The sequence below is a fragment of the Flavobacterium soyae genome, from assembly GCF_021245985.1.
Lineage (GTDB): Bacteria > Bacteroidota > Bacteroidia > Flavobacteriales > Flavobacteriaceae > Flavobacterium > Flavobacterium soyae.
Genome location: NZ_JAJQXA010000023.1, coordinates 1 through 57,671, shown reverse-complemented (window position 1 = coordinate 57,671; position 57,671 = coordinate 1). Strand labels below are relative to the sequence as shown.

Sequence of the window (57,671 nt, the reverse complement as noted above, 5' to 3'; positions counted from 1 at the left end):
AAAACGTACCAATGTGCATATCGCAAGACAATCTCTGCGCTTAGAACTGCTTGAACAGCTTGGCGGACATGATGTCGTACAATGGGGACATCAATTAGTTGATTTTAAAAATTGTGAGGATGAAAGTATCGAGCTAAACTTTCAGGTAAATGGTGAAATAAAAAAAGCCAAAGCTGATCTTGTTGTGGGTGCCGATGGTATTCGCAGTTCGGTGCGAAAGCTGTTAATTGGTGATGATATAACACCTTTGCGCTATTTGGGCTGTATTGTAATATTGGGTATTTGTCCTTTAAGCATGCTGGAAGGTATTAATAATTCTTTACTGGATTCGGCTACTGTATTTCAAACCGCCAATGGCAATGAGCGAATCTATATCATGCCGTATACTTCAGATTCTGTGATGTGGCAATTGAGTTTTCCAATGCCCGAAGATGAAGCAAAATTTTTAAGTACTCAAGGACCTTTAGCCCTCAAGGAAGAAGCGTGCCGCAGAACACAATGGCACGATCCTATTCCGCAGATTTTAACGGCAACTTTAGAAGCCCAGATTTCGGGCTATCCTGTTTATGACCGTCAGTTATTGAATTCTCAATTATTAGAGAAAGGAAACTCCTCAACACTGATTGGTGATGCTGCTCACCCAATGAGCCCGTTTAAAGGACAGGGTGCAAATCAGGCACTGCTGGATGCATTGTCGCTGGCCAGAGCGATCTCAAAAGGATGTAAACCTTTATCGCAATGGAGAAAAACCGGAATCAGGAAAAGTGTATTAACAGAGTTTGAATCTGAAATGTTAGAGCGCAGCGCTGCCAAAGTAAAAGATTCTGCAGATGCCGCTCAATTTTTACATTCTGAAATTGTACTTCATAAGGGTGATGAACCAAGGGGACGATGCTTAAAGAAAAAAGAGCAATAACAAACCAGCTGCGAATTTAACTTACAGCATTATAATTTAAATCCCGCTTTTGCATTCCTTAAATTTGAAAGATTTTTTTTCTTAATTTAGTTGTTACATTACTTCTAAAAACAACTACTATATGGATACGAGTATTCTCAATCAAACTGAAGCCTGGATAATTGCTCTCCTGCTTTTTATATTAATGCTTATTTCAAGCTTTGCCGGAAAAGTTGCCGGAAATTATATTCGAAATAAAAAACCAACAGAGGAAAAATCGACAGAAACATCTGCACTCATTGCATTGCTTTTTTTCTTACTGGCGTTTACATTTAGTATGAGCAGTGATCGTTATGATTCCCGAAGAAAAATTGTTGTCGACGAAGCAAATATCATAGGTACTGCTATACTGCGCAGCGATTTGTATCCTGATTCAACACGAGCATTGTTCCGCAAAGATTTTAAGGATTATGTAGAAACAAGAATTTTGTACTATGAAACGGGTCCCCATACAAAAGGAATTTTAAGAGCCGACAGTTTATCTCAGGTAATTTCTTCGAAATTATGGAAACGTGCTGCCAAACTGGCTAAAGATCCAAATAATCTGGCCGCAACCCAGCAGATGATTCCCGCACTTAATGACATGATTGATGTAACTACTTCCCGCCTGTCTGGAGAAAAAGCAAAAGTTCCAGAAAGTATTTTAGTCATGCTGTTTTTCCTGTCTATGATTATTGCATTCTATGGCGGATATTCTGAAGAGCGCAAAGGCAGAGTTGACTGGATAGTTCAAATCGGGTTTTGTCTTTTAGTTTCCTTAGTTATTTTATTTACACTCGATTTAGACAGGCCCCGCAGAGGTTTTGTAAATCTTGACATGCCTAATCAAACCATAATTGATTTGAGAAAAAATTTTGAGTAACTTTTAATCTAAAACTTAATATATTTTTTGTTTTTTTCAGTCTAATCGGCAGGTTAATTTTATATTTCCTGCCGCATAGAGATAAAATTCGATGTTTGATAAAGAAGTGTATCCTTTTGGAAACAGCATAAAAAAACATCTGACATTAAATTTCTTTAATGCCAGATGCGCGTACAAATCAACCTTCAATTAATATTTTTATTTTACCAAATACGAAACTTTATCTGCTTCACAAAGCCTGAAATAACCAAAAGCATAATTATTAGAATCTGTTGTGTTTACAATGTTTCCGCGTATATTGCCCGGAGGAATCGAAAAGGGGCTTCCTCCATATATTTCTAAAATTAAATTCATATAGTCATAAAAGTTTTTAGAAATGCCGCGATGTGTAATATCAACCGTATTTCCTGCTTTCATATCTTCATGAGAGTATCTTGTACTTACTTCATTTCCATTAAAAAAGTCATCATCTGTAAGCTCATATTCCGGATAAATCAGGAAACTGCTTTTATAATCTGAAAGATAATAATTAACCTGATCGGCAGGATCTTTATAATAAAATGTCAATTCTATTATATCCTTGCCGTCAAAATCCGGAACTGTCTCTTGCTCTACCCTGTCAATTGGTGTTACAGAAGTTAGTTTTTCTACTGCCGTAAAACTCTGACCTTCGGCTTGTACATAAAGTGTATAATCTGTATTTAAAACAGGAACAAAATTAGTACATACATAAATGCCCGGTTCAGTTTCATTAAAAGTAAAAACAGTTCCGGTACTGTTTTCAACTCTTACCTGCGCTCCTGAAACTTTTGGTGTAGTGTTATTATAATACGGAGCTGTTTTACTGATCTTTATGGTTTGTTCGTTACCAGGAGTTCCTTTCTGCCAGATAATTTCAGCATCTACTACTATTCTTGTCTGTCCAGTTTCTAAATCAAGATTGACTACATCTTCACAAGATGATAAAAACAGCACACAAAATAAGCTGAATAAAACTAGTGCTTTACTTTTAAAATTATATTTATTAATCCTTTGCATACTCATTAAAATTTAAAATTATAAGAAATTCCAGGTACTATCCCAAAAATAGAAAGTCTTCTGGTTTCATTCGCTCCCGTGTCTTCATTTGTTGCAAACGTCATAGATGCTGCATTTTTTCTATTGTAAACATTATAAAGGCTGAATACCCAATAGCTCTGCCATCCTTTCTTTTTGTCCGGTTTAGGCGTGTAAGTTGCTGCCAGATCTAAATGGTGGAAAAGCGGCAGCCTGTTTTCATTTCGAAGTGAAAAATTCGGTATATTAATTCCTCCAAATTCATAATACCCATTTGCATACGTTACCGGCTGGCCCGACTGTAATGTAAAATTAGCATTAAAAGACCATTTAGGATTGTATTCATAACTTCCCACAATACTCAAATTATGCAGTTTGTCATATCCTGACAAATACCAATTACCATTTGCAACTCCGGGTTCTTCAGCAGTTCTGCCGGGTGTTTTTTGTTCTGCTCTTGATAAGGTATATGAAACCCATCCGGTAAAATTTCCGGTATTTTTTCTAAATAATAATTCCATACCGTACGATCTGGCTTTACCATTTAAGATAACCTGTTCAATATTATTATTTGCCAATATATCGGCACCATCAATGTAATCGATACGATTTTGTATATTCTTATAAAATAACTCTCCTTCAAAAGAATAGTCACCATCTTTAAAATTCCTAAAATATCCGGCCGCATACTGATCCAGCAATTGTGGTTTTGTAAACGGACCGCTTGGCGTCCAGATGCTTGTTGGCAATGGCGACTGAGTATTAGATAAAATATGAATATATTGTGCCATTCTGTTGTAACTAGCTTTTACAGACGAATTATCATTAAAAGCATAAGACAATGCCACACGCGGTTCAAGGTTATTAAAACTGCTTATTTTTTCTCCGCTTCCGTACGATATAGTTCCTGTTGGAGTAGCTTCTTGATAAATATGATATAACGGATTGTATACTACTGCCTTTCCATCTTCATAAGTATTAATGATTTCATTACCTAAACGATAAAACATACTGTAGCGAAGTCCGTAACGAAGGTTTAATTTTGGAGTGATTTGATTCTCAAAATCCACATAAGCAGATGTTTCTAACGAATATTTTTTATCCAGCTGTTTATAATTAAACTGCGAATCTGAGCTTGTAGGCTGTACGGTACCGGGATTAAAATTATAGTACTGGCCGTCAATTCCGTAATTTAATTTAAACTTATCTGTTACAATATGATTCCAGCCATACTTAAGTCCGTATGTTCGAATATTATTGTTCCAGTCAAAATCTTCTTGTTGTAAGCCAAGGTTAAATTTATAATCACTGTAAAAAACAGATAAATTAGTATTCAGGTTATCAGAAAATTTATGTTTCCAGCTTAAAATTCCCATTGTGTTTCCGTAAGTACTGGCAAAACGGTCATTTATATCAAAAACATCATTCCCAAAATATCCCGAAAAAGCAAGTGAATTATTAGCGCCCAATCTATAATTGAACTTAGCATTAATATCATAAAACATAGCCGAATTATTATTGTCAGCCAGTTTTAAAAATAAATGTGCATAAGAAGCACGACCTGCAATAAGAAACGAACCTACATCTTTTTTTATGGGTCCCTGCACTAAAAGACGGCTTGATATTAAACCAATGCCTCCGTTTACTTTGAAATTTTCAAAATCTCCGGTTTGCTGCGTTACATCTAGAACAGAAGATACACGTCCGCCAAATTTAGACGGAATTCCGCCTTTATATAAATCCAATCCGTTTACAACATCAGCATTAAAAATAGAGAAAAACCCAAACATATGCGAATCACCATATACCGGCCCGCCATCCAGCAGAATTAAATTTTGATCTGCAGCACCTCCCCGAACATTAAAACCAGAAGAAGCTTCTCCTGCATTTGTAACTCCTGGCAATGTTAATATTGATTTTAAAGGATCCGGCTCGCCCATTGCCACAGGAATTCGCTTAATTTCTGCCATCGAAAGTTTGTTAACGCTCATTTGAGTATTCCTCACATCAACAGCCTTACTATTGGTTACAATTACCTGCTCCAGCTCCTGACTGTCAGAATCCATGTTGAATTTTATTCTTACATCATCATCATCAACTGCAATCTGTCTTTCTTTGTTTTTTAAACCCACATAACTTACAACAAGATTATAAATCCCTCTGTCGAGTTCTATGGTAAACATTCCATTAATATCTGTTGTAATACCGGTAGAAAGTTCTATGATGAAAACATTCGCACCTATTACGGGCTCCCTGTTTTCATCAAGAACCTGTCCTGTCAGTTTATTTTTTTTTTTAGCTGTTTTAACGGCTTTCTGCTTCACAAAAATATTACTGCCTACAATCGAAAATTGAATCGATGTACTTTTATTTAATTCATTAATAAGCTGTTTGATTTCGATATTATTATACGCACTTTTTTGAGTAAAATATCTTTGGCTCGTATTAATTTGATCTGTAAAGGCAAATTTAAAATCGGTTTGATTTTCAATTTGTTTAAAGAAGTCCTTTAATGTTACCGTTTGATCTACAGTTACCGTGACGTTTTGAGAAAATACTCCCCAACTGAATAAAAAAAAGCACGCTGAAATTATATGCTTCATGAAATTTTGTATTTTTGAATATTATTAAATGGAATAGTTTTATACTATCCTGACTAGTAGGAAGGATGTTTTTAGTTTCGCGGCTAGTGCATCCTTTTCTTTTCTATTGAAAAGTAATTTGTTTTAATTTTTCATTTACTTCAAAGTTTAGGTTATACATTTCTGATATTAATTGGATAATCGTTTTTAAATCTTCTTTTTTATTGATGCGTACCGTGATTCGCTGATTATGATATTCCTGCGGAATAATCATTTTATAACCGTAATTTGACTCAATGTAAGTGCTTACGGCAGTTAGCTTTTCATTATCAAAATCTACAAATCTGTTGAATTCAGTAACCGATGCGGAATTGTTTCCATACGTAAATTTCTCGCCCGGTTTTAGTATCCATTTTTCATTCAGGTTTTTTACATTCATCTGAACGCTTCCTTCATAAAGTTCAACTGTTACTTCTTTTTGAGTATATCCTTTTACTGTAAAAGAAGTTCCTAAAACAGTAGTTGTCGTTTCATTGCAAAATACCTGAAAAGGGTGTTTTTTATCTTTTTTAACTTTAAAATAAACTTCTCCAAAAACTTCAACTTTTCTATTTGCAGCAAAATTACCGGCATATGCAATTTTAGAATTCGGACTCAATTCTACTACTGAACTATCTGGCAGGACTGCAGTTTTTATTATAGAAGCAGGGTTTTCTATTATATTTTCGGCAAATTGAATATTATTGCTTGCGGGGTTGCTGCTGTTAAAATAAAGTCCGGTTCCAATAAGAGCAAAAATCAAAACAGCCGCTGCAGCCGCATAATAACGCCAAGGCTTATTTTTTTGTTTCTTAGGAGGAAATGCCTTCGCTTGAAACTGCTCCCAGGACATCTCTTTTTCATTATCAGAATGCGAAACAGGGATTTCGTCCCATACTTTTTTTAATTCTTCTTCTATTTTCTTTTCATCCATGTCTTTAGAGCGTTAAAGTTTTTGACAATAAAATCCCTGTTTATTAAAAACACCATATACCATTTCTTTAATCTCTCTGTTTGTTTCGATTTTTAGAATATGATCGCAGTTTTCTACCTCAAAATTCATCGAACAGTCAGAAATGACAAACTGCAGAAGCACTACAATAAAGCTTGCATCTTCCTTTGTTTTAACATCAGTTTTATAAGACTCAATATGCATTTTTTGTTTCTGTTTATTAGTATAACAAACGAGAACAAAAAAGTTCCTAATGATCTTCGATTTTTTTTCTAATAAATTTACTGGCAAGATAAATATGATTGGCAATTGTCTTTTCAGAAAGGTCTGTCATTGCTGCAATCTCCTTATAGCTAAGGTTTTCCAGTTTATGTAAAGTAAATATTTTTTGCTGCTGCTCAGGAAGCTGATTTATGAAAGTATATAATTTTTCTTTTCTTTCTTCAAAAATTACATCATCTAAGTCCTCGTTTTCGATTTCAAACCCTGAAGGATCAAGCTGAATTATTTTATTTTCTCTGTTAACATGATTGATAATAATGTTCTTGCAGATAACAAACAGTTGTTTATCAAATAAAACATCTTCGTTAAGCAGTTCTCTTTTATTATAAAGCCTTAAAAAAGTTTCCTGTACAAAATCCTGCGGGGTAAGAACTGTAAAATTAAATCGTCTGGCAATGTTTATCAGTTTATCATAGTAATTTAAGTAAGCTTCTTTGAAAGAAGCCTCATTACCATGTTTTAAACTTAATATAAACTTTCTATTGTCCATAACGTAAATATGATTAGTCTTAACTCAATGTTTAGTATAATATTGTACACTATTTTTTACAGCGAAGACTGTATTCATTTTTTATAACTGCAAAGAACAGAAATTTATTCTAAAATTATTTAACAGAAAAAATATAGTTTTAAACAAAGGTACTGTCAAAATTAATACTTACTGTTAAATTATTGTCAGCTTTTTTCAGGACAACTCACGGTTTAAAATCCGGTCATCATGATCTATAAACCGGTTATTTTAGAATACATTTTTTTTAAACCTAAAAATTTAGCTGCATTGTAATTCCGGCAAAAAAAATATCTTTTCCTGTTCCTAAAATTTTTATATATCGTTATCAGATTAAAAGTGACGATATAACACTGAAATAATTTAAATTAAAACACGTATTTATACTTTAAAAAAAGACATTTTAATAGGTTATTTTTGGAATAAATAATTAAATTGAGGAAACATTTAGTAATAATCTTAATGACCATCTCAATTATATTTTAATAACCTGCCTAACGAGCTGAAGCAATAAACGTTTATAAAATTATGCCTTGGAGTATTCTTGAAAATTTATGGAACCGTACTATAAACAACTCTAATGCTATAACGGATACACAATGGGATCAGGAAATTAAAATCTTGTACCTGTTAGGAATTAGTATGGAAGATGCCATACAGTTTTTATATTTCGAAAAACCTGATTTTGAAACTTTTAAAACCTGGATTAACAATCAAAAAAAAGACGAAAATAATACTGCTGATTCTATAGAAAATGTACTATCAGAACAAGATCTTGAGTTTTGGAATAAAAATGGTTATGTAATTATAAAAAATGCTGTTTCAAAAAAAGACTGCGAAGATACCGTTGAAGCAATCTGGAATTACTTAAAAATGGACCCTGATAAAAGCGAAACCTGGTATAACAGACATGAAGATCAAAAAGGATTAATGCTTAATTTTTCTGATCACAAAACATTAAATAAAAACCGTTTTTCACCAAGAATTAAAAAAGCATACGAACAGCTCTACAATTCAGCCAAAATTTACAAAACGATTGACAAAGTAAGCTTTAACCCTCCTGAAACTAAAGATTTTACTTTTTTAGGAAGCCCGCTGCATTGGGATATTAGTTTAAAACAGCCCATAACTTTTGGTTTTCAGGGACTGCTCTATCTTACGGACTGCGGCAGTAATGACGGCGCTTTTCACTGTGTTCCGGGATTTCATAACAAAATTGATGATTGGCTGGATAATCTTGGGCCAAATGAAAATCCAAGAAATAAAGCTATTGAAACCTTAAAACCGGAACCTATAACGGGCAATGCAGGCGATTTTATAATTTGGAACAATACTTTACCGCATTGTGCATCGGCAAACAGAGGCAAAAGCCCAAGAATGGTGCAATATCTTACCTATCTGCCAGACGGTTATGATACTTCGGGAGAGTGGATTTGATTTATTAAAATTCAAAAATTTCTTTAAGTTCGATTATTGTAGTTCCTTCCGAAAGTATTTTTGGAGCCTTTACTAATTTTGCTGCAAGAATCTGTGTTTCAAGCGGTTTAAATTTGGTAAGAATGCCAATTGCATTAAGAAAATTGAAAAGTTTTACCGAAATCTTTTCGCCCAGTCGGTCTGTATCTTCACGTACTAAAGGCCCGGGCCTAAAAATAATGTATTGCCAAAAGTTCCGTTCGGCGATATAATCTTCCAGTTTCCCTTTCATTTTAGAATAAAAAATATTGCTTTTGGCAGATGCTCCGTAAGAAGAAACCAGTACAAAAGACTTTACTTCATTTTGTTTCGCAGCCAGAGCAAATGCGGCCGGAATATCAAAATCTATTTTCCATTGTTTTTCTTTCGAACCGGCAGCTTTTAAAGTTGTCCCAAGGCAGGAAAACAGAACATCTCCGGTTATCTTATCTTTAAAAGATTCAATTTCATCAAAATTGACAATATGTTCTGTCAGTTTAGAATGTTCTTTCCCCGAAGGTTTTCTAACAAAAGTTACGACAGAAGAATAATCATTATCCTTCAGCAGCTGATCTACCAAAAATTTCCCTGTTGAGCCCGTAGCTCCAATTACCAATGCTTTCATAAAATAAAATTTAATAGACTGGTTGTAGTGCAGCGTTAAAGATAATTAAAAACAATGAATTCAAAATGACGTTTTAAACAAAGTAAAAATGACGTTTTAAACAAAATCGAAAGTTTTACATCTCTATAATTTTGCTTCATAACAATTTAATATTTATAAAAATGAAAACAAATAATTATCAGGGAGCATTACAAAAACCTATTAATTCAGGATTTAATGCAAAATCAACTTCTGCAGATGTAATTAAAGGAATTGACCTTACAGGAAAAATTGCCATTGTAACCGGCGGACACACCGGAATTGGATTAGAAACCACTAAAACACTTGCGAATGCAGGCGCCACAGTAATTGTTGCTGCAAGAGATATTACAAAAGCTCAAAAAAATCTTGACGGAATTGCAAATGTCGAGCTGGAAACTTTAGATTTCATGAATCCTGACTCTATAGATTCCTTTACTGCAAAGTTCTTACCTTCAGGAAGACCGCTTCATCTTCTTATTAATAATGCAGGAATTATGTGGGTTCCGTTACGCAGAGACAACCGCGGATATGAATCGCAATTGGTAACAAATTATCTTGGACAGTTTCAGCTTACTGCAAAATTATGGCCGGCTCTTAAACAGGCAAATGGAGCGAGAGTTTTAAATATATCTTCGTACGGGCATCAAATGGCGCCGTTTAATTTTGATGATCCTAATTTTCTTCATCGGGATTATCATACTTTACAAGGTTACGGACAGTCAAAAACTGCCTGTAATTTGTTTGCATTAGAATTAGATAACCGCGCTAAGGTGTTTAATGTAAGAGCATATTCAGTACATCCGGGAAGTGTTTTGGGTACTGATTTAGGAAGGGAAGAACCTATAGAATTATTTAAACAAATAGGAACGCATGATGAGAATGGAAATTTAAAACCAGAAGTTGCCGCTTTATTAAAAACGGTACCACAAGGCGCTGCAACAACAATTTGGTGTGCCACAAGCCCTTTGTTGAATACTATTGGCGGTGTTTATTGTGAAGATGCTGATATTGCAAAATTAGATCTTGGAAACATAGAACATAAATTTGATGAACCCAAAACGATATATGGCGTACAGCCTTATTCGTTAGATCAGGATAACGCTAAAAGGCTTTGGGATTTAAGCGAACGTCTTTTAGGAATATCATTTGATGTTATTTAATGAAGGTTTAGAAAATAATATACCGTCAGGATTTTTATCTTTGATACTCGAAGAAAAGCCTGACGGTTAAAACAACTGCAAAATGGAACATATATCAAAATATTTAACGCCTGAGATCAAACTCTCTTGTTATGAAGATAAATTCTTCAAATCTGATTTGGTTTTTGATGATCATATGCTGATTTGGTTTATTTCCGGAGAAACCAGGATTATACAAACCGATGCTGTTTTTACTTTTAAAACCGGGGATATTTTTCTAATTCCCAGAAATTTGCTTGCCACTATTATAAATTATCCCAAAAATGGCCAGCCGCATAAAACGGTTGTAATGCATCTTTCTGTTAAACGTTTGAAAGAATTTTATAAAAATATTGATTTAAGTGCCAAAACTGGTTCTGAGCAAAAAATCATTTCTTATAACAATCATCCGTTATTAGAAAGCTGTCTGGCTTCTTTAATGCCTTATTTTGACATTGAAGGAGATTTTCCCGAAAACATTGCTTCATTAAAAATTACCGAAGCCATCAGCATTTTAAGGGCAATCGACAAACGAATAGATAATATCTTAGCGAGCTTTGATGAACCGGGCAAAATTGATTTGATCGATTTTATGCAGCGAAATTTTATGTTTAATATGCCAATGGAAAAACTAGGCTATTTAACAGGCCGAAGCTTGTCTACTTTTAATCGGGATTTTAAAAAATACTTCAATACAACGCCTCAAAAGTGGCTTACCAAAAAAAGACTCGAATTAGCGCATTATCATTTGGCAGAAAACAAAAAAAAACCAACTGAAATTTATTACGAAGTTGGCTTTGAAAATCTCTCTCATTTCTCATTTGCATTCAAGAAACAATTTGGCTATTCGCCAACTGCATTGTTAAATATTGAATAGTTTATTTTTTGTTTTTTTAGTAAACAATTATATTTTTTAAAATTATCGCGATATGTAAACAAATTTTTACACTATTCGATATGGTTATAACAAAACTTCAATTTCTGGTAATATAATTGCTTTTTGAGGCAATAAATGCCCTAATCGATTGTTATAAATAGATATTAAGAAGTTAAAAATGACTTCTAATACATTTTAAAATAAATCAAAGTATATGAAAAGAATATTGTTTTTAATAATAATTGTTACTTCGCTGCAAGCTTATTCGCAGGAAGAAGTTAAAGGAAAATATCAGCCTATTCAATCTAAAACTCCGGAAAGTAAAGAAGTAATTCCGCCAACGGAAACTCCGCCGCCAAATGAACCAACCCTTGCAAAAGATCCGATAGTTTTAAAAATAAATCCAGATGAACTTTTTAAAAATAACACACTTTATAAAAGAGAAGCCAATGTTGAGGGTATTTTTTACAGACGAAATGAGTATCTAGGCGGTTTTGTAACCAAATCTACAACCTCAACCATTCGTTACCGTGATGCCGCTTTTGTAGACAGCGATAAAATCAGAGTATATCTTAATGATAAAGTTATCGAACCAGAAGTTAGTTTGGTGGGAGAATATAAAGGATTTAAAATAAACCTGGTAAAAGGTATGAACAAAATTGATTTTGAGGCTTTAAACGAAGGCTCAGCATCACCAAATACTGCCGAATTTCAGGTTTATGATGACAACGGAAAGGTTATAGAAGCAAGCCAATGGAATGTTGGTACAGGCTACAAAGCTGTTATTATTTTATATAAAGAATAAACACCTGACTTAACTATTAATTCAATGAAGAAAGCCTGCAGAAATTGATCTGCAGGCTTTTTGTTTTTATTATACTTTTCTTCCGTAAAGTAAAATTCTTTTAAAAGGATAAATAGCCGGAAATTTAGGAAAATGTTCCGCTATTCGCTCTTTAAAGGTTTTAATAAAAAGTTCTTCCTTTTCTCCGCCAAGTCTGTCGATATAAGGAATTAATGCCGAACCTGCGATAAAATTATATAGTGTATCATGGTCGTTTGCAATAATTGGATAAACCCTGTGCATGAGCTGTATATCTTCCATACCACCGTCAAAAAGAATTTGGGCATAATAATCCATACTTAAAATTGGTGAATCTCTTTTATAGCTGTTTAAATACGATTTAAACGGTTCTTCATCAGCCAGTTTATAAAGTATTATATTGAGTTTGTTTTCTGGCTGAACCGGCATTTGTACTGCAAACTGCCCATCTTTATTAAGTAATTTTAGTAATTGCGGAAATAATTTTTCATGATCATTCGACCATTGCAAAGCTGCATTACTAAATATTAAATCCCATTTTTCTCCAGTGGCTATAGTTTCTTCAGTGGTTGCTTTTCTAAAATGCAGGTTTTTCATTTCAAGAGATTTTGATTTCGCCAGCATTTCAGAAGAAGCATCAACACCAAGAAAATGGGCTTCTTTAAATTTATCTGCCAAAATAAAAGTCTGCTCTCCCGTACCGCATCCTAAATCAATAGCCTTCATTTCATTTTTTGGCTGTATAAATGCTATTAAATCATAAAACGGTTTATATCGAATATCTTTAAACTTATTATAAATCTCTGGATCCCAAGGCATATTTAGATAATTTAAATTAAAAACAATTATGCAGCAAAACGCAAATTCAACAACAATTACTAAGATACTAAATTTTCAATCTGTGAAATAAAACCTTATCACAATAATCTCACAAAAAATAATTATACAAATCAGTCTTTAAATCATACCGATTGGTATATATTTGTATAACAAAATTATTTCAAGATGAGTAAAGCGGAAAAAACAAAGCAGTTTATAATAGAGAAAACCGCTCCAATCTTTAATACAAAAGGATACAGCGGTACATCTATAAGTGATATTACAACGGCAGCCGGTCTTACAAAAGGAAGTATCTATGGAAATTTTGAAAATAAAGACGAGGTAGCAATTGCTTCTTTTAAGTTTAACGTGAAAAAACTTCACGATGTTTTAAGCCGGGAAATCGAAAAACAAAGAACCTTTAAAGAAAAATTGTTGGTTTATCCCCGCATTTATGCCAAATATCAAAATTTAGAAGTTACACCTGGCGGATGTCCGATATTAAATACCGCAATAGAATCTGATGATACACATCCGGTTCTTAAAAAATATGCCGAGAGAACACTGCTCTATTGGAAAGAAAAACTAATGTACCTCATCTGCCAAGGTATAAATGCAGGAGAATTTAAAGCAGAATCGATAAATGCAGAAAATACAGCTTTAACCATAATTGCACTAATTGAAGGTGCCATAATGATAAGCAAATTAACCGGAAATGGTAATGATTTATCAGCTGTAATGCTTTCGCTTCATAAAATTATTGAAGACTTAGAATAAGGCAGTATTTACGATTGCTTTTTTTATATACAAAAATATACCGGTTGGTATAATAATTATAATTTTAAATTGAATTGAATTAAATGAAAACTAAAACAAGATTACAAGTATTGCAAGATCACATTGGCGGCGAATTTATTCTTTCGCCTTCTCCTTTTATGCTTTGGATGAAACCCATAGTTGTTACAGCCGGGCCCGGTACGGTAACTTTTAAATATCAAATTAGAGAAGAAATGACCAACCCAATTAAGTCCTTACACGGCGGGGTAACGGCTGCAATTGCAGACGACTGTATTGGTGCTACATTGTTTTCTCTTGACGAGGAAAATTTTTATACCACAATAAACCTAAACATTGATTACTTTGCTCCTGCTTATTCTGGCGATATTATTATAGCCAAAACATTAATAATAAAAAAAGGGAAACAATTTGTGAATGCACAATGCGAAATCTGGAATGAAACTGAAACAAGGTTAATTGCGAGAGGATATTCTAATCTTTTTAAAACCAATGTAGTCAAAAAAGTTCTTTGATACTGAATCACTTTTATAAAAAACTTTGCATAAAAATGGCAATTATATAAAATCAGATAAAAATTATATAAAAAACTGAACTATATAGCACTTAATTTTGAGTATAGTAAATTTCTTAGGTTTTTAATTTATTGTAACCAATAAGTAAGTAATTTTGTAGTTAGTAAAACTAATTCAAATAACTTTTTTTACAATATTAGATTAGTTTACAATCATACTTTGTTTTCCGTTTTTTTTATAAAAGTGAATTCTTAATCATGCAGATAAGGAAATAGCAGCTGTTTTGCTGCAGGCAGAAATATATAATTAAGGGTTTAGTATTACTTGAAATATAGTTATTCGACAGCATCTGATTTTTAATTAAAATAAAAGTTATGAAAAAGATTACCTTACTAATTTATATAATTTCTATTCAAAGTTTTGGACAGATTTATGTTGGTGCCAGTACTCCCGTGTATGTAAAAAACCAGGTGCTTTTCGTGAAGCAGGATATAAATTTAGCAGCAAACTCAAACTTGTATCTGCGTAATTTATCTCAATTGGTACAAGGTACAACAGGAACTTCAACTAATGTTGGAACCGGAATTGTGTCTATTTACCAGGAAGGAACTGCTGATAATTTTGACTACAATTACTGGTGTTCTCCAGTAGGCATCAATGTGGCAGCATCCGGCAACCAGAATTTTGGCATTACGATGCTAAACAGGCCAACAACCTCAACGGCTTCGACTCCCGCAACAATTCTTCCATTAGCAAATTATGACGGAAGTGCAAATCCGCTCTCAATCGCATCGCGATGGATTTATAAACTTACCAATGCCAATAGTTATTCGCAATGGGTTCAGGTGGGAACTACAACCACAATAGCGCCAGGTGAAGGTTTTACGATGAAAGGCACCAGCGGGTCTGACGCTGTAGATCCGGAAGGAACGGGAATTGTAAATAATCCCGGCACAGGTGCACAGCGCTATGATTTTAGAGGAAAACCAAATGATGGCAATATTACTGTTACGGTTGGAGCAAACAATGCCTCAACTTTAACCGGAAATCCATACCCGTCTGCTTTACATTTAAATGCTTTTTTATTAGATCCTTTAAATAATGCCTGTACCGGAATTGCTTATTTCTGGGAACAGGACAAAACTGTAAATTCACATTTAATTGCGGCTTACAGAGGCGGATATGCCACTTATTCACCCGGAACTTTAGGTTCAAACGGTATTTATGTTCCTGCCACTTTTAATAGTTATAATGGCGATGGTTCACTAAATAACGTTGGAACCACATTCGGACTTATGCGTGAGCGTAAATATGCGCCTATCGGGCAGGGTTTTGTAATTAAAGGAGCCGCAGATGGTACTGTAACGTTTAGAAATTCGTATCGAATATTTTATAAAGAAGGCGAAAGTTTGTCGCATTTTGAAAAACCTGCAAGAAACAAAACTACTGCTAAAAGTGGAGAAACTGCTAAAAATGAAGAAGCAGAAGCATCTAATGATATTCCTCATATCAGGATAAATGCCATTATCAACAATCAATTTACAAGACAGCTTGCCCTTGCTTTTTTACCCGAAGCTACTGACGGTATTGATAAGGGTATCGATGCCTTAAGTATGGACAATAACTTTCCTAATGATGCCTTCTTTTTACTGGAAGGAAAAAATTATGTAATACAGGGCATTAATTTTGACATTACAAAACAAATTCCGTTAACGGTAAAAGCAGCCGCCAGTACAACACTTAAGTTTTATATTCCTGAAGTTATAAACTTCGATCCTTCGCAAAATATATTTTTATATGATGCTGCAGATGGGTCTTTTCACAATATTAAAACCGGGAATTATGAAGTCACAATTCCACAGGGCGTATATCCCGACCGATTTAAAATTACTTTCACAAACAAAGGACTGGGTACAAGTGAAGAAACTAAAAATAATTTTTTCATTATGCAGGATAATGCAGCCCGATCATTAAAAGCTTCCAACCCTGATTTAATCCAATTCAAATCATTTCATCTCTACGATATTTCTGGCAAAACGGTACGATCTAAAAAGAATCTGGGTGCTGAAGAAAATTATAGTTTCTCTACATCAGGTCTAAGTTCCGGAGTTTATATTGCGACATTTTTAACTGCTGAGAATAAAAAAATATCTCAAAAAGTAATTATTTCAAATGCAGGAAATTAATAATGTTTTTTTTTGATTTTCAACCTACAAAAACCTGAAATTATGAAAAATACAGCCTCAATAAATTGCCGAACACTATTAATACTTACTCTTTTCTTTTTATCATATTTTACAAATGCACAAATAGGAATTGGAACAGTTACACCTGATGCAAGTTCTGTGTTAGATATAGCATCGACAAGTCAGGGAATGCTGGCTCCCAGAATGACAACTGCCCAAAGAAATGCAATAACCTCTCCTGCTGACGGATTAATTGTCTATGATACTGATTTAAAAGCTTTTTACCATTATTCTTCGGGTTCAACATCATGGTTAGTAATGAGCAGTGGTACAAGTCCAAGAGTAAATTTTAAACGTATAAAAGCTGCAGATAACTTAGCAACTGTTCTCGCAACTGAACTGTCAAACGGCGGAGGGACTAAATACCTTTTAAGCTCCAATACATTGTATGAAATAAATGGTCTTATTATATTTGATCATCCTATCGACCTCAATAATGCTTACATTCAAGGTTTAGATTCTACTGAAGATATTATACTTAGAACTACAGGAAATATTTTTGAAGGTGCTACAGGCGGGAATATTAAAAACGTTACCATTAGAGCCGCAACCGGAAGTATTTTTAACCTGAGTGGTTCGGCAGCTCAAAATTTAGTTTTTAGGGACTGTATAGTTGCCAACTCAGCCAGTGTAGGAACAATATCTGGTTTTGGATTGGTTTTTCTTAGTATTGTTCAATTTTCAGGAAATACAACCGGAATCACTTACAACAATATAACGCAGCTGCTATTAAGTAACATGGGCTGGTTTGGCAATAATACAGGTACTTACGAAAAACTAACCGGAACATTTACATTAGTAGAAAAACAAGGAGGTTTTAGCCAGGTCGACGGTACTGCGATAGGATTTGATGTTTCTACATCAGGACTTACTATCACTGGAGATGCAGTATTAGAATCTGTTGTTTTTACGGGTACAAACACAGCAGGATATGTAAAAGCCTATACAACGGGAACGTATACAGGATTTAATTTTAATAATAGCTGGAGTGTAAGATCTGCAGGAATACCAACAGAAACTGATGCTAGTGCTACAGCCGATTTTTCTATGGATTATGCTGTTGGATCCGGTCTTGGAGTCAGTTTTACAAATGGTGCTAATCCAAGTAATATAGTAAAAGTAGGCTCAGGAACACCTTCTACAACATATTCGAATTTATTTAGATTTTCAACTGATGCTGCAAATCGATTACGATATCTGGGAAAAAAGAAAAGAATTTTCCAGGTTGGAGGATCTATCTCTTTTCAGGTGCCTGCTGCCGGTATATACATCATTTATATTGCTAAAAATGGAACTGCCATAAGTCAATATAAAGTTTACGGAAGAGGACTGGCTGCAAATGATATTATTGTACTGCCATTAAATGCAACCACAGAATTAGTTAACAATGATTATATCGAAGTTTTTGCCCAGCGATATAGCGGAAGCAACGGAGATATTGTAGTACCCAATATGACACTTACAATTGAATAATAATAAAAGCTTATCAAAACTCAAGTTCTGAATCAAATCAAGATCAAGCATAATAAAAAAATAAACCCTATAATTTTTATTTTTATATAGGGTTTATTTTTTTTTCAGCAATAGATTAACAATTAATAATTATTTCTTATCTATTTTATAAAGTCTTCCCTGATCTGTTACAGCATATAAAGCACCGTCAGCACCTTGTGTAATATCTCTAAAACGCTGGCCTTCACCTGCAAGAAGCCTTTCTTCACCAGCCACTTTATTATTTTTTATTACAAGTCGGGCAATGTGGGTTCCGCTTAATGAACCTATGAACAGATTATTTTCCCACTCTGGCACACGATTTCCGGTATAGAAAGTCATACCACTTGGAGAAATCACAGGATCCCAGTAATAAACCGGCTGTTCCATTCCTTCTTTTTGCTGAATAGCATCGCCAACAACTTGTCCGCTGTATTCAATTCCGTATGTAATTGTCGGCCAGCCATAATTTGCTCCTGCTTTAAGACGGTTAATTTCATCGCCGCCTCTTGGCCCGTGTTCGCTCAGCCAAATTTCTTTCGTAACCGGATGCACAGCAAGTCCCTGCGGATTTCTATGTCCATAAGTATATATTTCAGGAAGAGCATTTGTCCCGCTAAAAGTTGGATTTCCAGCTGCAGGCTGTCCGTCTTTTGTAATTCTGACTACTTTTCCAAGACTTGACGTTAACGATTGTGCCAAAGGCCTTGTTTGTAATACAGAACGCTCTCCCGTACTTACAACAAGATTTCCGGTTTGGTCAAATAGAATACGTCCGCCATAATGTAAATCACTTGGATTTGCAGGACTTGAACGATAAATTACTACAGCATTTTCTATTGTTTTTTCGTCGTTTGCCAATTTTCCTTTTGCAACAGCCGAAATATTTCCGCCTGTTACAGCCTCAGAAAACACCCAGTAAACCATTCTGTTTGTTCCAAAATCAGGATCAAGGCATAAACCTAATAAACCTCCCTGATTAGCAGGGTTTACTGCCGGCAGACCTGTAATTGGTGCACTAACCACTCCGCCGGTTGTAACGATACGTAATGTTCCCGTTGTTTTTTGAGTTACCAGAAGCCGGCCGTCAGGAAGAACTTTCACGCTCCACGGGCTGGTAAGCGCCGATGTAATAATATCGGCTTTAAATTCTGTATTGGTAGTCATTCCATTAATTCTGGTCTGACCTGAAAAAGCAGGTTTATATTGTGAATTTGCTGGATTAGTTTCTACAGGATCAGTTACTGTTCCGCCTCCATTTTCAGGGCTGCCATTGTTATCATTATTGTTGCAGCTAAAAGCAAATAATACCCCCGAAAGCATGAAAATATACTTTAAATTTTTCATAGTAGTCATTGATTAAATTAATTTGGGTTATAGCTAGTAAATATCAATAATTAAAAATGGAATATTTTATATAATTTAAGGGTAGACTTACAGAATTTTTATTAAAAAATCCCATTTCTTTAAAATGAGATTTCTTTAATTCCTAAAAATACTTTTAATATTTAATCGCAATTTTGCCAATCGTTTTTCCAGACTCTAAAAGCTGATGCGCTTTTTTAAGATTCTCAACAGAAAGTCCTTTGTAGGTTTCTTTTAAAGTCGTTTTTAAAACACCATCGTCTAATAAATCGGCAATTTTATTCAAGATATGATGCTGTTCGATCATATCTTCTGTTTGAAACATCGAACGTGTGTACATCAATTCCCATGAAAATGAAACACTTTTGCCTTTCAGTTTATTTAAAGCAACAGGTTCAGCGCTTCCGGTAATAGAGGCAATGTGTCCTTGAGGTTTAATCAGTTCTGCCATAATATCCCAATACGCATTCGTATCAACAAAATCTAAAATAAAATCTACATGCTGGAAACCAGCTTCTCTAACAGAAGAAATTAAATCTTTATGATCTACAACAAAATCGGCACCCTGCTTCTTGCACCAATCAATAGTTTCAGGACGTGAAGCGGTTGCAATTACCGTTAATCCTGCAATTTTTTTTGATAGCTGAATGGCGATAGAACCAACACCGCCGGCACCTCCAATAATCAAGATTGATTTTCCTTTGTCTTTTTCAGGATTTATTCTAATTCTGTCAAAAAGAATTTCCCAGGCTGTTAAACCTGTTAACGGAATAACGGCAGCTTCTGCATTGGTTAATGATGTTGGTTTATTGCCTGCAATTCTTTCGTCAACAATTTGAAATTCTGCGTTGCTTCCTTGTTTCGTTAAATCTCCGGCGTAATAAACCGGATCACCAACTTCAAATAAAGTTACTTTTTCGCCAACTGCCTGAACAATTCCCACAGCATCCCAGCCAATAATTTTTGGGGTTTCAAGAACGATATCTTTTGCACCGCTCTGGCGAATTTTAAAATCGACCGGGTTTACGGAGACTGCATCAATTTTTACTAATAAATCGTGCGCTCCGGGTATTGGTTTCACAGTTTCAAATTCAATAAAACTGTCTTTTTCTTCTATAGGTAATGATGATTTGAATCCTATTGCTTTCATCGTTTTTTAAATTTTGGTTTAAAATATACTAACAAAGATACGCGCTGTTTGAATCTTATAATTGGTATATTTTTATAAAATATCGGTACAAATTTTTCAATGTGATTTATTTGTTCTCTCGCAGATTTTGGCAGATTAGCAGATATTTTTATTTATCAGCTTAATCTGCAAAATCTGCGGGAAACATATTTTTAAAATAAATCTCTTTCAAATAATAGAACTGGTATGTTTTTATTTTATATTGGCAGAAATTCGGCAGTTTTGTTTAAACACATAGAAACATAGATTTTTAATTCTTGAAAAAGGGATATTAAAAAAAACTCGTTTTTTCACACATAGCTATGTGCATTGAAAAAGAGTGAAACGCCTTTACATACAAAGAAAAACTATGTTTCTATGTGTTTAAAAAACTTTAAATTTGCTTCACAAAAAATCTCTTTAAAATGAATATCCGTAAAGCCAATATATCCGATTCAAAATACATTGCTCCTATTTTATTATTGGCAATGGAGGACATCATTTACAAGTTTATTGCTAAAAAAGATTATGCTGCTGCAAAAGACTTTCTTCAGTATTTTGTAGAAAGAGAAAATAACCAATATTCGTATCAAAATTGTTTTGTGGCTGAAGCCGATAGCGAAATCACCGGCGCAGTAAATATTTACAACGGTTCTGATATAGAAGAATTACGCACATCAATAATAAAACATGTCAGAACGAATTTTAATCCTGAATTTGATCCCGAACCTGAAACAAGAGCAGGAGAATTTTATATCGATTCATTAGGTGTAAATCCGAATCATCAGGGAAAAGGAATTGGTTCAAAAATACTTCGGTTTTTAATTGCCGAATATGTTCATAAAAACAAACAGACATTAGGATTATTGGTTGAAGAAGATAATCCGCTGGCAAAAAATCTCTATTTAAAACTCGGATTTAAAGTTGTTGGAGAAAAAACTTTGGTTGGGAAAAAACTCGAACATCTACAAATAAGTCCAAATTAAAATTCGCCTCTGCCAAAGAAAATTAGTATTTTTAAACCAAAACAGGCTCGATGAACCACCAAATATTTGAATCGAATTATAAAAAACTGGGATTTTTAATTCTAAATCGGGAAACTGTTGAGGAAATTAATGGTGATGGTTACAAAGTTTATATTAAGGTCTTGTATTTACCCGAAGATTATGAAATAACAATTGATTTTAAACAATATAGAACTTACAGCCCTTCCCTGTTTTTTATAAACAGTAATCAATATTTACAAATTAATAAAGAAGGAAAAAAGCAAGGTTATTTCATGTATTACAACCGTGATTTTTATTGTGTGCAGATTCATGATGCCGAAGTTGCCTGCGACGGATTGTTATTCAATAATATTTTTGAAATGCCAATGACAACGCTGCCTGAAAAAGAGGTTTTATTTGTAGAAAGTATATACAGTCAGATTCAGGAAGAATTTGACGCTCCCGATTCTTCTCAGGAAGAAATGATCCGAACGTATTTGAAACAGCTTATTATTAAAGCAACCCGAATCTGGAAAATACAGCAGTTGGGTGTTTTGAATGATGAACCATCAAAGGAAATGGATTTCTTTAGAGATTTCAGCCGATTGGTCGAAATTCATTTCAGAACCAAACATACTGTTGCCGATTATGCAGATATACTGGGCGTTGCACCCAAAACGCTTTCGAACAAATTCAATCGTTTAGAACTTTCGCATCCCAACGATATTATTAAAGACCGCATTATTCTGGAAGCCAAAAGGCTTTTGGGGTATTCTTCATTAAGTGTCAAAGAGATTGCCTATCAGCTCGGATATGAAGATCCGGCTTATTTTAACCGGCTTTTTACCAATAAAGTTGGCGATACTCCATCAAATTTTAAGAAAAAATACCTTCAAGGGAAAAATGTACAATTAGAATAGACTTTTGTCTATTTTTACAGCCTTATTACCACCATATCTTTGTCCTATCAAATTATAAATGATAAAAACAAAAGATATGAAAACTATTAAAGTATTACAACAGGGTTTATTTATTGCAGCATTGTTAATTGTAAATACAATTGCTTCAGCACAAGAAAGACAATTTAAGGGACAAAATGACCCGGAAATTTTTACAGAAGTCAGAGGCTTTTTAAATGCATTAAATTCAGGTGACGGAAAACCTTTAGAACAATTATCTATTACAGACGCACGTAACGTATTAGTTGGTGCACAAAAATCTGTAGAAGTTGATTATTCTGGTATCGAAGAATCTGAAAAAGTAATTTCTCAAAACGGTTTAAAAGTAAAAATTCATATTACAAAACCTAAAGGCGCAAAAGCAAATGCTCCGGTATTTATATTTATTCACGGCGGCGGATGGGTTTTAGGAGATTATCCAACGCATAGAAGATTAGTGAGAGATTTAGTTGTAGAAAGTGGTGCAGTTGCTGTTTTCCCAGATTATACACCTTCTCCTGAAGCTAAATATCCGGTTGCAATCAATGAAATTTATGCAGCAACGCAATGGGTAGCCGAAAATGGAAAAGAAATTGATGTAGATGGTAAAAACCTGGCTGTTGTGGGGAACAGTGTTGGAGGAAATATGTCTGCAGCAATTACTTTAATGGCAAAAGATAAAAAAGGTCCTCATATTAAACTGCAGGTTTTATTATGGCCGGTAACGGATGCAAATTTTGAAACTGAATCTTATAATTTATATGCCAACGGACGTTTCCTGACTAAAAATATGATGAAATGGTTTTGGGATAATTATCTGCCAGATACTGCTAAAAGAACCGAAAAATATGCTTCACCACTGCAAGCAAGTTTAGAAGAATTGAAAGGCTTACCTCCTGCACTGGTTCAAACTGCCGAAAATGATGTTTTAAGAGACGAAGGTGAAGCGTATGCTAGAAAATTAAACGAAGCCGGAGTTCCTGTTACCTTAACAAGATACAACGGATTGATTCACGATTACGGGCTTTTAAACCCAATTGCAAATGTTCCTGCTATACAAACTGCGGTTCAGCAAGCTGCAATTGTAATTAAAACAACATTGAAATAAGAATTCCATATTTAAAACCAAAAAGGGATAGAATTAATCTTCTAATCCCTTTTTTGGCATTTTATCGTTTATTTTAAACAATTTGACGATCATTCTGCCGTTATTAAAAAATAACCGGACGATTTTTCCTTAATTTTCAAAAGAAATTCGTTTAATGACATTGAAATAAAAATTAATAATCAGAATGAAAAACATAACCATATTAGAAGCAGGTTTAATTTTAAGAATAGTTTTAGCAATCACAATGCTTTCAGCGGTAGCTGATCGATTTGGACTTTGGGGCGCACCCGGTTCAAATGGTGTTGCATGGGGAAATTGGGAAAATTTTGTCGTTTATACACAAACACTTAATTCTTTTGCCAACAAGGCCACAGCAGAAATTTTAGGCAGTATCGCAACTTTCTTCGAAATTTTACTTAGCCTATTATTAATATTCGGTTTTAAAACTAGAATTGCCGCTTTAGGAACTGCCCTTTTACTGTTTCTTTTTGCATTTTCAATGGCTGTTTCAGTTTCGGTAAAAGCGCCTCTTGATTATTCGGTTTGGACGAGTGCAGCGGCCGCCTTATTGCTTGCCAATATCGGAAAAACATCTTTTGCAGTTGATAATAGAATATAAAAATATGTCGCAGTCGCAGTCGCCATAACTTTGACAAAGTTCGTAACTCATAATTCATAATTCAAAAAACATTTTTAAGGCATATTTAAGGTCGTAAACTTATCACGGACAAATATGTATTCGTAAATTAGCAGATACAAAAACATATCTTAAATGACAATACTTACCTTTACTCTGATAATGCTTCTTGGGGCTTTTTTAGCAGGCTTTATTGGTTCATTATCAGGTCTGGGAGGCGGTATAATTATTATTCCACTTCTAACTATTATTCTCGATGTTGATATTCATTATGCAATTGGAGCCGCTTTAGTTTCGGTAATTGCGACTTCTTCGGGTTCTGCGGCGGCTTATGTTAAGGAAGGAATTACTAATATGCGCCTCGGAATTTTTCTGGAAATCGCTACAACCATCGGAGCCGTTTGCGGTGCTTTACTTTCCACCATCGCTCCTACTTCATTCATTGCTGTTTTATTTGGACTTACGTTAATATTTTCGGCAATAAATTCGCTTCGCAAAAAAGAAGAACATATTGTTTTAGAATCAAGTCCTTTGGCAAAAAACTTAAAACTTCAGGGAACTTACCCAACACATGACGGACAAGTGGTAAGCTACGGAACCAAAAATGTTATTGGCGGTTTCAGCATGATGGGAATTGCCGGAATGATGTCTGGTTTACTCGGAATTGGTTCTGGTGCTTTTAAGGTAATCGCAATGGATAATATTATGCGAATTCCGTTTAAGGTTTCTACCACAACCAGTAATTTTATGATGGGAGTTACGGCAATGGCGAGTTCTGTAATTTACATTCAAAAAGGGTATATCGAACCCGGAATTTGTATGCCGGTTGTTATTGGCGTTTTATTTGGCGCAATGGCCGGAGCAAAAATTTTGGTTAGAACAAATCCTAAAAAACTTAGAATATTTTTCGCCTGTTTAATTTTTGTGTTAGCAGTTAATATGGTTTATAACGGAATTAATGGAAAAATCTAAAGTTATGACGCACGAAAAATTTGGAGAAAAAAGTTTTCAAACCATTATTGGGAATTTATTGCGCTATGGTGTTTGGATTTCATTATCAGTAGCTTTTATTGGCGGAATTGTTTATTTAATGCATCACGGAAATGACATTGAAGATTATTCTGTTTTTAAAGAAAATGACCGAAATATATTTGAAGTTATTACAGCAGTTGTTAATGGGGTAATTTCAGGAAGCGGCGAATTTTTGATTTTCTTTGGAATTATATTATTGTTTCTAACCCCTGTTTTCAGGGTTTTACTTTCTCTTTTCTCTTTTTTGATCGAGAAAGATTATTTGTATGTTATTATTACGCTGATTGTTATTCTGATTATTATAACCAGTATTTCATTTGGATTTTCTCATTAATATGTTGCTGTAGGCTTTATGCCGTAAGCTATAAGCTCTCTAAAAAAAGCTTAAAGCGTACAGCCTAAAGCCTAAAGCTAAAAAAAATGGAAATAGGAATCGATAGTTTTGCTTCGGCAATGTATGGCGACAACAATACCCTGAGCGGTGTTGATGCAATGGAACAACTCCTGCAGAGAATTGAATTTGCAGATCAGGCTGGATTGGATGTTTTCGGGATTGGAGAACATCATAAAAAAGAATTTCTGGATTCGGCAACAGCGGTAATTTTAAGTGCCGCGGCTGCAAGAACAAAAAATATACGCTTGACCAGTGCGGTAACGGTTTTAAGCGCTGCTGATCCTGTAAGGGTATATCAAAGTTTTTCCACATTGGATTTGATTTCGAAAGGAAGAGCCGAAATTGTTGCAGGCCGAGGATCTGCTATTGAAGCTTATCCCCTTTTTGGATATGATCTTAATGATTATGATGCACTTTTTAAGGAAAAACTCGAATTGCTTTTGCAAATTAGAGATAACGAGTTTATAACCTGGTACGGAAAATTTCGTCCGGAATTAAATAATCTTCCGGTTTATCCAAGGGCTTTACAGGAAAAAATGCCGATTTGGCTTGGAGTTGGCGGAACTCCCGAATCTTTTATCAGGGCCGGAAGTTTAGGTTTACCTTTAATGGCTGCTATTATAGGCGGACAAACACACCGTTTTAAACCTTTGATTGATTTATATCGCGAGGCCGGAAAAACGGCTGGTTTTAAACCACACGAATTAAAAGTTGGCTTGCATTCGCCGGGATATGTTTCAAATACGACCGAAAAAGCAATTGAAGAATATTATCCGGGTTATGCTGAATTGTGGACAAAATTAGGAAGAGAACGCGGCTGGCCTCCGGTTACACAAGACAAATTCAATGGTTTAATTGATGACCTTGGTGTTTTAATCGTTGGAAGTCCCGAAAGAGCTGCTGAGAAAATTTTACGTCATAGTGAAGCGCTTGGAGGCGTTGAAAGATTTACTTTTCAAATGGATAATGCAGGTCTGACACATTCACAATTAATGAACGCCATAGAACTCATCGGGACAAAACTTATTCCTTTAATTAAAAAAGGGTAATATTTTGTGTGGTTTTGGGACACAGATTACACAGATTAAACGGATTTACGCCGGTTTGTTTTAATCGAATGTATAAATAAAACTGTGAAAACCCGTTTAATCCGTTAAATCCGTGGGCTTTTTTTGCCACAGATTAAACGGATTTTTTATTTTCTTGGAAGATTCAAAAACTTTGAAACTTTGTCTCTTTGAACCTTTGTAACTAAAAAATTTAAAACAATTTATAAGTAACTCCAATTCTAAAGTTAATTGGCTGTTCTGTCTGCCAGTAGTAAGCATTTAACCATTGATAGTAAGAGCCGCTGTAAAGGTATTTGTCTAAGATATTAAATACGTTTCCGGTAACTTTAAATTTACCTGTTTCATAAGATAAACCACCATCAAGTCTAAAATAGTTTGGAAGTTTTTCTAAACCTTCACTCCAGGTATCAGTTTGACGCCCTGCAAGGAAAGAACCTCCAATAGAAGCACCAAAACCTTTAAGCGCACCGCCTTGAACTGTATAGTTTAACCATGCATTTGCAGTATGTTTTGCGTAACCTGGTACAACAGAACCTTCCCTAATACTCGAAACATTAGAATCAAGAACTATAGATTCTGTAAAAGCATAGTTGGCAATAAGGTTAAGACCGTCAAATAATTTTCCTCTTACATCAAATTCAACACCTTCTGCTCTCTTTTTTCCTAAAATAACCTTATATACCTCATTTGGCTTATTATTTGGATCTGAGGTAAGTTCATTTTCTTTTAGAATTCTGTATGCTGCAAGCGTAGTGCTCCATGACCCGTCAAACCAGTCTCTCTTAATACCAAACTCAAAATTACTTCCTGTAAGAGGTTTTATTGGATCTCCATTTTGTGTAATCCCTGATTGGGGTGTAAAAGCCTGATCGTACAATCCATAAATGGCAGTACTTGGATCTATAGAAAAACTAAGTCCGGCACGAGGCGTAATGTGGCTGTCTTCCTGGGTATCTCCCCAAGCTGACTGATTGATCCAGGTATATCTCGCCGCAAGAGTTAATCTCAGTTTATTTTCAAAAAAGCCCAGTTCATCCTGAATATAACTCGCAGCATATTCTGAACTCATACGTCCGCCTGCTCTTTTACTAAGTGGAGTTTCATGATCAAAAGCAGGAAACCCGTTAGATGGCGTACCATAATTTGGATTATATACATTAAATGGATTATCAACTGTATCAAGATCGTGAGATTGTCCCCAATCTGCCATATAATCTTTGTTTCCTAAATCTACTCCCCCTAATACTTTATGAGTAACAGATCCTGTATTAAATTTTCCGTTAACAAAAATCTGTCCTAAGTACATATTGCTTTCTGCATCCCAGATACCAACATTTCTGATTATATCTCCTTCTCCAATAGTTCCTTCCGGAATTCCGTTAAAATCTCTGTCAACATCACCAGGTCCAACAACACCAGGCCAAGAACTGTAACCCTGCTGAATGTATTTAAAGTAAGAAGTCTGTGCAGTAAGTTTCCAGTTATCATCAAACTTGTGTTCGAATGTAAGGTAACCGCTGTGATCCTGAATATTTGTATCAGGCAGTCCCGGCTGTGTCATTGTAAACCCTACCGGAAGTGTTGCATACCCGCCGGATACAGGGCCAAATACATAATAAGAACCAACTTCAGTCATATTTGCATATTGGAAATTATATTCTGCAGAGATTTTCGTTTTATCATCAATTTGATATGAAATTACCGGAGCAATTACATAACGGTTATTGTGCTCATAAGCACGGTGAGAGCCTTTATTCTGAGCAGCTCCGTTAAATCTGTAAAGTAATTTTCCTTTTTTATCTAATTTTCCGTCAAGATCAAGACTTACCCGGTAAAAATCGTAGCTTCCGCCAATTGCAGTGACTTCACCTTTAGTAATTCCGGTTGGCTTTTTAGTAACCACATTATAAAGTCCGCTTGGATCACCGCTTGAAAGCATAAAACCTGCAGGGCCTTTTACAAATTCAATATGGTCAACAAAACTCATATCTTCAGTTAATGGTCCCCAGAAAGAAGAAACCACATTAAATCCGTTACGGAAAGCCTGAATCTGCGAACCACGCATTGTAATATTCGTATATAAATCGCCCCAATGCTCTAAACGTACAGCACCACTCACATTACGAATAACACCGTCGCTCATACTTGTAATCTGCTGATCTTTTAAAGTTTGTCCGCTTACAATTTGTACGTTTTGCGGAATTTCCAACACCGGAGTCTGAAGACGTAATGACAATGAAGGCTTATCTTGTTTGTATTTATTTTTTGTAATAACAACTTCATCAAGATCTTCCTGACTTTCAGAAAGTGCAAAGTTTTTTGTTGTAGTCTGCTTTGAAGTAACTACGATTGTATTTTCAACGGCGTGAATTCCAACTGCACGAATACTAATGGTGTATGAACCCGGCTTAACATTTTTAATTTCATATTGACCATTGTCATTTGTAACTGCCGAATACCTGGTTCCTTTAAGAACTATAGAAACACCTGGTGCCGGTTCATTACCGCTTAAAGAAATTTTTCCGTTTACTTTTCCTGATTCCTGACTCATCGCGTTTAGTGAAGTCAAAAGAACCATCAAAAAACAAACTTTCTTAATGATATTTATACTCATTTTAGTAATATTTTAAGTTTTATTTGGCAAAAGTAATTTCTAATATTCTGTTTTCCAAATTATTTTTAATCATTCTAAATAAAAAGAAGGAATTATAGACAAACACCCTTAAAATAACGTTTAATGAACTAATATTCTCGTTTAAATAACAAATTAATAATAAACTCTGCTTATCTTTAAGCTTAAAATGAATCGTCAGAAATAATTTTTTAAGATGAATACTACCAAAACTGTTAGAAAAGTTGCCATTGTGGGTTATAACCGAATTCCGTTTGCAAGAGCCAACACCGCTTACGCAGAAACTGGAAATCAGGAAATGATGACCGCAGCCTTGAACGGACTTATTGATAAGTACAATTTAAAAGGCCAATTATTAGGTGAAGTTGCCGGAGGCGCTGTAATTAAACATACTTACGACAGCAATTTAATTAGGGAATGTGTTATGAAAACGGCTCTTGATCCTGCTACCCCGGCCTGCGATTTACAGCAAGCCTGCGACACAGGAATAGAAAGTGCTGTTTATATTGCCAATAAAATTGCGCTTGGCCAAATCGAATCCGGAATTGCCGGTGGAGTTGATTCTATTAGCGATATGCCAATTGCAGTAAGTGAAAAATTGAGAAAAACTTTGCTTAAAGCCAGACAGGCAAAATCATTGGGAGAAAAAATTAAATTGTTTTTAAAACTTCGTCCAAAAGATTTTGGCCCTTTAGTTCCACGTAATGAAGAATCTCAAACCGGACTTTCAATGGGCGGACATACTGAAATTACAGCAAAATATTATAAAATTTCAAGGGAAGATCAGGACAATCTGGCGCTTAAAAGTCATTTGAATATGGCAAAAGCCTATGATGAAGGTTTTTTTGATGATATGATTACGCCTTTTAACGGACTTGATAAAGATAATAACCTAAGAAAAGACAGCAGTATAGAAAAACTGGCTAAACTAAATCCTGCCTTTGATAAAGCACACGGAACTTTAACTGCCGGAAATTCAACTCCTTTAACAGATGGTGCCTCCTGCGTACTTTTAGCCAGCGAAGAATGGGCAGAAGAACACGGATTACCAATCCTGGCTTATATTACATTTGCAGAAATTGCGGCGATTGAATATGTCAAAAATCAGCAGAATCTTTTATTGGCACCTTTATTCGCTGCCAGCAGAATGCTTGAAAAAGCCGGATTAAACCTGCAGGATTTTGATTATTATGAAATTCACGAAGCTTTTGCTGCTCAGGTTTTAGCTACTTTAAAAATTTGGGAAAGCCCGGAATTGAGTGCTGAATTAGGTTTAAAGAAAACCCTTGGTGCAATCGACAGGGAAAAACTAAATGTAAAGGGAAGCAGCCTAGCAGCCGCACACCCTTTTGCTGCAACCGGAGGAAGAATAATTGGCGTTATGGCAAAATTATTAAATGAAAAAGGCTCCGGAAGAGGATTTATTTCAATTTGTGCCGCGGGCGGACAAGGTGTCACCATGATTATAGAGAAATAATATTATTGAATTTCATTTTATAAATCTGCCGGATCTGCGTGAGTAATTTTTGCACACAGATTTGGCAGATCCGGCAGATTTTTTAATTTCTCTCCATTTTTTAAAAAGCAAATTCTTCAACAGAAGACAAAGCTTTTGGTAAAGCATTTTCTGCAAAATCAGGAATTGCAGTTCCTTCTACACGGAAAGTGGTAACATCTGTCATCCCCAAAAAGCCTAACACAGCTCTAAGATACGACTCAGAGAAATCGTAGCTTTTGTATGGGCCTTCAGAAAATATAGCCCCGGATGCAATCGATAAGTACACTTTTTTATCTGTTACTAACCCTTTTGGTCCCTCTGCACTATAACTAAAAGTCTTGCCTGCTCTTGCAACCTGATCAATCCATCCTTTTAAAACTGCAGGAATTCCAAAGTTATACAAAGGCACGCCAATCACAATAATATCAGATTCTAATAACGTTTTTATTGCTGCATCAGAATATTTCAATACTTCTGTTTGTTCCGGCGTATGTGCTTCTGAAGGCATATAAACAGCATTAATATGCGCACCAGTCAAATAAGGTAAAGGTGTTTTAGTAAGATCAAGTGTCTGTACTTCAGTTTCTGTTTGTGCTGTTAATTTTTCGATAATAGCATTTGATAATTGATTACTAAACGAAGTGTCTCCTTTTGTGCTGGTAATTATTCGCAGAATTTTCTGGCTCATGGTTTAAATTATTTGTTTTACGATACAAACTTATCTACATTTACTATCTCTTTTATAGTACTATCCTCAAGGATAGCACTATCCTTGAGGATAGTAACGTGATAAATATGGAAACAGAAGTAAAAACTCAAAAAATAGACGAAAAAAATTACAGGCCACAAGAATGCATGGCGGCACTGCTGCCAGTAAGAGATGCTTTGGAAATTTTAAGCGGAAGATGGAAACTGCCCATTTTAATTGCTTTGTCTGACAGGCCAAAACGTTTCAAAGAAATTTCTAAAGACATCAACGGAATTACAGATAAAATGCTTTCTAAAGAGTTGAAAGATCTTGAAATAAACAAACTTGTTACCAGAACTGTTTATGATACTTTTCCGCCAACAGTCGAATATTCACGAACAGAACACAGCAAATCTTTAGGAGAAGTTATTATGGCCTTAAAAGACTGGGGAACTTTACACAGAAAAGAAATCATCGGAAAATAAAAAATATCCGAAAAGACAGAAGATTGTTTTTTTATAAAGCCGCAGATTAAAATGATTAAAATGATTTAAAAATCTGCTTAATCAGTAAAATCTGCATGAAACAAAAACTTAGCGAATCTGCAGTCCCGATAGCTATCGGGACTGCAGATTAAAAAACTTAGTAACTTAGCGCCTTTGCGGCATAACTAAACCGCAAAATAAGGCGATAGAATATCTTCAAAGCTGTACAATCCTTTTTTCTTGTCTTTTAAATTCTCAGCGACAAAAACAACGCCGCTTCCAAAAGCTTCCCTTGAAATCGATTCGTGAATTAAACGAACCGTTTGATATGGAAATCCAAAGATAACTTCATGTTTCCCAACAATTCCTCCTGCTCTGACCGAGTTGATACTTTCTTTTTCAACATCAAGCGCTTCGGCAATTTTTATGGCCGTTCCGGATGTTCCTTCTTTTTTCTTAAAATGCTCTTCGTTTACTTCGATATCAACCCAGGGTGCAATTTTCTTTAAAAACCTGGCAGCAAACAATAAATAATTGACACCCAAAGTAATATTTGGAGACCAAAAAACTGTTGTTTTATCAGCAAGTTTTTTAAGTAGTTTCAGCTCTTTATCCTTGTAATGCGATATTGCAGATATAATCTTTATATTTTTCTTTGCTGCAGATTCTCCGTAAAAATAAATCCCCTCATCTGAAGAAAAATCAATGATTGCATCTACAGGATGTTTTTCAAGTAAATCGTTAACATTTGTATTTGAACTTGAATAAATTAGTCCGGGTTCGTTAGATTCAATTCCTAAAAATTCCGGGGCAGATCTGTGTTCTAAAACCTTGCTTTGTCTTAAAACCCATTCCAGTGAGAATTTTTTATTTTCAAGTAATATTGATGCTACTGATTTTCCTGTTTTTCCAAATCCTATTAATCCTATTTTCATATTTTATTTTTTAATTTGAGTATGAAACCCGTTAGCAGAAATTGGGTATTGCTATGATGAAATACGATTGAAGAAATTGTTTTAAAAATATCGCAGCAAATAACCCTGTTTGATAAAAATAGGAAAATTACAACAAAGCATCTAGAAAAAACTTTTATTTATAACAATAAACAAGCTTGTTAACAGGAAATATTTTGTTATTTAATTTTTACCCGAATAAAATTTGAATGAACTTTTAGATGAGTATTTTACTTTTTGCAGCTAAATTTTTACGGTTCTTTTTTAATCACTTTTTCTTCATAATATTTCAATAAAATAGCAGTAAAAAAAGGATTTAGTAATATACAGCTAAACATATTTTGAGTAGTTTTATGACCTGATACCCCCAAATCAATAAAGTAAAGAATGGCTTACAATAACAAAGAATTACTTCGATTTTTAGACGCTCAAAACAAATTGTACCTGACTGCTCTTGATGAAATTAAGAAAGGCAAAAAAAAATCTCCATGGATGTGGTTTATTTTTCCACAGATAAAAGGAATGGGTTCGAGTGATACATCAAAATTCTACGAAATTAAAAATGCCGATGAAGCAATTGCTTTTCTCGAACACCCAATTTTAGGAAAACACCTTATTGAAATAACAGAAGAATTGGTCAAAAAAGACGAACTCGACGCTGTAGATATATTTGGTACGCCAGATGTTGAAAATTTACAATCGTGTATGACGCTTTTTGCAAGCATTCAAAATACAGAGCCCGTTTTTCAGGAAGTTTTGCATAAATACTTTGACGGATCTTCTGATTTTCATACGCTGCAACTATTGTACAGTAATTTGTAAAATCAGCAAATACGGCCAGTTTACAATATAATCATCAAAAATATAAAGCTGAAATTAGTGCATTTCTAAATTAAGTATTTATATTTGCAACACTGTTGCGTTTATTTCTTTCATAATGAAAAGGTTAAATATCGCAGCAGAAATACCACTGAATGAAAAAGAAAATCGTAGTTGTAAATTTACTGATGTCTTTTGCAGTATTGTTCGCCATGCTGTTTCAGACGGTTCACTCCTACGAACATATTTTAAGGCAGGCTTCAGAGAAACACTGTGAGCACAAAACTACCGCCGGACAAAAACAAATAACGCACAGCCATTCGGTTGATGCTAATTGTCATATTTGCCATTTTGCCTTTAGTACTTTTATTCCGAATTCATTTCAGGCATTATCATTTCATAAAATAACGGTCGAAACCTCTTATAAATTCTTTTATTCGAAGGTTTATACTGCATTTTTTAAAGGCAGTCTCTTTGCACTGCGCGCGCCTCCCGCATTCATTTAATTTACTGCATTTTACTTATTTAAATAAAAGCAGCTTTTTACCTATATAATAAATTGGGTAAAAAGAAATACTGTTTTACAGCTGTTTGGTTCCTTTATTTGGACTCAAACCAGCCTTTTAACTCTTGTAGTAAATTATCCCTTCTCAAAATTAGATATTCATAATCAAGCCTTTACAAATAAAGTAAAAGCCTGGGATTTCCATATCATTTCCAAAATCAATTTACCCAAATACATAAAAACTATGCTTACAGCAAAAAATCTCACCAAGAAGTATGGTGATCATACGGCTTTGAATTCCTTAAATTTAACCATAAACGAAGGCGAAATCTTTGCGCTTTTAGGACAAAACGGCGCCGGAAAAACGACTACAATCAATCTCTTTTTGGGCTTTATCGAGCCAACATCGGGAGAATTAGAAATCAATAACATTTCGGTTACTCAAAATACGCAGGAAACAAAAAAGCATGTGGCCTACATTCCAGAAACTGTAATGCTTTATCCCAATTTAACCGGTTTAGAAAACCTAAAGTTCTTTTCATCTCTCGCCGGATTCAAATATTCTGCAGGAGAATTAACTTATTTCCTGAACAAAGCCGGTTTACAGGCTGCAGCGCACGATCAAAAGCTGGATGGGTATTCTAAAGGAATGCGCCAAAAAGTGGGAATTGCGATTGCGATTGCCAAAAAAGCTAAAGTGCTTTTATTAGATGAACCTACGAGCGGTTTAGATCCCAAAGCTTCCAACGAATTTTCGCAGATTTTAAAAGAGCTTTCTGCCGATGGAACAGCAATTTTAATGGCAACACATGACATTTTCAGAGCCAGAGAAGTCGCTTCGCACATTGGTATTATGAAACAGGGAAATTTAGTCACTGTAATCGAAGCAGCTAAAATCTCAGCAAATGAGCTCGAAGATTTGTATTTACAAACCGTTTAAAGGAAAAGGTATTTCCAATCAAAACCAAAATGAAACATTTAATTCTCTTTTTATTTATAATAATCACCGCGCAGTCCGCACAATCACAGACTATTAACAAAAAAAATACTGACAGCATTGCTCAGGATTCTGTTAAAATGACCAAAAACGAATTGCAAACCGTTGAAATTGTGGGACGTTCGACCAAAAAATACACCAGCGATTATTCGTTTGCTGCCACAAAAACGGCAGCTTTAAACAAAGATATTCCGCAGTCTATCTCAACCATAACCAAAGAACTTATTACCGATAAAGGCGCATTTTATCTCGCCGATGCTGTAAAAATGGCAAGCGGTGTAATTCCGGCAAGTTATTACAATCAATATACGATTCGAGGTATCAGCCAAAATGAAGAAGGACAGATTATCAACGGAATGCGAACGCGCCAATACTATTTTTTACAGCCTTTAACGAGTAATATTGAACGCGTTGAAGTGATAAAAGGTCCGTCGAGTGCGACATTTTCTTCTGTTGATCCGGGCGGAAGCATCAATATGGTAACTAAAAAGCCTTTGACAGTTGATCGAAAAGAAATCGGCATGAGCGTGGGCAGTTTCAGCACTTTACGCGGGACGCTTGATTTTACAGGTCCTTTAAACGAATCAAAAACACTTTTATACCGTGTAAACGGTGCGTATCAACAGGCAAAATCCTTTCGTGATTTAGTCCATAATAAATCGTTTTTAATTTCGCCTTCCTTCAGTTATTTTCCAAATGAAAAAACGGCAGTTAATACGGAATTGATTTTGAGCGATATGAATGGAAATCTTGACAGAGGTCAGCCTATTTTTGGTGCCGCTGCCGGAAAAACAAGTTTAAATAAAACCCCAATTAGTTTAAATCTAGGATCGCCAAGTGATTTCTTTAAATCGAAAGAAATGATTTTGATGACGAATTTTGCCCATAAATTCAGTTCTAAAATTGGTTTTAATGCATCGTACATGAAACAAACCTGGACAGAAGATCTTCAGGAACACAGAACTACAAATGCATTTGCGGTCGATATAAACAATCAGCCTGTTACAAATCTGGCGATGATGCAGTTTGTGCAGCGTCAGCAAAATTGGGATATCGACAATTTGAGTGCTTATTTAAACTTCGATTTCAAAACCGGAAAACTCAATCATAAATTACTAACGGGTTATGATTTAAGCAGCTGGAACAAAAACAAAGGCGGCGGACAAAACGCGGCAAGAGGTTATTTATTAAAAGACGGAACGGTTGCGAACACTTTTGTTTTGGCGAATTCCTCAAATTATCAAACCATTACAGTTGACGGTGTTGTAATGCCAAAACCAAATGTAGAATATTTTAATTTGAATAATCCAACTTACAAAATTACAAGCCCTGAAGATTATACGCTGAATATTAGAACAGCGCTGCCATCGGCACTTACAGCAACTAATGCCATTTATATTCAGGATCAGATTCAATGGAAAAAATTTACTTTTTTATTGGGTTTGCGAAACGAATGGTTTGAGGATATTACAAACTACGAAACCAGCAATGAATTAAAAGTCAAAAAAACAGCTTTACTGCCAAGAGTTGGGATTACTTATGCGGTAAATAATGCTATAAATGTTTACACGACCTATCTCGAAGGTTATCAGCCGCAATCGAATACGGTTACTTTAATGCCTCAAACCGGTTCATTGCCTGCCGGAAGTTTATTCGATCCACTCAAAAGTGATTTGAAAGAAGCAGGAATAAAAACAACTTTTTTAAACAACTCAATGAGTTTTAACGCAGCGATCTATGAAATCAGACAGCGCAATATTTTAATGAATGCCAATGATCCTGCAAATCCTGATTTATTGGTTACAAGAGGTGCAGAACGAAGCCGTGGTTTTGAGTGCGATTTAGCAGGTTATATTACACCAGACTGGCAGGTAAACGCTTCGTACAGTTATATCGATGCCGAAATTATAAAAGACAATAATCCGGCTTTAATTGGTGCCAGAAAACAAAATACGCCAAAAAACAGTGCCAATTTATGGACGCGTTACAACTTTAAAGCAGGTTCTGCTTTGCAGGATTTAGGAATTGGTTTCGGAATGCAGTATCAAAGCAGTAAGATTCCTTGGTTTACAAGAGATTTTACACTTCCTGATTTTACCATTTTTGATGCAGCGATATTTTATAAACCTAGCAAAAGCAATGTGCAGATTGCTGTAAATGCCGGCAATTTATTAAATAAAACCTATTGGCTTGGCGCACAGAATTACTTGCGTTTATTTCCAGGAAGCCCAAGAAATGCGAGCCTTACCGTAACTTATAAATTTTAATTCGTTGAGTTGAAAAATATTTAAACACATAGAAACATAGATTTTTTTACTAAAGAAGGCAGTTCAAAGAAACCAGTTTCTAACACATAGTCCCGAAGTCTCGGGATGAATTTATACAAGTGAAACGCCTTTTTTAAAATCGACTAAAAGCTATGTTTCTATGTGTTTAAACAAATTACACTCAACAGCTAAATTTTAATTAATATGAAATTATTACACACAGAACTCCTTATAGCCAGACATTTTAAAAATGCTGTTTTTAAAAATTCGGCAGTTTATATTATTACACTTTTTATTGGCGTCTTACTTTTATTCGCCGCTTTTTCAGGCTGGGATAATTACAAAAGCCAAAACGAAACCAGTGAAAAATATCAGCATGAATCCCGCGAAGACTGGTTGAAAAATCCAGATAAAAATCCGCATAGAATGGCACATTACGGGAATTTTGCTTTTAGAAAAAGTACTTCGTTAAGTGTTTTTGAATTTGGAATGGAACCTTTTTTTGGAAATGCAATTTTCCTCGAAGCGCATAAACAAAATACCGCTAATTTCTCTGAAGCCGGATTCTCTAACAGTATGCTTCGTTTTGGAGAAATAAGCATTGCCATGGTTTTGCAGGTTTTACTGCCATTATTGATCTTTTTTGCTGGGTTTAATTCTGTTGCCTACGAAAGAGAAAACGGAACTTTAAAAATCCTTTTAAGTCAGGGAATCAGCTGGAAACAGCTTTTATTTGGTAAAATACTTGGGATAGCCAGTATCATTATGCTGTTTTTTGTTCCAACCATTATCGTATTGGTTTTGATTTGGTTAATGCTTCAAAACTTTTCAATTTCGGCAGATGAAACGATTAAAATGCTGTTGTTTATTGGGTTTCATTTTATTTATCTGATGTTCTTTTCTGTCATTGCCGTTTTGGTTTCGGCATCAAGCAAAACCTCAAAAAAAGCGTTGGTTTCATTAATTGGAATCTGGCTGATTTTTACCATAATTCTCCCAAGAACTACTCAGTCAATTGGGGCATATTTATATCAAGCGCCTTCGAAAATCCAGTTTAACAGCGATATTGAAAAAGATATCCTGAAACAAGGTGACAGTCATAACCCGAATGATGTGCATTACAAAGCCATAAAAGATTCTTTATTACGTGTTTACAAAGTCGATTCGGTACAAAAACTTCCTTTTAATTATTCCGGATTTATTATGACCGAAGGTGAAAGAATCAGCTCGAATATTTATAATAAACATTTAGAAGATCTGCTGAAAATTTACGAAAAACAAAATAGTTTTTCTAAAGCTGTTTCGTTTTTAAATCCGTACATCGCAATGAAAAATCTGTCGATGGGATTATCAAATACAGATTATGATTCGTACATCGATTTTCAAAAACAAGCGGAGCAATACCGTTACAATATGGCGCAGAAAATGAACGCTTTGCAGATCAAATATATCAGCAATAAAAAACCCGGACCAAATGATAAACCGCAGACGATCGATAAAAACCATTGGGCCGATGTTGAAGAATTTCACTATGAACCAAAACCAGTTTGGGAAGTCTTAAAGACTGAAATTACTGCTATCATCTCCATATTGCTATGGATAATTCTGCTGCTTGTTTTGATTAAAGCTGCTGCTAAAAACCTAAAAGCCATCTAATATGTTAGTACTATTATTTAAAAATTTCATACGCTCAAAAGGCACCAGGATTGGATTACTTTTTTTATTAATCATTGGTTTTATAAGCCTTTTAATCGGCCGTCAGTTTCAGGAAAAACAACAAAAGAATATTACCGAAGCTGTAATTTATCAAAAAGAACACATTGCCAGAAATGCTGCTTTCCATAAAGACGAAATTGGGCTTCTGCTCTACTACATCAAGTTTTCATTGGTTAATACGACTTTACCCATCAGCAGTCTAGCAATCGGGCAGCGTGATGTAAATCCCTCAATTCAAAGTGTTACAATTCGTGGACTGGAAGCTCAAAAATACGATTCGGAACTCAATAATCCGAGTAATCTTTTGTCCGGAAATATCGATTTTAGTTTTGTGCTTTTATATCTGTTTCCGCTTTTGATTATTGCTTTTTTGTATAATATTATTTCCGAAGAAAAAGAATCAGGAACCTGGAAAATTGTGACAGCTCAAAGTCCTAATATCTTTTTATATATTTTAAAACTGTTTTATGTTCGCATTTTAAGTTTAATTGCGCTTTTGTCTCTCCTGCTTTTAATTGCAGTTTTCTTTTTGCAAATTCCAATTGACAAAACGTTTATTCTATTTTACGGAATCGCAGTTTTGTACATTTTGTTTTGGTTTTCGGTTTGTTTTTTTATTGTTTCACTTCAGAGAAATTCCAACTTCAATGCCGTTATTTTATTAACGATCTGGTTGTTTTTGATTATTATTCTTCCGGCTGGAATCAATACGTATATCATCAATAAATATAAAGTTCCCGAAGCTTTAGAATTAACGCTTACGCAGAGAAATGCATATCACGAAAAATGGGATATGGATAAGCAGGCAACGCTGGATAAATTCTACAAACATTATCCGCAGTTTAAAAATTACCCTCTGCCGGAAACAGAATTCAGCTGGCTTTGGTATTATGCAATGCAGCAAATGGGTGATGATGAATCTGCCGTACAATCCAAAGAATTTGAATCAAAATTAGAGCAGCGAAATAATACCGGCGAATTGATTGCACGGTTTATTCCAACGCTTCATACTCAGATTCAATTGAATGAAATTGCAAAATCTGACTTGCGGAACCAGCTTTTATTCCTGAAAGAAACGAAGCAGTTTCACGAAAAACTACGGCTGCATTTTTATCCGAAGATATTTGATAATGCTCCTGTCGACCAGCAAAAATGGAACAATTTTAAAGTAGAAACGTTTAATGATAACTCTGAAAATGGTTTTGTAAAAGCGTTTTTACCATTACTTCTTTTCAATTTAGTATTGATTGGTTTGGGATGGCGAAATTTTAAGTGTTAGGTTTTTTACGGCTGATTTTTTTACCGCAAAGCACGCAAAGTTTTTACGCAAAGATTTTATGTAAACGGATTTTATAAAAAACTAAGTTCACAAAACTTTTTCTTTTTCTAAACCTTAGCGAACTTTGCGTAAAAACTTTGCGTGCTTTGCGGTAAAATCTGCATTTTAATAACACCCCTCCTCCCGTATTTAAAACCTTTGCGTGCTTTGCGTTAAAAAAATTTGTTTCTTATAAAACTTTATCGTAATATTGCTATATTAAAATTTAAAATAAAATGGGAGCTACTAAAACGGAACATTTTACTGAAAAACAAAATCAAATCGCAACAATAGCAAAGGCTTTGGGGCATCCTGCAAGAATTGCTATTATTGAATATCTTTTGAAAGTAAATGAATGTATTTGCGGCGATATTGTAAATGAACTTCCACTTGCCCAGCCAACGGTTTCACAGCACTTAAAAGAATTGAAAAATGCCGGGCTTATAAGAGGAAACATTGAAGGAAATGCTATTTGCTATTGTATTGACGAAAGTACTTTTGACATTTTAAGGACATATTTTTCTAATATTATTGCTGTTACAAAAGAGCAGAAGTGCTGTTAAACTTTTTTTTAACAATCATATCGTAATATTGCATTATAACTATAAATAAAAAAAACAATGAAACTATCAGACATTAAAAACATTCTTCCAAATTTGGAAAATGTAACATTTCAATTAGAGAACGGAACTTTTGTTCCTGAACACTTTCATGTGACCGAAATTGGAACCAACAGTAAAAAATTTATTGACTGCGGCGGTGTGATTCGCCATGAAAATGCAGTTAATTTTCAATTGTGGAATGCAGATGATTATGAACACAGATTGAAACCGGGCAAACTTTTGCATATCATTAAGTTATCAGAAGAAAAATTAGATATTGAAGATTTTGAGATTGAAGTTGAATATCAAAATGATACGATTGGAAGATATGATTTAGAGTTTAATGGAACTCATTTTATTCTAAAAAATAAAACTACTGCATGTCTGGCACAAGATGCATGCAAAGTTCCTTCATCAAAACAAAAAATAGCTTTAACTGAACTCTATAAAAGCGAAGCTAATAGCTGCGCACCAAATTCAGGCTGCTGTTAATTATGAAACAGAAAATACTTAAGTACAAAAAACCAATTATCATCACAACATCTGTAATTGTGCTGCAGCTCATTTTTGGTTTTGAGCCAAAATTCTGCATTATCAATATCATTTGGTTATTAGTTTAAATTATGACAAAAAATATTTTAGTACTCTGTACAGGAAACAGCTGCAGGAGTCAAATTGCCGAAGGTTATTTAAAATACTTTTTAGGAGATAAAGCTAAAGTTTACAGTGCCGGAATAGAAACTCACGGAGTTAATCCAAGGGCTGTAATAACTATGAAAGAAGATCAGATCGACATTTCTAATCATACTTCAAATCATGTTGACGAATACCAAAATATAGATTTTGATTTTGTAATTACAGTTTGTGATAATGCAAAAGAACGCTGCCCGTTCTTTCCTTCAAAAGCTCAAAAAATACATCAAAACTTTAATGATCCTGCTAAAGCAGCAGGAACTGAAGAAGAAATTTTGCAGGAGTTTAGAACAGTAAGACAAACTATAAGGGAATTTTGCGAACAGTTTTCGAGAGATAATTTCTAATTATAATTCAAAAAAATGAGGCTGTCTCAAAAGTCAAGGCAGCTCTTTTACTATAATTATTTGTTTTAATGTAAACTTAACTTGTTTCTACCAATGAAATGTTCCTGCGGAACCAAAAAATATAACTTGTTATTTATTTGATATCGGGTTTCATTCCATTAGGAATGTTTCATAGGTAGAAAAAATAGAGGTCGGACACATTTACGTTCCGTAGGAACGTTTGATATGCCCGATTATTAAAAAACGATGTCAAAATCAAACGTTCCTACGGGACATAAACGATGATAACAATATAATTTGAAATGTTCCTACGGAACAAAGAAATATGTAAAATAAAAAGGGGCTGCTCCGACTTTTGAGACAGCCTCATTTTTTAATTAATCGGCAAACGTTACATTTTTCTATAACTCTTCGATTATAGTAAATCCCCATGCAGGAAGCGAAATTTTACTTTGTGAAGCTAATTTTTCCTCTGTCAATAAAACATTCCCTTTTTTATGCGAATATATAAATGACACCTCTTCGCCTGAATAATTGAAATAGTAATGAATTGTTTTTCCTAATTGATTGGTACCTGATTTTACAATAATTGGAAACTTTAATTCCTGATCTTTACCCCAAAGTCCGGCATTTTTAACAGCTCCTTCCAGAATTTTATCATTCAAGGCTGGATTTGTTCCAAAACCAATATAAGTTGCGACACCTTTTCCATAATTATTCTGAGTCACGGCAGCATAAATTCCCCATTGAGGATGGTCATAATAAGCTAAAACTTTTGCTGTAACAGGAACTAAAAGTTCCATCCATTTTTCTGCTTTATTATACTCCTTCCCTACATTAAAAGGATCATTTTTAAGACCAGCCTTTTCAGGAATAGTAAATTCGCTGTACGTAATACCACAGGCCTCACTAATAATTCCCGGCTGGCGCACCGTTCTTACTTTATTGTGTTCATCAGAAAAACCACTTTTAAAAGTATAGACAATATGGCCTCCATTTTTCACAAAATTGTTTAAGCGCATCAATAAACTATCTGGTGCAGCATATAAGGCAGGTACAACAATTAATTTATACTTCTCAATATCAATGCTTGACGGATCAATAAAATCAACACCAACATTCATCTTGTAAAGCGCATCATACATGGGTCTTAAAATTCCGTTGTAATTTCCCGGACCAAAAGAATTATAGGCCGTCAAAGCTTCGTTACTAAATAAAATAGCTGCATCATTTTTCTTTTGCAGATGTATTAAATGCGGGCTAATTTTTTTAAAATCTGCTCCAATTGTTCCAGCTTCTTCATAAGTTGGATTAGGCTCAAAATCATGGCTTAATAATCCTTTCCAATACGTTTCTGCAGAGTTATGAATTGAATGCCAATGCCAATACGAAACCATATCTGCCCCAGATGCTAAATGGCTGAATGCCTGCAATCGCAGCTGACCCGGATATGGCACCCATTCTGCAAATCCCTGAGCTTCAGTTTCCATTACAAGATAATTCTGCCCGCCTTTCATAGAGCGTGCAACATCACCGCCAAAAGAGATTTCCAGTCCCGTAAGTTTATCTTGCGATGGATGGTAGATATCTACACCCGAAATATCAAGTACTTTTGAAACTGCAAAATGATCAACCTCTGGCTGAATCCCATAAGTATGTCCCCACCAGTCAAAATCAAAATTCTGGGTTACAAACTGATTTGGCTTTTTATATTCACGCACCATTTTAGACTGCCAGCTTAAGTATTCTGTAACCAGTGAACGCTGAAATTTAGCAAACTCGGCGTTTAAACTTGCATTAATACTTCCGTTTACAGACGGGAAATCATCCCAATTGTTGATTCGGTTACTCCAATAATCCAGACCAAAAATCTTGTTTAAATCATCAAGCGATGGATATTTTGATTTCATATAAGCAACAAACTGTGCCTGAACATTTGGTCCGCTTGTTCCATACGATTTAGTTTCGTTATCAATTTGATATCCTATAATTGCAGGGTGATCTTTGATATGCTCCAACATTTTTCGAATCGCCTTTTCGGCATAATTTCTAAAATGAACATTCGTAATATCCATATTTTGGCGAGATCCATACTGGTTTGTTCCCCTATTTGTAATTGCCAGAACGTCTGGATGTTTTTTTACCAGCCAGGCAGGCACAGCATAAGTAGGCGTACCAATTATAACACTAATCCCCGCTTTGTGCATCGCATTAAGAACACGATCTATATGGCTGAAATCAAAAACACCCTCTTGCGGTTCCATAGTACTCCAGGTAGATTCTGCAATGCGAACTACATTGATACCTGTTTCCTTCATCATTTTTATGTCCTTATCCAAACGTTCATAAGGCATATATTCATCATAATAAGCAACTCCGAATAATAGTTTATCCTGCTTAATCTGGGCAGAAACCGAATTAAGGCTTAATATAAATGTAAAAACAACACTTATAAAAACGAGCAAAATTTTTTTCATGAATTTGTTTTTTTACGAATATAGAAAAAAATAGGATTGTTTTATAAATGCATAGAAATTTAAAAGTATCAATTCAGTAAAAAAGAAATCCTGACTTCTGTAAAATCAGGATTTCTTCTAAAACTTAAAACTGCATCTTTTGAATTCTAACTGCATTTAATATCGCCAATAAAGCCACTCCAACATCAGCAAAAACAGCTTCCCACATTGTAGCAAGTCCGCCGGCACCGAGAATCAGTACAAAAGCTTTTACTACAAAAGCTAAACCAATATTCTGCCAGACAATTTTTTTGGTTTGTTTACCAATGTTTATTGCCATTGCAATTTTACTTGGTTTATCGTCCTGAATTACAACATCGGCGGTTTCGATTGCGGCATCACTTCCTAAACCTCCCATTGCAATTCCTACGGTACTTAAAGCAATTACCGGCGCATCGTTTACACCATCTCCCACAAAAGCAACCGTTTCATTTTTAGCTTTAATTTCGTTTACTTTATTGACTTTGTCTTCTGGAAGTAAATCTCCAAAAGCTTTTGCAATACCAAGTTTATCAGCCACAAACTGAACGACATTGGTTTTATCTCCGCTCAGCATGGTTACTTTTATGCCTAATGCTTTTAGCTTAGAAACCGTTTCGGGAGCATCTGCTTTAATTTCATCGGCAATGGTTAAATAACCTGCAAATTTCTGGTCATAAGCAATGGCAATTGTTGTATAAACTACAGAACTTGGATCTATATCATAGCTGATGTTAAACTTATCCAGCAATTTAAAATTTCCCACATAAAGTTCTTTTCCGTTTACTTCTGCTTTTAATCCGTGTCCCGAAATCTCTTCGACGTTTTTTAATTCGATCGCTGTATCAATCTTACCAGCGTGATTATGAATTGCAGTCGCCACCGGATGCGTACTGTGACTTTCCAGAACATTTATTAATTTCAGAATTTCCTCTTTATCAAAATCAGGTTTTATAATAACTTCCTGAACTTTAAAAACGCCTTCGGTCATTGTTCCGGTTTTGTCCATTACAACATTCTGAATCTTTGAAATACTATCCAGATAATTACTTCCTTTAAATAAAATTCCGTTTTTACTTGCAGCGCCTATTCCGCCAAAATAACCAAGCGGAATACTGATAACCAAAGCACAAGGACAAGAAATAACCAGAAAAACCAAAGCTCTGTACAGCCAGTCGCTAAAAATATAATTGTCGAAAAAAAGCATTGGCAGTAAACAAATTGCAATTGCTAAATACACCACAATTGGGGTATAAATTTTGGCAAACTTGCGGATAAACAACTCAGCTGGCGCTTTTTTAGCTACAGCATTCTGAACCAATTCTAAAATTTTCGAAAGTTTACTATCGTTGTAAGCCGTTGTAACTCTTACCTGTGCAATTGTATTTCCATTTATCATTCCGGCTAGTACCGTATCGCCTTTCTTTTTAGTATCTGGTTTACTTTCTCCCGTTAAAGCTGCGGTATTAAATGAAGCCGAATCTGATAATAATTCGCCGTCTAATCCTAGTTTTTCTCCCGCTTTAAGCTGAATAATATCGCCTATTTTAGCATCTTTAGCCTTTATTTTTACTGCAATATTATTTTCTAAAATATTAACCTCATCCGGGCGCTGATCCAGCAGACTTTTAATATTAGATTTTGCTTTACTCACTGCCATTCCCTGAAATGTTTCTCCAATGGTATAAAACAGCATAACGGCAACACCTTCGGGATATTCTCCAATGGCAAAAGCTCCAATGGTGGCAATACACATTAGGAAAAACTCTGAGAATACATCGCCTTTTACAATACTTTTATAAGCTTCTCTCAAAACCGGAAGCCCAACTGGGAGATACGCAATAACATACCAAGCGATTCTAACATATCCTGAAAACCAGCTTTGAGGAAAATAATGATCAAAACCAATTCCTATAAGTAATAAAATAAGAGATATGATGGATGGCATGAATAATTTAAACAAACTGTCTTTGATATTATGCTCATGATTGTGCCCATGGTCATGTCCGTCATTAACAGAATGTACAGGTTCGTCGTGTGAACAGCAGCAGGATGGTTTGGTTTTATTTTTAGTATTTTTTACTTCTAAATCTTGATGTATCATTGCAGCCTTTCAGGTTTAAAGTTTCATGTTTTAGTTTCTCTGAAACTTCGTTAAAATTATGCTCTAAATTTAATCATTTTACGGCAATTACTCTTAAGTAAAAATGTTTTTAATCTCGTTTTTGCCACGAAGACACTAAGGCGCTAAGCTCTTTTTAAGCTGGTGTGAAATAATCTCGCAAAGTCGCAGAGTCGAAAAGTTTTTTAAGATTTAATTTCAATTGCCTCCAGCTTTAGCTGGAGGTTCTAAAATAAGAGTAAGAAAAGGCTTTAGCCAAAAACACGCAAGTTTGGCTAAAGCCCTTGAAATTGAGCTTTTATGACCTCGAGCTAAAACTGGAGGCAATTGATTTTTTTTAGTTTTTTGTTTCAAGTTTCAGGTTTCAAGTTTCAGGTTTCAGGTTTCAAGTTTCAGGTTTCAAGTTTCAGGTTCTGGAACTTGCGAACTTTGCGTGATTCTTTGCGAGCCTTGCGGTTAAACAACTTGAAACCTGACCCGAGGCTAAAAGCCGAATTGGCGAAGCAAACAAAGAAAACCGGAAACTTTTTTAATGCTCATGCTCTCCTCCGCCCTTCATTGCAGACAATAAATAAAAAGCACCTTTTGTAACAATTTTAGCATCAGGCTCAATTCTATCAACAAACTTAACTTCTGTAAAACCTAAATCGGTTGTGCCGGGAATCACTTCGATTGCTTTAAAATGAATTTCTTTTTCTTTCGGTTTCTCATTTTTATGTTCTTCTTCCTGCACAAAAACAAAATACTTGTCGGCATTTCGAACAACAGCATCTTTTGGTAAAGCCGGAACTGTGGCATTTACAATATTGATATTTGCCGAAACATACATTCCCGAAATCAAATCTTTAGCATCGGCAGGATCAATTTTGGCATGAACAGCAACAGTTTTACTTTCGTTCGAAAAGGATTTATTGATTCCGAAAATCTTTCCTTTAATGGATCTATTCGATTGATTTGTCAGTACAAAATCGATTACCTGACCAATAGAAATCGACCCCAAGTCTTTCTCATAAACATTCAAATCCAAATGCATCTGACTGTTATCTACAACTTCAAACAAAGAAACTCCCGTTTGGGCAAAAGCGCCTTTAGCAATGCTTATTTTTCCAACATAGCCGCTTATAGGTGCCACAATTGGCACTAAAGAAGAACTTCCTTTTGTAGAAACATGCAAGGCTTCCAGTTTATTTTTTGCTGCCTGTGCTCGGGCTCTTTCGGCAGCTAATCTGGCTTTTACTTCCTGAAATGTTTTCCTCGGGTTTACGTTTTCATCACTCAAAGTTTTCTGGCGGTTGTATTCTAACTGCAGGTATTCAACATTGGCTGTTGCTGAATGATAATCTTCCTGCATTTCAATTACTTCTAGATTTTGAATCGTTGCCAAAACTTTTCCTTTATTGACAAACGTTCCTTCTAAAACATAAATATCTTTTACTGTTCCGCCAATTAAAGTCGAAACCTCAGCCGAATTTTGAGGCGGAACCGTAGTATAACCATTGGCTTTGATAATTTTATTCAGGTTTCTGTCTTCTACAAATCCCGTTTCAATGCCAACCGTTTTATATTGGGATTCTGTTAAGACAACTTCTGTCTGCGATTTTTTTTCTTCGTGGGTTTCTTCGGCTTTTTTCTCATTGCAGCTTAAGTTAACCGCAAAGAGCGCAAAGATTACGCAAAGCACGCTAAGTTTTATTGCCTTGCGGACTTTGCGTTTTTTCTTTGCGAACTTTGCGGTTAAATTATTATCTATATCTTTCATTTTTAATTGTTTTTGATGGTTGGAAACTGGAGTTCGATGGCACTTTGATTATAACTGTGCGTAGCTTCGGCAAACTGTTTTTTAATATCAATGGCCTGATTTAAAAAACTGATATACGACCAATAACTCATATCGCCGTTGGCATAACTTTTTTGTGCCGTATCAATAATCTGGTTGGCGTATTGCAAACCTTCATTTTGATAATAATCTAAGTTTTTCTGCTGTTTTTGAAAGTTGTTCTGCAGTTCTTCTTTTTGCAGATTTAAGATAATTTTGTTTTTATCTAATGCCAGCTGCGACTGCGAAATACTAATTTCCGAAGCTTTGGCTTTTGCTGTATTTACCCCTCCAAATAACGGAATCTGAAGTCCGGCCGTAAAACCCTGAAACAATGATTCGGTATTAATAGTTTGCGCAAAATAACCTAACCCTAATTTTGGTGTTCGCGCTGCTTTATGCGTTCCGGATTCTTTTTGGTAAACCGAAATCTGCTGTTGGTAAAAATCTGTCATTAAACTTTCTGCTTTTGAATCCTGACTTTCTATAAAAGCATATTTTAAAGAAGTTGTTTCATCTGGAATTATATTTTCTGTCGTCTGCACAAAAAACTGAAGCTGTTTTTGGTAAATAGCCAAATCGTAATTTAATTGTTCTTTTTGCGTTTCGATTTCTTTTACTTTGGCTTTGGCACTGATTACTTCGATGTTCCCGCTTTCTCCGGTTTTAAAACGGAGTTCGGCATTCTTTAGGAATTTGGTATAAATCTCATTTAATTCTGAGTTTAATTTTTGAATTGAAATTCCATATAAATATTGATAATAGGCTAAAGTCACGGCTTTTTCGAGTTCGTAAGATGATAAAGCTTTTCGTTTTTCGGCCAGTTTGGCAAGTTCTTCCTGCAATTGTCGATTGGCTTTTGTGACATTTCCTAACGGAAAGAATTGCTGTACCGAAACATTATGGTCGAAATCAACGCTGTTGAACTGCCCGCCTTGATATTGAACCTGAAGTGGATCAGGCTGAAAAGCGGTTTTCTTTAAAACGGTTTGTTTTTCTATTTCTTTATCGACGATTTTTAAATCGATGTTGTTTGATTTGGCGAGCTCTATTGTTCTCTCTAAAGATATTTTGGCTTGCGCCGATGTTATCGTACTTGCCAATAGGAACGCAATTAACCGCAAAGTTCGCAAAGGATGTGCGATGTTCGCAAAGTTTATTGTTCTTAAATTATATAGTAACTTTTTCATTTTCTTTAATTTTTTGTTTCATGCAGATTTTAAAAAAATTTAAGCAGATATACGCAAATTATTATTTTCATTTTTTTAATTAAATCTGTTTGAGTCTGCTAAAATCTGCAGAATCTGCGTGAAAAATCATTTTACTTTGCGGTTAAACTTCTCTAACATTAAATACAAAATTGGTAAAACGATTAACGTTAATAAGGTTGCAGAAATTAAACCGCCAATAACTACCGTTGCTAAAGGTTTCTGTACTTCTGCCCCGCTGCTAGTGGATAATGCCATTGGCAAAAAACCTAACGAAGCTACGGCTGCAGTCATTAAAACGGGACGTAACCTTGTTTTGGTTCCGATGATAACTCTTTCAAGCGGATCGAGAATTCCTTCTGATTTTAATTGATTGAAATTGGAAATCAAAACAATTCCGTTAAGAACCGCAATTCCGAATAAGGCAATAAATCCAATTCCGGCAGAAATACTAAACGGCATTCCTCTCAGCGAAAGTGCAAATACACCGCCTATTGCTGACAACGGAATTGCTGTAAAGATTAAAAGCGCCTGTTTATAGCTCTTAAATGTAAAATACAGCAATGTCAAAATCAATCCTAAAGCAATTGGCAATGCAATCGAAAGTCGTTTTGTGGCTTCGATTAAATTTTCAAATTGTCCGCCATACGTTACATAATAACCGGCAGGAAGTTTAAAATCTTTATCCAGTTTTTGCTGAATATCTTCTACAACGGTTTTTATATCTCTTCCACGAACGTTTAAGCCAACAGCAATTCTACGTTTTCCGTCTTCGCGCGTAACCTGCACCGGGCCTTGTTCGTAATCTACCGCTGCAACTTGCGAAAGTGGTACTTGCTGCCCGTTTGGCAGCGGAATAAACAAGTTGCTGACATCGGTAATATCAGCTCGATTGTCCTGATCCATTCTTACTACAACATCAAAACGTTTGCTTTCTTCATAAATCTTTCCTGCACTTTCTCCCGCAAACGACGAACGAATAATCTGGTTGATGTCTGAAATGTTCAATCCATATAAAGCGATTTTATTGTAATCGTATTTTATTGTAATTTGAGGTAATCCGGTTACTTTATCAGCTTTTAAATCTCCAATTCCTTCGATGTTTTTAATTTTAGAAATCAATTCTGATGCTTTTGAATCCAGAATTTCCAGATCATCACCAAAAATTTTAATGGCAATATCGCTTCGGCTTCCGGTCATTAATTCGTTAAAACGCATTTGGATGGGCTGTGAAATCTCGATATTGGCTCCCGGAATCACTTCCATTTCTTCTTTCATGGCGTTTGCCAGTTCTTCCCAATTATGATATTTGCCTTTCCATTCTTTTTTGTCTTTTAAAACAATAATCAAATCACCGCTTTCAATAGGCATTGGGTCGGTTGGAATTTCGCCGCTCCCTATTTTGGTTACGATCGTTTTAATTTCAGGGAATTTGGCTTTTAAAATCTGTTCGTATTTTGTCGTAGTTTCTACCATCTGCGTAAGCGAACTTCCAGTCATAATTGAAGCGTTTATGGCTAAATCGCCTTCTTCAATTGTTGGGATAAATTCTCCTCCCATATTCTGAAAAACAATAAGTGCTAAAGCAAAAAATCCTAACGAAACTCCTAAAACCACTTTTTTTAATGCTAATGTTTTACTTAAAAATGGGGTATATAAATTCTCAAACCAAAGCATCATTCTGTCGCTGAAATTTTCTTTGTGTTCCGGTTTTTTCGAAAGAAACAAAGCACTCATCATAGGTACATACGTCAGCGAAAGTATAAAAGCTCCAATTACGGCAAAACCTACTGTCATGGCCATTGGCTTAAACATTTTCCCTTCGGTTCCAATTAAAGCGAGAATAGGTAAATACACTATTAGAATAATAATTTCTCCGAAAGCGGCACTATTCCTGATTTTTGAAGCCGAATTGTAAATTTCAGCATCCATTTCTTCCTGAGAAAGCTCTTTTTTACGTTTGAGTTTCTGCAGATGATGCATTGAAGCCTCTACAATAATAACAGCTCCATCGACAATAATCCCGAAATCTATTGCGCCTAAACTCATTAAATTTCCGCTTACGCCAAAGGCATTCATTAAAATAACAGCAAACAGCATCGCCAGCGGAATTACCGAAGCCACAATCAATCCTGCACGAAGGTTTCCTAAAAACAGGATCAGAACAAAAATAACAATTAAAGCTCCTTCAAGTAAGTTTTTGGTAACGGTGCCAATGGCATTATCAACGAGTTTTCCCCGGTCAATAAAGGCTTCGGCTGTAACACCTTCGGGCAGGCTTTTATTAATCTGAATCATTCTTTCCTTGACCCTGTCAACAACGGCGCTGGAGTTTTCGCCTTTCAGCATTAAAACTAAGCCAGAAACGATTTCTCCTTTTCCGTCTTTTGTCGATGCTCCGTAGCGCAATGCAACACCTTCGCGAACCTGCGCTACATCTCGCACGAGAACGGGAGAGCCATTTCGGTTTTTAACTACAACATTGCCCAGGTCTTTTACGCCTTTTGCCATTCCGACACCGCGAATGAAATAGGCATATTGATCTTTTTCTATATAAGCGCCTCCGGTATTTTGATTGTTTTTTTCGAGAGCGTCAAAAATTTCGGTAATCGTTACGCCCAGACTGTTTAATGTGCTTGGGTTTACGGCGATTTCGTATTGTTTTAGTTTTCCGCCCCAGGCACTTACTTCGGCAACACCTTTTACACCTTGCAATTGCGGAATAATAATCCAATCCTGAATGGTTCTTAGCTTTACTGCGTCGTATTTGTTTTCGTAGCCTTTTTTGGCATAAACATCATATTGATAAATTTCTCCAAGGCCTGTAGTTATTGGGGCTAATTCCGGCGAACCTGCATAAGCGGGAATGTTTTCCCCGGCTTGTTTTAAACGTTGAAATATTTGTTCACGCGCCCAGTAAATATCGACATCGTCTTCAAACACAACGGTTACAACAGATAGGCCAAAACGGGAAATACTGCGTAGTTCTATAATATCCGGAACTGTTTTTACTGCTTGTTCTAACGGATACGTTATTAATTGCTCTACTTCCTGACTTGCCAAAGTGGGTGCTGTGGTAATAATCTGAACTTGATTATTGGTGACATCCGGCAGGGCATCAAGCGGCAATTTTTTAAGCGAATAGCTTCCCCACGCTATTAAAACGAGGGTAAATAATAGTATAACGAATTTGTTTCGTATACTAAACTGAATGATTTTATCTAGCATTTGAAATATATAATGACATGAGAAATTAGACAAAAGTTTGTCTTATCATTTTGTGGAAAGTCCACAACTCTTTAACCCAGAATTAACCGGGCATCATTATGATATTTGAGGGGGCTGCCAAATACTTCCGTAGAAATTAGAAGTAAATACAGAATTGTAACTTGGTAAAGGGATTGAAATTTTTGTGCAAGCCGAAGAAAACTCAAAGCTTGGAGATGTCTGGTAACTTAAAACCTGTGCGCCGCAGCAATTGCAGGCGCAGAATGGAGAACATAAATCATTGTCTTTATCGTGCGAATGATTTTCTTCTGATGAAAACCGGGCGGTTTTATGCATAGCACTGTTCACTTCCATATCTGCACAAGGCATATTTGAAAGTGCCATCAAATAAATTGACATAACTATTGCTATCCATTTCATATCTGCAAAAATAGCATTTATTCTTTTTCCTTTTAAAAAAAAATATAAACCACTGATTATTAGAGATGTTTTAAGAAAAAAAATACAAGGATAGAAAATTTTAATTAACTTTAACACTAATTAACATACTAATAATCTAAAAAGTTTGTAATTGATTCTCTTTTTTGCGTTTATTTTGTAAGATAAAACATATATTTGCCTTCTTTGTTTTAAAAACTAACCATTATAAAATTCAAATCCATGAAAAGTAATTTGTTAATAACCGCGTTTTTATTATTGTTTTCTATTCAAATTTTTGCCCAAGTTTATACTGATAAAATTGTAGGAGAAAAAAACCAGGAGTTAAAAGACAGTCTTAAAGTAGAGAAATATCCATATGCTTTGCCTATCTGGGGAGAAAAAGTAGCCCAAAAAGGGTATAATTTACCATATTCAGCAGGATTGTCTGTAAACTACTTTTGGCAGGATTCTGAAATTGTAATAAGTAATTTAGAGGTTGGTTTTAATAACGGCCCGCTTTACAATCTTGATGAAATAGTACGTTTCGATAAATCTTCTGTTGAAGCTGGTGCATTGACCATACGACCAGATATTTGGTTACTTCCTTTTTTAAATATTTATGGAATTTTTGGTAAAGCTAATACAACAACAAAAATAAATGCCGGAATCTGGGTTCCGGATGCTGATAATAATTGGTCTGAAGTTGCATCGTTTGGTACATCTGCAAATTTTGATGCTACTACTTTTGGTTTTGGTATGACGCCCACAATTGGTATTGGCGGCGGATGGCTGGCATTAGACATGAACATGGCCTGGACAGATATAAGTGCGCTGGATAAACCTGCATTTTCTTATGTTTTTGGTCCAAGATTGGGTAAAACGTTTAAGTTTCATAAACCGGAACAAAATATTGCAATTTGGGTTGGAGGTTTTAGGGTTCACATTAATGGCGGTACTAATGGAAATCTTGCTTTATCGGATATTTTTGATTTGAGTACTGCACAGACTAAAGTGGATAATGGTTTGGCAAAAGTATCTGAAAACCAAACAAAAGTCGACACTTGGTGGGATGGTTTAACTCCTGCGCAGCAGTCTAATCCTAGTAACATTGCAAAACATAATACTGCAAATCGTGCTTTAGAAAGAGCGGGTACTTTTTTAACCACTTTAGACGGGGCTTTGAGTACTGCAGATCAATCTACTATTCAATATTCATTGCAAAAAAGACCAAAAGATATGTGGAATTTTATTGTGGGAACACAGTTTCAATATAATAAACACATTATGTTTAGACTTGAAGCAGGCTTTTTAGGAAGCCGTACACAGGCTTTGGCTGGTTTACAATATCGTTTTGGATTATAAAATTACTTTATGAAAAAAGTTTTAGTATTGCTCATTACAATATGCTGCATCAATCAGGCAAAATCGCAGGTTTTAATTTCTTTGATTTTTGGTGATAAACTAAATTCTCCTTTTTTAGAGTTTGGCTTAGAAGGCGGCATCAATCTTTCGGATATTTCTAATCTTGAAAGCTCGGGAATGAACCCCGGTTTTAATCTTGGTTTTTATTTTGATATCAGGTCAAAGCAAAATCCTGCCTGGATGATTAATACAGGAGTGATTGTAAAATCTCCTATGGGCGCGCGGCAGATTCCTGTTTATTCTTTAGAAGATGAAAATCTGGATAATACTTTTGCGGGAGGAACTGTTGATCGTGAAATTCGATATTTTAATGTTCCTATTTTGATTAAGTATCAGTTTAAAAATCGAATTTATCTTAAAACGGGACCTCAGTTTGGACTTTTGGCTTCTGCTTTTGATCAGTTTAAAAATGAAATCAATGATAACGATGTTGTTTACAAGAAAAAAATCAGGGATCAAATCAGGGTTATTGATGCAGGAGTTGCTTTTGGTACGGGATATCACATGAATGTGGGCAACGGATTAAATATTACGATTCAATATTATTACGGACTGGTTCCTGTTATGAAGGGCGATGGGCCTAATGTATACAACCGATCTTTGTATTTTACCGCCGGAATACCTATTGGGAAAGGAAAAGCAGCACAAAGACGCGCTGAAAAAGAAGCCGAACTCAATAAAATTATCCTTCCGGAAGACGAAGTTCCTAAACCTAAAAATTAAATCAATTGTATTGAATTATTCTGCAATTCTGGTTTTTCATCGTTATCTAGAGTATAATATGGTGTTGCAAACAACTTCCTGCGTATAATTAACCGAGGAATTACCATTTATAAGCTTATAACAATGATAAACTAATCGTAAAACCCAATAATGAAATCTGGTGAACTAATCAGCTGATTTTTTTTAAACCTTACATTCTGTATTTATTCGTGTTTTAAAGGAAGAACAATAATAAATCTTGCTCCCTTGCCTACTTCACTTTTAGCAGTAATTAATCCGTTGTGTTTTTCGATGATTTTTTTGGCAATTGCCAATCCAATTCCGGTTCCTTCATACATCCGGCGATCGTTTAAACTCTGAAAAATAATAAAAATTCGGTCGAGATAAGCTTCATCAAAACCAATTCCGTTATCTTTTACAATAATTCTGCAGTATTTCCCTTCCGGAGAGGCTGGGCTGTCGAAAGATTTATCGGCGATTAATTCTGAGGTGATTTCGATTACCGGCGGATTTTCTGTGTTGGAGAATTTAAGGGCATTTCCAATCAAATTCTGGAATACTTGTCGAAGCTGACTCGGAATACTCTCAATTGCCGGGAGTTCTGTTGTTTTAATTGTCGCATTTTTTCTCTCGATTAAATAATCAAAATCAGAAAGCACATCTTGTAAAACAATATTTAAGTTGGTAATTTCAGGTTTAACCTTTGCAGATAAACGGGAATAAGCAAGAAGATCTGTAATTAAGGTCTGCATTCTTTCTGCAGATTTTATGGTTCTGTCGATATAATCAATTCCTTTTTCATCATTTTTTAAATAAAGCTCTTTGATTATTTTTATAAAAACCTGAATCTTCCGTATGGGTTCATTCAAATCGTGCGAAACTACCCAGGAAAACTGCTGTAATTCGTGGTTTTTCATCTCCAATTCTTCGTTTTTCAAAACCAGTTTCCTTGTTCTTTCGGCGATTTTAGTTTCGAGGTTATCCTGTGCTTCTTTTCTAATTTTAATTTCTTTAGAAAGCAGGTCTTTTATCTCTTTTAATTCGTTTTGCTGTTCGTAAATTTTAATGAAATTTTTTACTTTCAGTATTAGCAGATCAGTATCAACAGGTTTTGTAATATATTCTACAACACTGGTTTCAGAACCTTTAAAAATGTATTTCTTTTCAATATTTAAAGCTGATAGGAAAATTACGGGAACATCTTTTGTCTGCTTATTTGCAGAGAGAATTTTAACTACTTCAAAGCTATCGAAATCCGGTGTTTGAACGTCCATAATAATAAGACAGTAATTGTTTTTTAATATCTTTTTCAGGGCTTCTTCACCAGACTCGGCGGTATCTACATCAATATTATGTAATTCTAATGTTTTCTTTAAGGCAATAATATCTGCCTTGATATTATTTATAATTAATACCATGCCGTAGTGGGGGAATAAAGCGTTAAAAGAATTAAAATATACTTGAAAAATCGTTTTTAGGCTATCATTTTGAACATCTGATCCTATTCAAAAAGGCAGTCAAAACTTTCAAATGTATAAATTAAAAGCACAAAGCATTTTTATCCAAAATCAAATTCGTTACATAATTCCCATGTTGGCAAACCAGCTTTAATTGTTTTTTTTTAGGCGCTAAGGCTCTAAATTTTCAAGGCCCTGAGTTTTTCTCTGCAATAGGCTTAGTTTTTCAATCCAGACAGCTGTCTGGATTGAAAAACTAAAAAATCAGCACAAATCAAATTAAATCCGCGCGAAAAACAAAACCCGTGCAGCCTGTGGTCTATAAAAATAAAAAGAGGCTGTCTCAAAAGGACTGCTTCTTTTTTTTGGTAAAAACAAGATTGTCCACTAAAAACATTAATTCAGGTTTTTCGGATTCCACTTTCAAGATAATTTTTTATTTCTTGCTGATTTTAGGTAAAAACGAGCTGTTTTTATCCTG

General features: G+C 35.0%; 50 protein-coding genes (1 of these 50 running past the window's edge). 31 read left to right on the top strand and 19 right to left on the bottom strand.

All coding sequences use genetic code 11. The annotated features are described in order from the left end of the window. Together LUU93_RS20265 and LUU93_RS20260 are read left to right on the top strand one after the other, a co-directional pair. Positions 1–916: the 3' portion of an FAD-dependent oxidoreductase gene (locus tag LUU93_RS20265; RefSeq protein WP_232682976.1), read on the top strand. 515 nt of this gene lie to the left of the window's left edge; the window shows 916 of its 1,431 coding nt (coding positions 516–1,431); its start codon lies off the left edge, out of view; it ends in the stop codon at positions 914–916. A 121-nt stretch (positions 917–1,037) separates the two neighbouring features. Next, entirely contained in the window at positions 1,038–1,817 is a 780-nt protein-coding gene (locus LUU93_RS20260) for a bestrophin-like domain (protein WP_232682975.1), read from the top strand. A 198-nt stretch (positions 1,818–2,015) separates the two neighbouring features. Here LUU93_RS20260 and LUU93_RS20255 read toward each other — a convergent pair whose 3' ends face one another. The 5 genes from LUU93_RS20255 to LUU93_RS20235 form a co-directional block, all read right to left on the bottom strand. Beyond that, the gene (locus tag LUU93_RS20255) at positions 2,016–2,855 is read right to left on the bottom strand and encodes a DUF4249 domain-containing protein (protein ID WP_232682974.1); all 840 of its coding nucleotides are present in this window, start codon (positions 2,853–2,855) and stop codon (positions 2,016–2,018) included. A 5-nt stretch (positions 2,856–2,860) separates the two neighbouring features. Beyond that, positions 2,861–5,476, bottom strand: a complete 2,616-nt coding sequence (locus tag LUU93_RS20250) for a TonB-dependent receptor (protein ID WP_232682973.1) — start codon at positions 5,474–5,476, stop codon at positions 2,861–2,863. A 103-nt stretch (positions 5,477–5,579) separates the two neighbouring features. Continuing rightward, positions 5,580–6,428, bottom strand: coding sequence for a FecR family protein (locus LUU93_RS20245; RefSeq protein WP_232682972.1), 849 nt, complete (start codon positions 6,426–6,428; stop codon positions 5,580–5,582). A 12-nt stretch (positions 6,429–6,440) separates the two neighbouring features. Then, entirely contained in the window at positions 6,441–6,650 is a 210-nt protein-coding gene (locus tag LUU93_RS20240) for a hypothetical protein (RefSeq protein ID WP_232682970.1), read from the bottom strand. Positions 6,651–6,696: 46 nt separating this feature from the next. Continuing rightward, complete coding sequence (locus LUU93_RS20235) at positions 6,697–7,218, bottom strand: RNA polymerase sigma factor (RefSeq protein ID WP_232682969.1); 522 nt, start codon at positions 7,216–7,218, stop codon at positions 6,697–6,699. Positions 7,219–7,764: 546 nt separating this feature from the next. Here LUU93_RS20235 and LUU93_RS20230 point away from each other — a divergent pair. Then, the gene (locus tag LUU93_RS20230) at positions 7,765–8,673 is read left to right on the top strand and encodes a phytanoyl-CoA dioxygenase family protein (RefSeq protein ID WP_232682968.1); all 909 of its coding nucleotides are present in this window, start codon (positions 7,765–7,767) and stop codon (positions 8,671–8,673) included. Between the two features lie 4 nt (positions 8,674–8,677). On the opposite strand, the gene LUU93_RS20225 is transcribed toward LUU93_RS20230, so the two are convergent. Then, positions 8,678–9,316 carry an NAD(P)H-binding protein gene (locus LUU93_RS20225; protein WP_232682967.1) on the bottom strand — a complete coding sequence of 213 codons (639 nt, stop codon included), beginning with the start codon at positions 9,314–9,316 and terminating at the stop codon, positions 8,678–8,680. Positions 9,317–9,477: 161 nt separating this feature from the next. Between LUU93_RS20225 and LUU93_RS20220 the strand changes: the two genes are divergently transcribed. From LUU93_RS20220 to LUU93_RS20210, 3 genes are all read left to right on the top strand, one after another. Further along, positions 9,478–10,497, top strand: a complete 1,020-nt coding sequence (locus LUU93_RS20220) for an SDR family NAD(P)-dependent oxidoreductase (RefSeq protein WP_232682966.1) — start codon at positions 9,478–9,480, stop codon at positions 10,495–10,497. Positions 10,498–10,579: 82 nt separating this feature from the next. Next, positions 10,580–11,392, top strand: a complete 813-nt coding sequence (locus tag LUU93_RS20215; protein WP_232682965.1) for a helix-turn-helix domain-containing protein — start codon at positions 10,580–10,582, stop codon at positions 11,390–11,392. Positions 11,393–11,606: 214 nt separating this feature from the next. Continuing rightward, positions 11,607–12,197: a hypothetical protein gene (locus LUU93_RS20210; protein ID WP_232682963.1), complete on the top strand. Its 591-nt coding sequence runs from the start codon at positions 11,607–11,609 to the stop codon at positions 12,195–12,197. A gap of 69 nt (positions 12,198–12,266) precedes the next feature. Here the strand turns inward: LUU93_RS20210 and LUU93_RS20205 are convergent, their stop codons facing one another. Beyond that, positions 12,267–13,034: a methyltransferase domain-containing protein gene (locus tag LUU93_RS20205; RefSeq protein WP_232682962.1), complete on the bottom strand. Its 768-nt coding sequence runs from the start codon at positions 13,032–13,034 to the stop codon at positions 12,267–12,269. A 186-nt stretch (positions 13,035–13,220) separates the two neighbouring features. Between LUU93_RS20205 and LUU93_RS20200 the strand changes: the two genes are divergently transcribed. The 4 genes from LUU93_RS20200 to LUU93_RS20185 all read left to right on the top strand — a co-directional run bounded on the left by LUU93_RS20200 (position 13,221) and on the right by LUU93_RS20185 (position 18,063). Continuing rightward, positions 13,221–13,811, top strand: coding sequence for a TetR/AcrR family transcriptional regulator (locus tag LUU93_RS20200; RefSeq protein WP_232682961.1), 591 nt, complete (start codon positions 13,221–13,223; stop codon positions 13,809–13,811). Positions 13,812–13,894: 83 nt separating this feature from the next. Further along, positions 13,895–14,344, top strand: a complete 450-nt coding sequence (locus tag LUU93_RS20195; protein WP_232682960.1) for a PaaI family thioesterase — start codon at positions 13,895–13,897, stop codon at positions 14,342–14,344. 374 nt (positions 14,345–14,718) lie between these two features. Next, entirely contained in the window at positions 14,719–16,530 is a 1,812-nt protein-coding gene (locus LUU93_RS20190) for a DUF8693 domain-containing protein (protein WP_232682959.1), read from the top strand. Positions 16,531–16,572: 42 nt separating this feature from the next. Then, positions 16,573–18,063, top strand: a complete 1,491-nt coding sequence (locus LUU93_RS20185) for a phage tail-like protein (RefSeq protein WP_232682958.1) — start codon at positions 16,573–16,575, stop codon at positions 18,061–18,063. A 129-nt stretch (positions 18,064–18,192) separates the two neighbouring features. On the opposite strand, the gene LUU93_RS20180 is transcribed toward LUU93_RS20185, so the two are convergent. Together LUU93_RS20180 and LUU93_RS20175 are read right to left on the bottom strand one after the other, a co-directional pair. Continuing rightward, positions 18,193–19,428, bottom strand: a complete 1,236-nt coding sequence (locus LUU93_RS20180) for a PQQ-dependent sugar dehydrogenase (RefSeq protein ID WP_232682957.1) — start codon at positions 19,426–19,428, stop codon at positions 18,193–18,195. A gap of 154 nt (positions 19,429–19,582) precedes the next feature. Further along, on the bottom strand, positions 19,583–20,596 hold the full coding sequence (locus tag LUU93_RS20175; RefSeq protein WP_232682956.1) for a zinc-binding alcohol dehydrogenase family protein: 1,014 nt from the start codon (positions 20,594–20,596) through the stop codon (positions 19,583–19,585). Positions 20,597–21,039: 443 nt separating this feature from the next. Here LUU93_RS20175 and LUU93_RS20170 point away from each other — a divergent pair, with 443 nt between their 5' ends. From LUU93_RS20170 to LUU93_RS20140, 7 genes are all read left to right on the top strand, one after another. Beyond that, the gene (locus tag LUU93_RS20170) at positions 21,040–21,600 is read left to right on the top strand and encodes a GNAT family N-acetyltransferase (protein WP_232682955.1); all 561 of its coding nucleotides are present in this window, start codon (positions 21,040–21,042) and stop codon (positions 21,598–21,600) included. Positions 21,601–21,650: 50 nt separating this feature from the next. Continuing rightward, complete coding sequence (locus LUU93_RS20165; RefSeq protein WP_232682954.1) at positions 21,651–22,520, top strand: helix-turn-helix domain-containing protein; 870 nt, start codon at positions 21,651–21,653, stop codon at positions 22,518–22,520. Between the two features lie 76 nt (positions 22,521–22,596). Then, positions 22,597–23,646 (top strand): alpha/beta hydrolase, encoded by a 1,050-nt coding sequence (locus LUU93_RS20160; protein WP_232682953.1) that lies wholly within the window; start codon positions 22,597–22,599, stop codon positions 23,644–23,646. A 184-nt stretch (positions 23,647–23,830) separates the two neighbouring features. Beyond that, positions 23,831–24,265: a DoxX family membrane protein gene (locus LUU93_RS20155; RefSeq protein ID WP_232682952.1), complete on the top strand. Its 435-nt coding sequence runs from the start codon at positions 23,831–23,833 to the stop codon at positions 24,263–24,265. A 153-nt stretch (positions 24,266–24,418) separates the two neighbouring features. Continuing rightward, positions 24,419–25,255 (top strand): sulfite exporter TauE/SafE family protein, encoded by an 837-nt coding sequence (locus tag LUU93_RS20150; protein ID WP_232682951.1) that lies wholly within the window; start codon positions 24,419–24,421, stop codon positions 25,253–25,255. Then, a complete protein-coding gene (locus LUU93_RS20145) occupies positions 25,242–25,649 on the top strand; it encodes a DUF1634 domain-containing protein (protein ID WP_232682950.1) in 408 nt (135 codons plus the stop codon). Before LUU93_RS20150 ends, LUU93_RS20145 begins: the two co-directional genes overlap by 14 nt. 86 nt (positions 25,650–25,735) lie before the next feature. Continuing rightward, the gene (locus LUU93_RS20140) at positions 25,736–26,758 is read left to right on the top strand and encodes an LLM class flavin-dependent oxidoreductase (RefSeq protein WP_232682949.1); all 1,023 of its coding nucleotides are present in this window, start codon (positions 25,736–25,738) and stop codon (positions 26,756–26,758) included. A gap of 211 nt (positions 26,759–26,969) precedes the next feature. Here LUU93_RS20140 and LUU93_RS20135 read toward each other — a convergent pair whose 3' ends face one another. Beyond that, positions 26,970–29,393, bottom strand: a complete 2,424-nt coding sequence (locus LUU93_RS20135; protein ID WP_232682947.1) for a TonB-dependent receptor — start codon at positions 29,391–29,393, stop codon at positions 26,970–26,972. Between the two features lie 214 nt (positions 29,394–29,607). Between LUU93_RS20135 and LUU93_RS20130 the strand changes: the two genes are divergently transcribed. After that, entirely contained in the window at positions 29,608–30,888 is a 1,281-nt protein-coding gene (locus LUU93_RS20130) for an acetyl-CoA C-acetyltransferase (RefSeq protein WP_232682946.1), read from the top strand. Between the two features lie 100 nt (positions 30,889–30,988). Here the strand turns inward: LUU93_RS20130 and LUU93_RS20125 are convergent, their stop codons facing one another. Then, a complete protein-coding gene (locus LUU93_RS20125; protein ID WP_232682945.1) occupies positions 30,989–31,597 on the bottom strand; it encodes an FMN-dependent NADH-azoreductase in 609 nt (202 codons plus the stop codon). Positions 31,598–31,704: 107 nt separating this feature from the next. Between LUU93_RS20125 and LUU93_RS20120 the strand changes: the two genes are divergently transcribed. Then, a complete protein-coding gene (locus tag LUU93_RS20120) occupies positions 31,705–32,082 on the top strand; it encodes a winged helix-turn-helix transcriptional regulator (protein ID WP_232682944.1) in 378 nt (125 codons plus the stop codon). A 185-nt stretch (positions 32,083–32,267) separates the two neighbouring features. Here the strand turns inward: LUU93_RS20120 and LUU93_RS20115 are convergent, their stop codons facing one another. Further along, the gene (locus tag LUU93_RS20115; RefSeq protein WP_232682943.1) at positions 32,268–33,017 is read right to left on the bottom strand and encodes a dihydrodipicolinate reductase C-terminal domain-containing protein; all 750 of its coding nucleotides are present in this window, start codon (positions 33,015–33,017) and stop codon (positions 32,268–32,270) included. A 405-nt stretch (positions 33,018–33,422) separates the two neighbouring features. Here LUU93_RS20115 and LUU93_RS20110 point away from each other — a divergent pair, with 405 nt between their 5' ends. The 10 genes from LUU93_RS20110 (at position 33,423) to LUU93_RS20070 (ending at position 42,299) form a co-directional block, all read left to right on the top strand. After that, the gene (locus tag LUU93_RS20110) at positions 33,423–33,857 is read left to right on the top strand and encodes a DUF1810 domain-containing protein (RefSeq protein WP_232682942.1); all 435 of its coding nucleotides are present in this window, start codon (positions 33,423–33,425) and stop codon (positions 33,855–33,857) included. Between the two features lie 152 nt (positions 33,858–34,009). Next, positions 34,010–34,360 (top strand): hypothetical protein, encoded by a 351-nt coding sequence (locus tag LUU93_RS20105; protein ID WP_053470501.1) that lies wholly within the window; start codon positions 34,010–34,012, stop codon positions 34,358–34,360. Between the two features lie 243 nt (positions 34,361–34,603). Beyond that, complete coding sequence (locus LUU93_RS20100) at positions 34,604–35,299, top strand: ABC transporter ATP-binding protein (RefSeq protein ID WP_232682941.1); 696 nt, start codon at positions 34,604–34,606, stop codon at positions 35,297–35,299. A 29-nt stretch (positions 35,300–35,328) separates the two neighbouring features. Beyond that, a complete protein-coding gene (locus tag LUU93_RS20095; protein ID WP_232682940.1) occupies positions 35,329–37,623 on the top strand; it encodes a TonB-dependent siderophore receptor in 2,295 nt (764 codons plus the stop codon). A 204-nt stretch (positions 37,624–37,827) separates the two neighbouring features. Beyond that, positions 37,828–39,279 (top strand): ABC transporter permease, encoded by a 1,452-nt coding sequence (locus LUU93_RS20090; RefSeq protein ID WP_232682939.1) that lies wholly within the window; start codon positions 37,828–37,830, stop codon positions 39,277–39,279. Between the two features lies 1 nt (position 39,280). Continuing rightward, entirely contained in the window at positions 39,281–40,618 is a 1,338-nt protein-coding gene (locus LUU93_RS20085) for a DUF3526 domain-containing protein (protein ID WP_232682938.1), read from the top strand. Between the two features lie 275 nt (positions 40,619–40,893). Next, the gene (locus LUU93_RS20080; RefSeq protein WP_232682936.1) at positions 40,894–41,220 is read left to right on the top strand and encodes an ArsR/SmtB family transcription factor; all 327 of its coding nucleotides are present in this window, start codon (positions 40,894–40,896) and stop codon (positions 41,218–41,220) included. Between the two features lie 57 nt (positions 41,221–41,277). Beyond that, positions 41,278–41,751: a DUF6428 family protein gene (locus LUU93_RS20075; protein WP_232682935.1), complete on the top strand. Its 474-nt coding sequence runs from the start codon at positions 41,278–41,280 to the stop codon at positions 41,749–41,751. Positions 41,752–41,753: 2 nt separating this feature from the next. After that, positions 41,754–41,879, top strand: coding sequence for a hypothetical protein (locus LUU93_RS21745; protein ID WP_255669560.1), 126 nt, complete (start codon positions 41,754–41,756; stop codon positions 41,877–41,879). 3 nt (positions 41,880–41,882) lie between these two features. Further along, the gene (locus LUU93_RS20070; RefSeq protein WP_232682934.1) at positions 41,883–42,299 is read left to right on the top strand and encodes an arsenate reductase ArsC; all 417 of its coding nucleotides are present in this window, start codon (positions 41,883–41,885) and stop codon (positions 42,297–42,299) included. A 401-nt stretch (positions 42,300–42,700) separates the two neighbouring features. Here the strand turns inward: LUU93_RS20070 and LUU93_RS20065 are convergent, their stop codons facing one another. From LUU93_RS20065 to LUU93_RS20040, 6 genes are all read right to left on the bottom strand, one after another. Next, positions 42,701–44,776 carry a beta-galactosidase gene (locus tag LUU93_RS20065; protein ID WP_232682933.1) on the bottom strand — a complete coding sequence of 692 codons (2,076 nt, stop codon included), beginning with the start codon at positions 44,774–44,776 and terminating at the stop codon, positions 42,701–42,703. 124 nt (positions 44,777–44,900) lie between these two features. Then, complete coding sequence (locus tag LUU93_RS20060) at positions 44,901–46,898, bottom strand: heavy metal translocating P-type ATPase (protein WP_232682932.1); 1,998 nt, start codon at positions 46,896–46,898, stop codon at positions 44,901–44,903. Positions 46,899–47,445: 547 nt separating this feature from the next. After that, positions 47,446–48,675, bottom strand: coding sequence for an efflux RND transporter periplasmic adaptor subunit (locus tag LUU93_RS20055; protein ID WP_232682931.1), 1,230 nt, complete (start codon positions 48,673–48,675; stop codon positions 47,446–47,448). 2 nt (positions 48,676–48,677) lie between these two features. Further along, positions 48,678–49,922 (bottom strand): TolC family protein, encoded by a 1,245-nt coding sequence (locus tag LUU93_RS20050; RefSeq protein ID WP_232682930.1) that lies wholly within the window; start codon positions 49,920–49,922, stop codon positions 48,678–48,680. 126 nt (positions 49,923–50,048) lie between these two features. Next, on the bottom strand, positions 50,049–53,168 hold the full coding sequence (locus LUU93_RS20045; protein WP_232682929.1) for an efflux RND transporter permease subunit: 3,120 nt from the start codon (positions 53,166–53,168) through the stop codon (positions 50,049–50,051). A 96-nt stretch (positions 53,169–53,264) separates the two neighbouring features. Next, positions 53,265–53,588, bottom strand: a complete 324-nt coding sequence (locus LUU93_RS20040) for a DUF6660 family protein (protein WP_232682928.1) — start codon at positions 53,586–53,588, stop codon at positions 53,265–53,267. Positions 53,589–53,828: 240 nt separating this feature from the next. On the opposite strand from LUU93_RS20040, the gene LUU93_RS20035 reads away from it, so the two are divergent. Beyond that, on the top strand, positions 53,829–54,950 hold the full coding sequence (locus LUU93_RS20035; protein WP_232682926.1) for a hypothetical protein: 1,122 nt from the start codon (positions 53,829–53,831) through the stop codon (positions 54,948–54,950). Positions 54,951–54,959: 9 nt separating this feature from the next. Further along, positions 54,960–55,733, top strand: a complete 774-nt coding sequence (locus LUU93_RS20030; RefSeq protein WP_232682925.1) for a porin family protein — start codon at positions 54,960–54,962, stop codon at positions 55,731–55,733. 203 nt (positions 55,734–55,936) lie between these two features. Here LUU93_RS20030 and LUU93_RS20025 read toward each other — a convergent pair whose 3' ends face one another. Next, positions 55,937–57,151, bottom strand: coding sequence for a hybrid sensor histidine kinase/response regulator (locus tag LUU93_RS20025; RefSeq protein ID WP_232682924.1), 1,215 nt, complete (start codon positions 57,149–57,151; stop codon positions 55,937–55,939). Positions 57,152–57,671: the final 520 nt, after the last annotated feature.

Bases quoted from the DNA above. Each gene is read 5' to 3' on its own strand.
- LUU93_RS20160 (WP_232682953.1), top strand. From the start codon at position 22,597: ATGAAAACTATTAAAGTATTACAACAGGGTTTATTTATTGCAGCATTG.
- LUU93_RS20125 (WP_232682945.1), bottom strand. From the start codon at position 31,597: ATGAGCCAGAAAATTCTGCGAATAATTACCAGCACAAAAGGAGACACT.
- LUU93_RS20080 (WP_232682936.1), top strand. From the start codon at position 40,894: ATGGGAGCTACTAAAACGGAACATTTTACTGAAAAACAAAATCAAATC.
- LUU93_RS20250 (WP_232682973.1), bottom strand. From the start codon at position 5,476: ATGAAGCATATAATTTCAGCGTGCTTTTTTTTATTCAGTTGGGGAGTA.
- LUU93_RS20155 (WP_232682952.1), top strand. From the start codon at position 23,831: ATGAAAAACATAACCATATTAGAAGCAGGTTTAATTTTAAGAATAGTT.
- LUU93_RS20245 (WP_232682972.1), bottom strand. From the start codon at position 6,428: ATGGATGAAAAGAAAATAGAAGAAGAATTAAAAAAAGTATGGGACGAA.
- LUU93_RS20115 (WP_232682943.1), bottom strand. From the start codon at position 33,017: ATGAAAATAGGATTAATAGGATTTGGAAAAACAGGAAAATCAGTAGCA.
- LUU93_RS20050 (WP_232682930.1), bottom strand. From the start codon at position 49,922: ATGAAAAAGTTACTATATAATTTAAGAACAATAAACTTTGCGAACATC.
- LUU93_RS20240 (WP_232682970.1), bottom strand. From the start codon at position 6,650: ATGCATATTGAGTCTTATAAAACTGATGTTAAAACAAAGGAAGATGCA.
- LUU93_RS20190 (WP_232682959.1), top strand. From the start codon at position 14,719: ATGAAAAAGATTACCTTACTAATTTATATAATTTCTATTCAAAGTTTT.
- LUU93_RS21745 (WP_255669560.1), top strand. From the start codon at position 41,754: ATGAAACAGAAAATACTTAAGTACAAAAAACCAATTATCATCACAACA.
- LUU93_RS20175 (WP_232682956.1), bottom strand. From the start codon at position 20,596: ATGAAAGCAATAGGATTCAAATCATCATTACCTATAGAAGAAAAAGAC.
- LUU93_RS20075 (WP_232682935.1), top strand. From the start codon at position 41,278: ATGAAACTATCAGACATTAAAAACATTCTTCCAAATTTGGAAAATGTA.
- LUU93_RS20095 (WP_232682940.1), top strand. From the start codon at position 35,329: ATGAAACATTTAATTCTCTTTTTATTTATAATAATCACCGCGCAGTCC.
- LUU93_RS20045 (WP_232682929.1), bottom strand. From the start codon at position 53,168: ATGCTAGATAAAATCATTCAGTTTAGTATACGAAACAAATTCGTTATA.
- LUU93_RS20070 (WP_232682934.1), top strand. From the start codon at position 41,883: ATGACAAAAAATATTTTAGTACTCTGTACAGGAAACAGCTGCAGGAGT.
- LUU93_RS20220 (WP_232682966.1), top strand. From the start codon at position 9,478: ATGAAAACAAATAATTATCAGGGAGCATTACAAAAACCTATTAATTCA.
- LUU93_RS20140 (WP_232682949.1), top strand. From the start codon at position 25,736: ATGGAAATAGGAATCGATAGTTTTGCTTCGGCAATGTATGGCGACAAC.
- LUU93_RS20105 (WP_053470501.1), top strand. From the start codon at position 34,010: ATGAAAAAGAAAATCGTAGTTGTAAATTTACTGATGTCTTTTGCAGTA.
- LUU93_RS20030 (WP_232682925.1), top strand. From the start codon at position 54,960: ATGAAAAAAGTTTTAGTATTGCTCATTACAATATGCTGCATCAATCAG.
- LUU93_RS20235 (WP_232682969.1), bottom strand. From the start codon at position 7,218: ATGGACAATAGAAAGTTTATATTAAGTTTAAAACATGGTAATGAGGCT.
- LUU93_RS20110 (WP_232682942.1), top strand. From the start codon at position 33,423: ATGGCTTACAATAACAAAGAATTACTTCGATTTTTAGACGCTCAAAAC.
- LUU93_RS20120 (WP_232682944.1), top strand. From the start codon at position 31,705: ATGGAAACAGAAGTAAAAACTCAAAAAATAGACGAAAAAAATTACAGG.
- LUU93_RS20165 (WP_232682954.1), top strand. From the start codon at position 21,651: ATGAACCACCAAATATTTGAATCGAATTATAAAAAACTGGGATTTTTA.
- LUU93_RS20200 (WP_232682961.1), top strand. From the start codon at position 13,221: ATGAGTAAAGCGGAAAAAACAAAGCAGTTTATAATAGAGAAAACCGCT.
- LUU93_RS20055 (WP_232682931.1), bottom strand. From the start codon at position 48,675: ATGAAAGATATAGATAATAATTTAACCGCAAAGTTCGCAAAGAAAAAA.
- LUU93_RS20185 (WP_232682958.1), top strand. From the start codon at position 16,573: ATGAAAAATACAGCCTCAATAAATTGCCGAACACTATTAATACTTACT.
- LUU93_RS20150 (WP_232682951.1), top strand. From the start codon at position 24,419: ATGACAATACTTACCTTTACTCTGATAATGCTTCTTGGGGCTTTTTTA.
- LUU93_RS20195 (WP_232682960.1), top strand. From the start codon at position 13,895: ATGAAAACTAAAACAAGATTACAAGTATTGCAAGATCACATTGGCGGC.
- LUU93_RS20215 (WP_232682965.1), top strand. From the start codon at position 10,580: ATGGAACATATATCAAAATATTTAACGCCTGAGATCAAACTCTCTTGT.
- LUU93_RS20090 (WP_232682939.1), top strand. From the start codon at position 37,828: ATGAAATTATTACACACAGAACTCCTTATAGCCAGACATTTTAAAAAT.
- LUU93_RS20040 (WP_232682928.1), bottom strand. From the start codon at position 53,588: ATGAAATGGATAGCAATAGTTATGTCAATTTATTTGATGGCACTTTCA.
- LUU93_RS20145 (WP_232682950.1), top strand. From the start codon at position 25,242: ATGGAAAAATCTAAAGTTATGACGCACGAAAAATTTGGAGAAAAAAGT.
- LUU93_RS20085 (WP_232682938.1), top strand. From the start codon at position 39,281: ATGTTAGTACTATTATTTAAAAATTTCATACGCTCAAAAGGCACCAGG.
- LUU93_RS20025 (WP_232682924.1), bottom strand. From the start codon at position 57,151: ATGGTATTAATTATAAATAATATCAAGGCAGATATTATTGCCTTAAAG.
- LUU93_RS20060 (WP_232682932.1), bottom strand. From the start codon at position 46,898: ATGATACATCAAGATTTAGAAGTAAAAAATACTAAAAATAAAACCAAA.
- LUU93_RS20180 (WP_232682957.1), bottom strand. From the start codon at position 19,428: ATGAAAAATTTAAAGTATATTTTCATGCTTTCGGGGGTATTATTTGCT.
- LUU93_RS20210 (WP_232682963.1), top strand. From the start codon at position 11,607: ATGAAAAGAATATTGTTTTTAATAATAATTGTTACTTCGCTGCAAGCT.
- LUU93_RS20100 (WP_232682941.1), top strand. From the start codon at position 34,604: ATGCTTACAGCAAAAAATCTCACCAAGAAGTATGGTGATCATACGGCT.
- LUU93_RS20035 (WP_232682926.1), top strand. From the start codon at position 53,829: ATGAAAAGTAATTTGTTAATAACCGCGTTTTTATTATTGTTTTCTATT.
- LUU93_RS20170 (WP_232682955.1), top strand. From the start codon at position 21,040: ATGAATATCCGTAAAGCCAATATATCCGATTCAAAATACATTGCTCCT.
- LUU93_RS20130 (WP_232682946.1), top strand. From the start codon at position 29,608: ATGAATACTACCAAAACTGTTAGAAAAGTTGCCATTGTGGGTTATAAC.
- LUU93_RS20205 (WP_232682962.1), bottom strand. From the start codon at position 13,034: ATGCCTTGGGATCCAGAGATTTATAATAAGTTTAAAGATATTCGATAT.
- LUU93_RS20255 (WP_232682974.1), bottom strand. From the start codon at position 2,855: ATGCAAAGGATTAATAAATATAATTTTAAAAGTAAAGCACTAGTTTTA.
- LUU93_RS20260 (WP_232682975.1), top strand. From the start codon at position 1,038: ATGGATACGAGTATTCTCAATCAAACTGAAGCCTGGATAATTGCTCTC.
- LUU93_RS20230 (WP_232682968.1), top strand. From the start codon at position 7,765: ATGCCTTGGAGTATTCTTGAAAATTTATGGAACCGTACTATAAACAAC.
- LUU93_RS20135 (WP_232682947.1), bottom strand. From the start codon at position 29,393: ATGAGTATAAATATCATTAAGAAAGTTTGTTTTTTGATGGTTCTTTTG.
- LUU93_RS20225 (WP_232682967.1), bottom strand. From the start codon at position 9,316: ATGAAAGCATTGGTAATTGGAGCTACGGGCTCAACAGGGAAATTTTTG.
- LUU93_RS20065 (WP_232682933.1), bottom strand. From the start codon at position 44,776: ATGAAAAAAATTTTGCTCGTTTTTATAAGTGTTGTTTTTACATTTATA.